The organism is Streptomyces olivaceus, assembly GCF_000721235.1.
GTDB lineage: Bacteria > Actinomycetota > Actinomycetes > Streptomycetales > Streptomycetaceae > Streptomyces > Streptomyces olivaceus.
Genome location: NZ_JOFH01000028.1, coordinates 1 through 57671 on the forward strand (window position 1 = coordinate 1; position 57671 = coordinate 57671).

Consider the following 57671-nt stretch of genomic DNA (forward strand, 5'->3'; position numbering starts at 1 on the left):
GGGCGGGGTGGGGGGTTGGGGTCGCCCCTGCGGGCCGGCGCTGGGTTCGCGCCCGGCGTGGGTGCCGGGTGCCCTGCGGGCCGGCGCTGCGTCCGTGCCCGGCGTGGGTGCCGGGTGCCCTGCGGGCCGGCTCTGCGTCCGTGCCCGGCGTGGGTGCCGGGCGGGGGTGGGTGCGCGGCCCGGCGCCGGCGGGGTGCCGCCGCGCCCACCCGTGCCGCCCCAGCGGCACGACTGCCCGCAGCGGCGCGGCACGCACTGCCCCCAGCGGCGGAGGGTGTGGGGCGGGTCAGGTGCGGATGAGGGTCAGGGCCTCGTCGCGGATCTTGGTCATCGTGGCCTCGTCGCGGGCCTCCGCGTTCAGGCGGAGGAGGGGCTCGGTGTTGGACGGGCGGACGTTGAACCACCAGTCGGCCGTCGTGACGGTGAGGCCGTCCAGCTCGTCCAGGGTGACGTCGTCGCGGCCCTCGTACGCGGCCCGGATCGCGGCGAGACGGCCCTGCTGGTCCGCGACGGTGGAGTTGATCTCCCCGGAGCCGGCGTAACGGTCGTACGCGGCGACCAGGTCGGACAGCGGGCGCTGCTGGCCGCCGAGGGCGGCGAGGACGTGGAGGGCGGCCAGCATGCCGGTGTCGGCGTTCCAGAAGTCGCGGAAGTAGTAGTGCGCGGAGTGCTCGCCGCCGAAGATGGCGCCGGTCCTGGCCATCTCGGCCTTGATGAAGGAGTGCCCCACGCGCGTGCGTGCCGGTGTGCCGCCGTTCTCCCGCACGACCTCCGGGACGGACCAGGAGGTGATCAGGTTGTGGATGACCGTGCCCGTGCCGCCGTTGCGGGCCAGCTCGCGGGCGGCCACCAGGGCGGTGACCGCGGACGGGGAGACCGGGTCGCCGTTCTGGTCGACGACGAAGCAGCGGTCGGCGTCGCCGTCGAAGGCGAGGCCGAGGTCGGCGCCCTCCGCGCGGACGCGCTTCTGGAGGTCGACCAGGTTGGCCGGGTCGAGCGGGTTGGCCTCGTGGTTGGGGAAGGTGCCGTCCAGTTCGAAGTACATCGGCACGAGGTCGAGGGGCAGGCCGGCGAAGACCGGGGGAACCGTGTGGCCGCCCATGCCGTTGCCCGCGTCGACGACGACCTTGAGGGGGCGGACGCCGGTGAGGTCGACGAGGGAGCGCAGGTGCGCCGCGTAGTCGGCGAGGACGTCGCGCCGGGTGACCGTGCCGGGGCGGGAGACGGGCTCCGGGGCGCCGGAGCCGCTCCAGCGCTCCACCGTGGCGCGGATCTCGGCGAGGCCCGTGTCCTGGCCGACCGGGGCGGCGCCCGCGCGGCACAGCTTGATGCCGTTGTAGCGCGCGGGGTTGTGCGACGCGGTGAACATGGCGCCCGGCAGGTCCAGCGCGCCGGAGGCGTAGTACAGCTGGTCGGTGGAGCACAGGCCGATCTCGGTCACGTCCGCGCCGCGGGCCGCCGCGCCGCGCGCGAAGGCACCGGACAGGCCCGGGGACGAGGGCCGCATGTCGTGGCCGACCACGATGGCGCCCGCGCCGGTCAGTTCGACGAAGGCCGCGCCGAACAGCTCGGCCAGCGACTCGTCCCACTGGTCCGGGACGACACCGCGCACGTCGTACGCCTTCACGATCTGCGACAGATCAGCAGCCACGGCCAACCTTCCTGAAAGTCCTGTCGGAGCCCACAAACTACCCCTTAGGGACCGACGGGCCGCCCGGGCGGTTCCCCCGGGTCAGGGCAGCATCCAGCCCAGGACGACCGTGGACTGCCCGACCACGATCAGGCACATGACCAGCAGCAGGCCGAGGCTCCAGGGCAGCACCTTGCGCAGCAGGTCTCCCTCGCGGCCCGCGAGCCCGACGGCGGCGCAGGCGATGGTGAGGTTCTGCGGGGAGATCATCTTGCCGAGGACGCCGCCGGAGCTGTTGGCGGCGGCCAGCAGTTCCGGCGAGAGACCGGACTCCCGCGCGGCGGTCACCTGGAGGGCGCCGAAGAGGGCGTTGGCGGAGGTGTCGGAGCCGGAGACGGCGACGCCGAACCAGCCGAGCACCGGGGAGAGGAAGGCGAGCCCGGCGCCCGCGGCCGCGACGAAGTGGCCGATGGTGGCGGCCTGCCCGGAGAGGTTCATGACGTAGGCGAGGGCGAGGACCGAGGTGACGGTGAGGATCGCGAACCGCAGCTCGTGCACGGTCGCGAGCCACTCCTTGACCGCCGCGCGGGCGTGCACACCGAGAACGGCGGCCGTGGCGAGTCCGGCGAACAGCACGAGCGTGCCGCCGGTGGAGACGATCGGCCAGGAGAAGACGTTGCCGCCGACCGGGGTGCCCTCGGGGTCGACCACGTCCAGGAACGGCCAGTCGTAGGACTGCGTGGTCTTCGCCAGCCAGTCCTTGACCGCCGGGATCTGCGCCACCGAGAACACGGCGACGATCAGCGCGTACGGCGCGTACGCCCGCACGACCTCCCGCGCGGAGTCCTCCTCGTCCAGTTCCTCGCTGCGCACGCCGGTCAGGACGGACGCCCGTACGGGCTCGGCGGCGGGCCGCCGCGAGTGCGGTACGGCGACCAGGGCGCCGGCGCCGATCAGCGCGGCGGCGATGTCGGCGAGCTGGGCGGAGACGTAGTTGGAGGCGACGAACTGGGCGACGGCGAAGGCGACTCCGCAGGAGAGTGCCGGGATCCAGGTCTCGCGCAGTCCGCGCCGGCCGTCCACCAGGGCGACGAGGAGCAGCGGGACGACGAGGGCCAGCAGGGGCGTCTGGCGGCCCACCACGGAGGCGACGTCGTCCAGGGGCAGCCCGGTGACCTGGGCCAGTGTCACCACGGGCGTGCCCATGGCGCCGAAGGCGACCGGCGCGGTGTTGGCGACCAGCGAGACGACGGCGGCGCGTACGGGGTCGAAGCCGAGGGCGACGAGCATGACCGAGCAGATCGCGACGGGCGCTCCGAAACCGGCGAGCGCCTCCAGCAGGGCGCCGAAGCAGAAGGCGACGACCAGGGCCTGGATGCGGGGGTCGTCGGAGAGCCGGCCGAAGGAGCGGCGCAGGATGTCGAAGTGCCGGGTGCGGACGGTCATCCGGTAGACCCAGAGCGCGTTCACGACGATCCACAGGATGGGGAAGAGACCGAAAACGGCTCCCTGGACGGCGCTGGACGCCGTCTGGTCGAGGGGCATTCCGTAGGCGAGCCAGGCGACGAGCACGGCCGCCAGGAGGCCGATGAGGCCTGCGAGGTGAGCCTTCATGCGGACGCCGCCCAGCAGGACGAGGACGAGCACCAGTGGCAGGGCCGCCACCAGGGCGGACAGGCCGAGCGAACCGGCGACGGGTTCCAGTTCCTGCACGTACACGGGCGCCTCCCCGGATTCCGCCATGCGAAAGCGATTTCTCGCAGCTTCCGGAATGGTCGTGTCCGCGACAACGCGACGTCAATGGGTCTGCAGCAACGGATGTGACCCGGGAGAGGATGTGCGACGGATGTGAGCGAGCGGGGTGCGGGTTCAGTTGTCCGGGGAGCGCAGTACCCGCAGATGGCCGCGGCGCGCGACCTCCATCGGATCGGCCGTCCGGCCGCCGCCCGCCTCGGCCGTCCGCTCCTGGGGCCGGGCCGCCTCGCGGACCGCGTTGGCCAGCGCCTCCAGGTCGTCACCGCTGGGGCGGGCCGGGGCCGACCCGTCGAGCAGGCGGACGACCTCCCAGCCGCGCGGGGCGGTGAGGCGCTCGGAGTGCTCGGCGCACAGGTCGTAGCAGTGGGGTTCGGCGTAGGTGGCGAGCGGGCCGAGGACCGCGGTCGAGTCGGCATAGACGTACGTCAGCGTCGCGACGGCGGGACGGCCGCAGGCGGTGCGCGAACAGCGACGTACAGGGCTCACGATGTTGGACGGTACCGCACTCTTGAGCGGGCCGCGACGACCCTCCACCACGTCACACCACCGTGTCGTGGCGTGAAACGACCCCCGCGACCCGCCTCGCACCCTCCGTTGACCTGTGTGGACGCGGTTTTCCGAACGGTCGGACCCCCGCGGAAGCGGTCAGGACCCGATACAAACAGCGACATATGCCGCGAGTTTCACGGTCACGGAGAGATACGGAATTGAGCCCAACCTTGGCTGGAATGGTCATCCGCCGACAAGCCGCGTCCGGGGGCCGCGACACCGTCCGGCATGCGCGTGCGGTCGGGCGCGCGACCCCGGCGGGGACTACCCTTCAGCGGTGATGGACAACCCCGTGACGCCCCGTGATGCCGGCCGCCCAGGGCCCCGCCGTCGTGATCGCCACGGTCGGGGCATGCGCGGTCCGGTGGCTCCCCCGCAGGTGCCGCTCGCCGCGAGCCGCGGCGAGGTGTTCGCGGACCTGGTGCAGGACTCCGTGGAGCGCCTGGAGCGGCGGTGGCCCCAGCTCGCCGACATCGATTTCCTCGTCCTCGACGTGCCCCGGCTGGAGGGGCCCGGGGAGCCGTGGGCCGACGAGTCCATCCCGCTCGGCGGCACGGTCCCCTCGCGCGACGGGCAGCGGGGGCGGGTCGTCGTGTACCGGCGGCCGGTCGAGATCCGGACCAAGGGACGCGACGAGCGGGCGGCACTCGTGCACGAGGTCGTCGTGGAGCAGGTCGCGGAGCTGCTGGGGCTGACACCGGAGACGGTGGATCCCCGGTACGGGGAAGAGTGAGCGGGGCCGAGGAGGACGGAGCGGAGGCGCGAGCGCCAAGGGCGTGGTCCTCCGGCTTTTTCCCGTGCGGCCCTTCCCGCGCCACGGGGCACGTGGCCCTTCCCGCGCGGGCCTTCCCGCGCCACGGAACACGTGGCCCTTCCCATACCCCGTGACACGGGGCCCGTGCGCCCCTTCGCGCGCGGCCCTTCCCGTGTCACGGGGCGTGGGCACAGCGTCTTGATCGTCATATGAGCGGCACCTAGGCTCTCGTGCCCATGGGGACGGGGATGGGGGAGCAGGACCGCGGACGGCGGGCATGGCGCGGCGGGCCGGTCGGGCGCCGCGCGGCCGCGGGTCTGCTGGCCGTGGCGGGGCTGGCCGTACTGGGCACGGTGTTCGTCGTACTGCCGGGACTGGTGGTCGACCACGATCTCGCCGGGGCGGGCGTCGCCGCGCAGGATCGGCTGAAGGCGGTGAACGATGTCCGCACGACGCTTCTGCAGTTGCTCGGCGGCCTGGTCGTGCTGTTCGGCGCGTACGCCACCTGGCGCCAACTGCGAGTGAGTCAGGACGGGTTGCGCGCCACCCAGGAGGGGTACGTCACCGACCGGTTCAGCCGGGCCGTCGACCAGCTCGGCAGCGACAAGCTGGATGTGCGCATCGGCGGGTTGCACGCGCTGTGGCGGATCGCGGAGCAGTCCGCCCGCGACCGGGAGGCCGTCATCTCCATCCAGGCCGCGTATCTGCGTACACACCTGCCCTGGCCACCCGCCGGGCGGGAGGCACCGGCGGCGGACGTGCCCATCAACGACATCGCGCCCCTGGAGACCCGCGCCGCCGACGCCCAGGTGGCGCTGACCGCGCTCGGCGTGCTGTGCCGGCACCGGGAGCAGTCATGGGTCAATCTCGGCATCACCGACCTGCGCCGCGCCGACTGCGACGGACTGTGGTTCCCCGAGGTCAACTTCGACCACGCCTGCATGGAGGCGGCCGGCCTGTACCGCGCCAATCTGACCCAGACGTCCCTGGTCTCGGTCAACCTGCGGCACGCCGACCTCGCGACCGCGGTCCTGCGCCGGGCCCGCTGCGTCCTGGCCGACCTGCGGGCCGCGAAGCTGGTCGAGACCGACCTGCGGGACGCCGACTTCACCGAGACCGACCTGCGCGAGGCGAACCTGCGCAAGGCCGCCGCCCACGGCGCGGTCTTCCACCGCGCCGACCTCCGCATGGCCGACCTGCGCGGCACCGATCTGAGTACCGCCGACCTTGCCGAAGCACGCCTGGACGGCGCCCTGGCCAGCGAGCGCACCCGCTGGCCCGCCGGCTTCGACCACACGGCCGCCGGGGTCGTCGACGCCGACGACCCCGGGCCCGAGCCCTCGCCCCTGCTCCAGCCGCCCGGGATGACGTTGCAGGCGCCGCCGCTGCGGTCCACTCCCTGACCGGGACGCGCCGGTCGGGTCCGCGGCGTCCGCGGTCCGCCCGGTCGGCGCAGCCCGCCCCTATCGCTGGAGCACCGACAGGTCCTCGTCCGCCCGCGGCACCGAGACCGTCCCGCGGTCGTCGGGGAGGGTCTGGACGGTGAAGGACGCCACGTCCTCGTCGGACCCGGTCAGGGTGCGGGAGGCGTGGACCGGGCCGCCCGAGACGGTCTCGACCGTCAGGGCGTAGGTCCCCTTGAGGCCCGCGGGGACCGGCGCGTCGACGTCCTGCGTCGTGCCCCCCTTGACCGTGTACGTCTTGGTCGCCGTCGTACCGCCCTCGGTGCCCGCCGACGCCGTGACCTTGACCTTCGCGTCCTTGCCCGGCGCGACCAGGGACAGGGTCGTGCGCTTGGCGCGGTTGTCGGCGGCCGTCGCACGCGCACCCACCGGATCGGAGGCCGGGACGAACGCCGACTCCTGCTCGCCGCCCTTGCCCCGCACGACCCGGACCGCCGCCACGACCGGCACCGACTGGCCCGTCGGCGTCAGCACCAGCGAACCCGCTTCCCCGCGCGTGACCTCGCCGAGGTCGACGCCGGTGGTCATGCCGGCCTTGACGTGCACCGTCTCGTGCCCCGCGGGCGTGATCGGGCCGGACGGCGAGGCGAGCCGCACCTTCAGGTCGGCGTCGGTGCCCCCGGGGGTGAAGAGCACCAGGCGCACGGCGGTGGCGTCCTTCGGGATGCCCGGCAGGACCAGTTCGCCCGCCGGGTCCGCGGCTGCGGTCAGCCAGTCGCCGCCGGTCTTGTCGTCCAGGGCCTGCACCGCGGCCCCGACCCGGCCGCTGCGCACGCCGACGTGCACGGTCAGGTCGGTCTCCTCCACGTCGCTGAGCGTGGAGAGCAGCAGGGCCTCACTGGCGTGCGGCGGCACCGTCACGCCCTCCCCCACCGTGGACTTGAGTGCTCCGTCCTTGCCGTACAGCTCGATGTCGACGACGGCCGCCGAGTCGTCCGGGTTGGTCAGGTGGACGTAGTCGGTGCGTCCGCTCGACGTGCTGGCGCCCGGGAACCAGAACTCCGTGTCCGGGGCGGCGCAGTTGACGCCCTGGAGTCCGCGGCCCGTGCCGGCGGCGACCTCCGTGGACTGCTGGACCGTCCAGCCGGGAGCGTGGCTCCCCTCCGCGGTGCCGATCAGCGCGGGCGCCTCGGAGCCGGAGGTCTTTCCGGCGACCGGCTCACCGGGCTTCTCGGGCTCGAGAACCGGCTTCTCCTTCTCGTCGCCCTTGTCGTCCTTGTCGTCCTTGTCGTCCTTGCCTTCGGACTTTCCGCCGTCCCCTCCGTCTCCGCCGTCCTCGGCGGCCCCGCCCGGCTCCGCCGTCGTGAGCCCGGCGCTGCCCTTCTCCTCGGCGCCCTCGGTGACGGGTGTGAAGGACGTGTACGCGGTCTCGGCGAGGTCGGAGGTGCTGGGCGCCGGGCAGAGCAGGCTGGTCCGCTCCACGGGCAGCCGGGCGGCCGGCGTGGCGGTCGCGGCGCCGGAGGTGTCCGGGGCGGACACCATGGCGAAGCCGGTGACGGCGGCGAGCGCGGTCGCGCAGGCGATCAGGGACAGGGTCGTGCGCTTCACTGCTGGCTCCCGTCGGGACGCTCACTGCCCGTGCCGTGGGGGTGCTGGGGCTGGGAGGGGTCGTACGCCGTGTCGTATCCGGCCTGGCCGTACGCCTGGTCGTAGGCGGGGTCGTACCCGCCCTCCTGGGCCTGCGCCTGGTCCTGGTACGCGTACGGGTCGTACTGGCCCGTCTGGTACTGGGTGTCCTGGCCGCCCTGGTAGGCGCCCTGCTGGTAGGGGTCGGACTGGTAGCCCTGCTGCCCGTACGCGGCGGGGTCGTACTGCTGCTGGGCGCCCTGGTACTGCTCGGCGCCGTACGTCCCGTAGGAGCCGTACTCGGCGCCCGCGTACTCCGCCTGGTCCCAGGTGCCGTACGCCGGCTGCTGCGGCACTGGCGCGGGTGGCTCCGCGGGCTGTCCGGGCGCTTCCGGAGCGGCCGGGTCGCCGTCCGCCGCGTCGAAGCCGCCGGGCGTCTCCGGTGCCCCGGGCGTGTCGGGCAGGTCGAACTCGGGTCCGGGGCCGGCCGCGGCGTCGGCCGACGCGGCCTCCGCCTCGGCCTGGGCGCGCAGCCGCCGCGCGCGGCGTCCGTCGCCCTCCAGGTCCTCTGCGGAGACCACTGGCTCGTCGGGCAGGTCGTCGTCGACGTCGCGGCGACGGCCGGGCAGTGCGAGGACGACCAGAACGACGGCGAGGAGGCCCTGGGCCCACAGCCAGGCGGTGTGCGTGAAGGGGTCGTCATAGGTGACGTCGAGCCTGCCGCCGGAGGCGGGCAGTTCGAAGCCCTGGGCCCAGCCGTCGACGGTGGTGCGGGTGAGCGGCTTGCCGTCCAGGGTGGCCGTCCAGCCCTCGGCGGCGGTGTCGGCCAGCCGCAGGACGCGGCCGTCGGCGCCCGCCTTGATGTCGGTGTGGATCTCCACCGGGCCGGCCGCCACGGGCTCCGGCTCACCGGCGGACGCCGCACCGGACTCCTCGCCGGAGCCCCCGCCCGACACGATGGTCGCGCGGGCGACCTCCTGGTCGACCCGCCAGAGTCCGCTGCCGTCCTGCTGGCTGAGGCGGCTCAGGCCGGGTGTGGCGTCCAGGACGCGGGTGACGTCGCGGGGCGCGCCCTTGTGCACGAGCACGTAGCGCACGGCGTAGCCGCCGAGCTGGTCGGCCTGGTCGGCGCCGGAGCCGGCCACGAGGTTCGCGACGGTCTTGTCGAGCGCCTCGTTGCCGCCGCCGTCGGCCAGTTCGCCGTCGCCGAGGCGGGCACCGGAGCCGCGGACCAGCATGTAGCTCACGTGGGCGGCCGAGTCGCTGTCGAGGACGAGGGTGCGGGCCTGGTCGCGCGTACGGCTCTCCTCAGCGACGAACGCCGGCACCTGGACGGGGTCGCGGCGCTCCACGGGGCCGTCGGCGCCCCCGATCACCCAGCCGGCAGCGGCGATCAGCGGGCCGACCGCCGAGGCGAGGGCGATGAGGGCGGCGACGGGCTGACGCCAGCCGAAGCTCTGCTCGGCCACACGGGAGCGGGCCCCGTCGGCGCCCAGCGTCGCGGCGGCCAGCAGGGCGATGCCGTAGACGAGGGTGGCGGGGCCGGCCCAGGCGGAGCGGTTGGAGAGGACCGAGAGGACCAGGCCGACCAGGGCGACCGCCCAGGCAGTCCGGACGGCCGGCTGCCGCTCGGAGCGCAGCAGGGCGGCCAGCGCGGCCAGCACGATGCCGATGAGCACCAGTCCGCCGACCGTGCCGGGACCGCCGGGGCTGATGCCGAGCAGGTCGAGGGCGGAGGCCGCCGAGGCGCCGTAGTCGAGGCCGGCCTCGTCGAAGAAGCCGAACGGCAGCAGCGACAGCGACCAGGGGGCGAGCAGCAGCAGCGGGGTGCCCAACTGGGCGAGGAAGCGCAGCCCGTAGGCCGTGATCTCGCCACGGCGCAGGGCCAGCACCCCGATGCCGAGGATCAGCGCGGCCGGCCAGACGACGGGTGTGAAGGCGGTGGTGACCGTCAGCAGCAGCGCGTACGCCCAGGTGGCGCGCCAGCTGCCGCGGGCGCCGGACGTACTGGTGAGGCCCGCCGCCGCGACGCCCGCGCGCGCGATGAGCGGCAGCAGTACGGCGAGGACGGCGGTGCCGATGCGGCCGCCGGCGAGTGCCCCGGTGGCGGCGGGCAGGAAGGCGTAGGCCACGGCCGCCCAGGCGCGCAGCAGCCGGGAGGTGACGAGCGGGCGGGACGCGAAGTACGCCGTGACGCCGGCGAGCGGCACCGAGCAGACCAGCAGCAGGGTGACGGCGAGTCCGGTCGAGCCGAGCAGGACGGAGGCCAGTGCGGCGACGATCGCGAGGTAGGGCGGCGCGGAGGCGGTGCCGCCGGTGCCGACGCCGTGCCAGGTGTCCGCATACCGCGACCACAGCTCGCCGGCGCCGCCCGGGGCGGGCAGCAGCGCGCCGCCCGCCAGTGCGCCGCCGCCGAGGAGCGCGCGGCAGGCGGCCAGGGAGACCAGCAGGAGCACCACGAAGAGCAGCGGGCCGGGCTTGCGGGCGATGCGCTTGAGCCGGGCGAACTGCTCGATCTCCAGGAAGTCGGCGTCGTCGCCGCCGGGCCCGGACTCGATGCCGCCGCCGTGCCGTCCGGCGCCCGCGGCGGCCTCGGCGTCCGAACCGCCGAAGAGATCGCCCGCGACCTGCTCGACGGTGGCGCGGACGGTCGCACCCGGAGGCGGGAACAGGGGGCGCAGTTCGTCCTTCTCCACCTGCGGCCGGCCGCGTTCGCGCCGTCCGGCGAGGACGCGTTCGGGGCGCAGCAGCACGCTCAGCAGGCCCCTTATCTCGTCGAGCGCCTGGCCCGGGACCTTGCCGACGAGGTAGGCGAGGGTCCGCAGGAGGGTGCCGAGGACGACGCGCAGCAGCACCCAGGGCAGGGCGGCCGTACGGACGTTGACGAGGAGGGTGTGGACGGCGCCGGCCTTGTCCACCTTGTGCGGGGACGCGGTGGTGCGGCCCGCGCAGTCGACGGCGCGGCGCTCGCGGGAGGAGGCCTCGGCGTGGCGGACGACCGCCTCCGGGGCGACGAGGACGCGGAGTCCGGCGGCGTGGGCGCGCCAGCACAGGTCGACGTCGTCGCGCATCAGGGGCAGCCGGCGGTCGAACCCGCCGAGCCGCTCGAAGACATCACGCCGGATCAGCATGCCCGCGGTGGACACCGACAGGACGGACCGGACGTGGTCGTGCTGGCCCTGGTCCTGCTCGCGGCGGTCCAGACCGGTCCAGCGGCGGCCGGAGTTGGCGATGGAGACGCCGACCTCCAGCAGCTGCCTGCGGTCGTACCAGCCGCGGAGTTTGGGACCGACGACGGCGACGTCGTCGCGGCCGAGTTCGTACTCGGTGTCCACGACGCGCAGCAGCTGGGCCAGGGCCTCGGGCTCGGGGGCGCAGTCGTCGTGCAGCAGCCACAGCCACTGGACCGGCTCTCCGTGGGGAAGCTCCGGCAGGTCGTAGGCGTCGTCGCGCCAGGTGCGGGTGGCGGGGTCCCAGCCGCTGGGCCGCCTCAGGTACGGCAGCTCCTCGGGGGTGAGGAGGGGGGCACTGCGGGCGGCCTCCTCGACGGCCTGGCCGAAGCCGGTGCGCCGGGCGAGGTGGAGTACGTGGTCGTGGCCCAGGGCGTCGCCGACCAGGCGGGCGGAGTCGTCGGCGCTGCCGGTGTCGGCGGCCACGGCGTACTGGACGGGGCGCTCCTGGCCGAGCAGCCCGGTGAGCGCGTCGGGCAGCCAGCGGGCGCCGTCGTGGGCGACGAGGACCGCGGTCACGACGTGACGCGGGAACTCAGGTGTGGCAGCCAGGTCTTGCTGGGCTGCCGTGTGACTCTGCACGGACATCGAGGTACGGGCCCCGGTTCGGTGGACTGCGGTGGACACCCGTGCCTGTTGGGGAGGGCGGGTGTCTCGGACGAGCGCCCACACTATCGGCTGGGCAGCAAGGCGGCCCGCCGCCTGTGGACAACCCACCGGCGACGGGCCGTTACCGCTGCTCGGGCCGTTTCCGACGCTGCGTCAGTCCGTGACGGCTCCGGCGCACCGGACCGCGCGGCCGGCCCCGGTGCGTCAGACCGCGGCCTTCTTCAGTCGGCGGCGTTCCCGTTCGGACAGGCCGCCCCAGATACCGAAGCGCTCGTCGTTGGCGAGGGCGTACTCGAGGCATTCGGAGCGGACCTCGCAGGCGAGGCAGACCTTTTTGGCCTCGCGGGTGGAGCCGCCCTTCTCGGGGAAGAAGGACTCGGGGTCGGTCTGGGCGCACAGTGCGCGCTCCTGCCAGCCGAGCTCCTCGTCCGCGTCGTCGACCAGCAGTTGCTGCACCAGCTCGGTCATGTGCGCCCCTCGTCTGTCTTTCGCGTCCCCGTGATCCAGCCGTTATCGATTCCGGCTGAACGACACGAGTGAAATTACAAGTGTGCTGCTCCGGGCGAGTCAAGCCGGGATCTGCTATTGGGCCCCTTATTCACTCTGCAGAACCAAGGGAATGCGGAAAGTGTTCAAATCGCCATAAACCTTGACATCCTCGCGCGGCCCGCCGGCACACCCCGCCCGAGCGGCACCCGCACAAGGGAAGACGCCCGGGCGTTCGATCCCGTTCCGATACACACGCCGAAGCGAACCTGATCACATTCGGATCACGGGATCGCAACGGGGGTTGTGCGCCCGGCTTGTGCGCCATGTGTCCCGGAAGTCGTTTGAGCAAACCTTTCGTCTATGAGATGAACCGGATGAGGTGAAACATGTCCCACATAACGGGCACCGAGTTGACAGTGCAGGTGTGAACCGCTGTCCTTGTGGGCATGCTCGCGAACTTGGCGCTCGCCTCGACCCGCACCTCCGGGTCCCACGGTGCTGCCCGCGCTCGCTGTAGCTGTTGCCGCTGTTCCAGCTGTTGAGCCAACCGCGCTCCGGCTGTTCCGAGTCCCCCGCGACCCGGCTCCCGAGTCCATCCGACTCGACTTCCGCGTTCCCGCCCCACCAGGGCGTTCCGGTCATCCGTTCCGCTCCACGCACTCTTCCGCCGAGGAACCACCGCACCCATGAACAGCGACAGCGACCTCCAGATCGCCGGCGACATCCTCGAAGTACCCCACCTGCTGCAGGCTCCGCGCGAGCACCCGGCCACCGTCGCCGAGTTCGCGGGCCTGGCCCGCTCCGTCGCCGCCGACCGGGCCGAGTGGGAGCACCTCGTCCGCTACGACGCGACGGCACGCTGGTACCACCGGCTGCGCACCGGCCCCGGCTACGAGGTCTGGCTGCTGTCCTGGGTCCCGGGCCAGGGCAGCGGACGCCACGACCACGGACCCTCCTCCGGGGTGTGGACGGTCCTCGACGGCACCCTCACCGAGCGCACGGCACGCGGCACGCGCGCGCTGCGCGCCGGTACGCAGCGCGTGTTCGCACCGGGATACGTGCACGAGGTGGTCAACGACGCGCTGGAGCCCGCGGTCAGCCTGCACGTCTACTACCCGGGGCTGACCGAGATGCCCATGTACTCCCCGCAGTGCTCGGCCGCCGCGGTCCTGGGCGCCGACGCGGACGCCGGCGCCGCACCGGCACGGTGACGACTGGCTGACGCGCTGTCGTACCCGCCTGCAAGACTGGGGCCATGCGCATTGTGGTTCTGGCAGGCGGCATCGGCGGTGCCCGGTTCCTGCGCGGTCTGAAACAGGCCGCGCCGGACGCGGACATCACGGTCATCGGCAACACCGGGGACGACATCCACCTCTTCGGGCTGAAGGTCTGCCCGGACCTCGACACGGTGATGTACACGCTCGGCGGCGGCATCAACGAGGAGCAGGGCTGGGGACGGTCCGACGAGACCTTCCACCTCAAGGAGGAGCTCGCGGCGTACGGCGTCGGACCCGAGTGGTTCGGCCTCGGCGACCGCGACTTCGCCACACACATCGTGCGGACCCAGATGATCACTGCGGGCTTTCCGCTCAGCGCGGTGACCGAGGCGCTGTGCGACCGCTGGAAGCCCGGCGTGCGGCTCCTCCCGATGACCGACGACCGCGTGGAGACCCACGTCGCGGTCGAGCTGGACGGGGAGCGCAAGGCGGTCCACTTCCAGGAGTACTGGGTGCGGCTGCGCGCCTCCGTGCCCGCCGAGGCGGTCGTGCCGGTCGGGGCCGAGCAGTCCAAGCCGGCGCCGGGTGTCCTGGAGGCCATCGCCGAGGCGGACGTCATCCTCTTCCCGCCCTCCAACCCGGTCGTCTCCGTCGGCACGATCCTCGCCGTGCCCGGCATCCGGGAGGCGATCGCCGACGCCGGGGTGCCGGTGGTGGGCCTCTCCCCCATCGTCGGCGACGCACCCGTGCGCGGGATGGCCGACAAGGTACTGGCCGCGGTCGGCGTGGAGTCCACGGCCGCCGCGGTCGCCGAGCACTACGGTTCGGGGCTGCTCGACGGCTGGCTGGTCGACACAGTCGACGCGGACGCCGTCACGCGCGTGAAGGCGGCCGGCATCCTCTGCCGCGCCGTACCGCTGATGATGACCGGCCCCGACGCGACGGCGCAGATGGCCCGGGAGGCGCTGACGCTGGCGGAGGAGGCGCGGGAGGCATGAGCGACGAGACGTCCGACGACGCTCCCGGCCGCCGGGAGGGGTTCGAGGTCTGGGCCCTGCCCGGCCTGCCCGAGGTGCGGCCCGGCGACGACCTGGCCAAGCTGATCGCGGCGGCCGGGCCCGCACTGGCCGACGGGGACGTGCTCCTCGTCACCTCCAAGATCGTCTCCAAGGCCGAGGGCCGGGTGGTCCGGGCCGACGACCGGGAGGCCGCGATCGACGCGGAGACCGTCCGCGTGGTGGCCCGGCGCGGCCCGCTGCGCATCGTCGAGAACCGCCAGGGCCTGGTCATGGCGGCGGCCGGCGTCGACGCCTCCAACACCCCGGCCGGGACCGTGCTGCTGCTCCCCGAGGACCCGGACGCCTCCGCGCGGGGCATCCGCGACGGGCTGCGCGACGCGCTGGGCGTGAACGTCGGCGTGGTCGTCACCGACACCTTCGGCCGGCCCTGGCGGGCGGGACTCACCGACGTGGCGATCGGCGCGGCGGGCGTCCGCGTCCTCGACGACCTGCGCGGCGGCACGGACGCGCACGGCAATCCGCTGAGCGCCACCGTCGTAGCCACCGCCGACGAACTGGCCGCGGCGGGTGACCTGGTCAAGGGCAAGGCGACGGGACTGCCCGTCGCCGTCGTGCGCGGACTGCCGCAGGTGGTCGCCGAGGACGGCGGCGAGGGCGCGCGGGCCCTGGTGCGCGACGCGCGCGGCGACATGTTCCGGCTGGGCACTTCCGAGGCGGTACGCCAGGCGGTCACCCAACGGCGTACGGTACGGGCCTTCACGGACGAGCCGGTCGACCCCGGCGCCGTGCGCCGGGCGGTGGCCGCGGCCGTGACCGCGCCGGCGCCGCACCACACCACGCCGTGGCGGTTCGTGCTCCTGGAGTCGGCAGAATCCCGCACCCGGCTCCTCGACGCGATGCGGGACGCCTGGATCGCGGACCTGCGGCGGGACGGCAAGAGCGAGGAGTCCGTCGCCAAGCGCGTCCGGCGCGGCGACGTCCTGCGCGACGCGCCGTACCTCGTCGTCCCCTGCCTGGTCATGGACGGCTCGCACACCTACGGGGACGCGCGGCGGGACGGGGCGGAGCGGGAGATGTTCGTGGTCGCGGCCGGCGCGGGCGTGCAGAACCTGCTCGTCGCGCTCGCCGGGGAGCGGCTGGGGTCCGCGTGGGTGTCCTCGACGATGTTCTGCCGGGACGTCGTTCGGGAGACGCTGGGACTGCCGGACGGCTGGGACCCGATGGGGGCGGTGGCGGTCGGGCACCCGGCCGAGGAGCCGAGGGCGCGGCCGGAGCGGGACGCGGGCGCGTTCATCGAGGTGCGGTGAGGGTTCTACTCTCGTAGGGGTTGTCTCCTTTCTTCTTCCCGACCTCCCGACCTCCCGACCTCCCGACCTCCTGGCCTCCCGACCTCCCGACCTCCTCCTTTCGGCTCTCGGCTCTCCGCTCTCGCTTCGCTCAAGGACCTCACTCGTGGCAGGACGTTTCGCTCCCCGGCCCCAGCGGGCCGTCGTGCGCGACGGGATGCCGCGGCAGGGCACAGCGCCGGGCCGGGTACGGGTGTGGGTGCCGGACGGGCCGTTGGACCTGGGGCTCGTGCTCGGTCCGCTGCGGCGCGGGCCCGGCGATCCGACGTTCCGGACCATGCCGGACGGCTCGGTGTGGCGGGCCAGCCGGACGCCCGCCGGGCCGGGCACCCTCCGCGTCACCGCACGCGGCGAGGAGGTCCGGGGTGAGGCCTGGGGGCCGGGGGCCCAGTGGCTGCTGGAGCAGTTGCCCCGGATGCTGGGCTCCGACGACGACCCGGCCGCGTTCGTGCCGCGGCACCGGCTGCTGGCGCTGACGCGGCACCGGCGGCCGGGACTGCGGCTGACGCGGACCGGGCTGGTGCTCGAGTCGCTGATCCCCTCGATCCTGGAGCAGAAGGTCACCACGCTGGAGGCGTACCAGGCGTGGCGGTTGCTCGTACGGAGGTTCGGGGAGCCGGCTCCGGGGCCCGTGCCCGGGCGGATGTGTGTGATGCCGGCGGCGCGGACGTGGGCGCTGATCCCGTCCTGGGAGTGGCATCTGGCCGGGGTGGACGACAAACGGGCGTCGACGGTCCTGCGGGCCGTGCGGGTCGCCGCGCGGCTGGAGGAGGCGGCGGGGATGGAACCGGTGGCCGCGCAGGAGCGGCTGGAGGTCGTGCCGGGGGTGGGGCCGTGGACGTCCGCGGAGACCGTGCAGCGCAGTCACGGGGCGCCGGACGCGGTCACGGTGGGCGATCTGCATCTGCCGGGGATCGTGGGGTTCGCGCTGGGCGGGGACCGGCATGCCGATGACGCCGAGATGCTGCGGTTGCTCGAGCCGTATGCCGGGCAGCGGCACCGGGCGGCTCGGCTGGTGCTGTTGAGTGGGCGGGTGCCGGGGAGGCGGGCGCCGCGGATGGCTCCGCGGGGGATTGAGCGGTTGTAGGTGTGCCGGGGCTTCTTGGCCGGGGGCGCGGGGTGCCCGCGGGCGGCGCAGGGTGCGGGTACGGATTGGGGCGCCCGGTGTGGGTGCTGGGCGGGGGTGGGGTGCGTGGCCCGGCGTTGCGGGGTGCCACTGCGCCCACCCGTGCCGCCCCAGCGGCACGACTGCCCGCAGCGGGGGCGGCAGCGGGGGCAGGGGCGGCTGCCCGCAGCGGCAGCGGCAGCAGCGGGGGCGGGGGCGGCTGCCCGCAGCGGCAGCGGCTGGCCGCAAGTCGGGTGGGGGCGTGGGGTGGTTATGTGTCTGAGGAGAAGCGGAGGGCGGCCGGGGGGATGTGGGCGTCGCACCAGATGCGCGCGCCCGAGCGGAGCTCGTTGTCGGCGCCGATGGTCGCGCCGTCGCCGATGACCGTGTCGGTGAGGACCGTGCGGGTGCCCACGCGGGCGCGGGTGCCGATGAGGGAGTCGGTGATGACGGCGCCCGGCTCGATGACGGCGCCCGGCAGGATCGTGCTGCCGAAGACGCGCGCCCCCTCCGCCACGAAGGCGCCCTCGCCGACCACCGTGCCGCCGGCCAGTTTTGCGTCGGGGGCAACCTGGGCCGTGGGCAGGACCAGGCGGTCGCCGCAGCGGCCCGGCAGGGCCGGGGACGGAGCGCGGCCCAGCACCAGGTCGGCCGAGCCGCGTACGAAGGCGGCCGGAGTGCCGAGGTCCAGCCAGTAGGTGGAGTCGACCATGCCCTGCAGGTGGGCTCCGGCTGCGAGGAGGTCCGGGAAGGTCTCGCGCTCGACCGAGACGGGGCGACCCGCGGGGATGGTGTCGATGACCGAACGGCGGAAGACGTACGCCCCCGCGTTGATCTGGTCGGTGACGATCTCCTCGGGAGTCTGGGGCTTCTCCAGGAAGGCGAGCACCCTGCCCGTCTCGTCGGTGGGGACCAGGCCGTACGCCCTGGGGTCGGTGACCTTGGTGAGGTGCAGGGAGACGTCCGCGCCCGTCGTCTCGTGGGTGCGGACCAGCGCCCCGATGTCCAGGCCGGTCAGGATGTCGCCGTTGAAGATCAGGACCGGGTCGTCGGGGCCCGAGTGCAGCCGGGACGCCACGTTGCGGATCGCGCCGCCCGTGCCGAGCGGCTCCTCCTCCGTGACGTACTCCAGGTGCAGCCCGAGGGCCGCGCCGTCGCCGAAGTACGGTTCGAAGACCTCGGCCAGGTAGCTCGTCGCGAGCACGATGTGCTCGACGCCCGCCGCCTTCGCGCGGGCCAGCTGGTGCGTGAGGAACGGCACCCCGGCCGCCCGGACCATGGGCTTGGGCGTGTGCACCGTGAGCGGTCGCAGCCGCGTGCCCTTGCCGCCGACCAGGAGGATCGCTTCTGTCACCGTCGTCTCTGCTTCCTGCCGGGACCGGCCGAACTGTGTTTCGGCCGGCCAGTGTATGCAGACCGTTCCTTGGCGACCTCGATCGGCCGTGCGGTGTCCCGCCCTCAGCGGCCCTGGTACCGCGCCGCCGTCGAGCGGCTCGTGCCGAGCTTGCCGTAGAGCTTCTTGCCGGGGCAGTTCGTCGCGAAGCCGTCGCGGTGACCGGAGATGACGTTCAGTCGTACGTTCTTGCCTTTTCGGTAGAGATTGCCACCCCCGGACTTGAGGTATGTCTTGCCGCGCGGATTCATCCCGTAGAGCCCTAGCTTCCACGCGGTGAGCCGGGCGATCGCCTTCAGGGCCGCCGCCGACGGCTCGCCGTCGCTGTACGTGCCGAGCACGGCGATGCCCATGCTGTTGGAGTTGAACCCCAGGGTGTGGGCGCCCAGTACCGGCTTGGACACTCCCCCGGCCCGGCCCTCGTAGATCTGCCCGCACTTGTCGACGAGGAAGTTGTAGCCGAGGTCCCGCCAGCCCGTGCTCCTGACGTGGTAGCGGTAGATACTGCGGATGACCGACGGCGCCTGCGAGCAGTGGTAGTTGTTGCCGGTGGCCGAGTGGTGCACGAAGGCCGCCTTGACCTTCTTCGTGTACACGAACCCCTTCTCGCGCAGTTTCTCGTCGGCGCCCCAGCCTCGGCGTGTGGTGATCTCCGGTCGGGCGCCGACGTACGGGCTCGCCCGGTGCCCCGCGGTGAGTCCGGCCACGGTCGCGGACCGGCTCAGGGCCGGGATCTCGGTCGCGCCGAGGGGGGCCGGGCCCGCGTTGGCGCGGGAGGCGGCGGTCGCTTCGGCCGCCCGGGTGGTGGCCGGGGCGGTGGCGCGCGTGTCCTCGGCCCGTCGCGGGGCGACGGGAACGGGGGTGACGTCCTTGCCGGGGTCGACGAGTTCGAGGCGCAGGCCGGTGGGGAGAGGAGAGGCGGCGGTCCGGGAGGTCCCGGGCGCGCTCTCCGCCCGCACGCGGACCTCCACGCCGTCCGACCCGCCCACCCACAGCGGGGCGGTGGCGCCGCGGACCCGGCCGGAGGCGCCCTCGGCGGTGCCGGGGTCGGCCGCGTGGTCGGCGTTGTGGGTCTCCAACTGCTGCCAGCCGGACCAGGTGCCGGTGGCGGTCGCGCGGGTACGGACCTCGACGCGGCCGTGGAGTTCGGTGCCGGGGTCGTCCCAGACGACGCCGACCAGCGAGAACTCCCGTACGTCCCGGCGGCGCAGGCCCTGGGCCGCGGTGCCGGGCGCACGGTCGGCGGTGAGCGGGGCGAGGGCCAGCGAGCGGGTGCTGCCGGGGACGCCGGTAGCGGGCTGTGCCGTGGGTGTGGTGGGTGCCGTGGCGACGGTCGTGGGCGGAGGCGGGGCCGGGGGCGCGGAGGTGGCCTCCGCCGCGGGCGGGGCGAGCGGGACGGCGAGGGCCGTCGCACACGAGACACCGATCGAGGAAGCAAGGAATCCACGCATGCCCCAGATCCTGAACATATTCAGACAGATATGTCTATTTGGGAACTGACGGTGCGTAGGTTGTTCCCGTCCGGCGCGGTGGTGGTGCGGTGCTCCGTACGCTCGGTGCGCGCGGTGGGCGCCGCGTACGCTTGCCCGGGTGAACGCGACCAACCGCACCCCTGCCGACCTGCTGAGTTCCGCGCTCGCCGCGGACTCGGAACGCCCTCTGGTGACCTTCTACGACGACGCCACCGGCGAACGCGTCGAACTCTCCGTGGCCACCTTCGCCAATTGGGTGGCCAAGACGGCCAACCTGCTCCAGGACGAACTGTCCGTCGAACCCGGCGACCGGGTCGCGCTGCTGCTGCCCGCGCACTGGCAGACGGCGGTGTGGCTGCTGGCGTGCGCCTCGGTGGGAGTCGTCGCCGACGTGGCGGGGGATCCGGCGGCGGCGGACGTCGTCGTGAGCGGGCCCGAGCCGGAGTCGCTGGAGGCGGCGCGGGCGTGCTCGGGCGAGCGGATCGCGCTGGCGCTGCGGCCGCTCGGGGGGCGGTTCGCGCCGCACGCACCGGAGGGCTTCACCGATTACGCGGTGGAGGTACCGGGGCAGGCGGACCGCTTCGTGCCGTACGCGCCGGTCGACCCGGAGGAGCCGGCGCTGATCGTGGCGGGGCGGGAGTTCAGTGGCGCGGAGGTCGTGGAGCGGGCCCGGGCGGAGGCGTCGGGGCTCGGGCTCACGGGGCCGGGGGCGCGGATCCTGTCGGGGTTGCCGTACGACACGTGGGAGGGGCTGAGCGCGGGGTTGTACGGGCCGCTCGCGAGCGGGGGGTCGGTGGTGCTGTGCCGGCATCTGGAGCGGGCGGGGGCGGAGGCGGTGGACCGGCGGATCGAGGCGGAGCGGGTTTCTGTCGTGGCGCGGTAGAGGTGGGCCCGCGTCTCGTCACGCGCCGGCGCGGAAGTGGGTCTGCGTCACACGGCGCCCGGTGCGGGCGGGGGCCGGGGGTGGGTCGCGCCGCCCGGCGCTTGCGGGGTGCCGCCGCGCCCACCCGTGCCGCCCCGGCGGCACGACTGCCCGCAGCGGCGGCGGGGGCGGCTGACGGAGGCGGGGGCGGCGCGGCACGCACTGCCCGCAGCGGCGGCGGCCCGGCGCTGCCGTGCGCAGTGGGGGTCCGTGACCCGTTCGGCGTAGCTCCGTGCTGGCTCTCGCGCGGGGTCGGGGCATGGTCGTACCAGCGCTCGGGCGTGGGACGGAGTCGGATGTGGGGCAGGACGCGGGCAAGGGTGGCCGGGGGGTGCTGGGGCCCGGGGCGGGCGCGTCCGCGAGCGGGGGCGGGTTGCGGCGCCGGCGTCGCAGGCGGCGGCTGGTGGCCGCGGGGATCGGCGTCGTCGTACTGGCCGGAGGTGCCGTGTGCGCCGGCTGGGCGGTGTACACGAAGCTGAGCGGCAACATCACGGCGGACGAGGCGGCGGCGGCCGAGCTGGCCCGGTACGAGAAGGAGCGGCCCACACCCCTGGTCCGCGGCGCGCAGAACATCCTGCTGATCGGTTCGGACTCGCGCTCCGGCGCCGGCAACGGGCGCTACGGGCGGGACTCGGGGACCGAGCGGTCGGACACCACGATCCTGCTGCACCTGGCCGCGGACCGCGACAGCGCCACCGCCGTCTCCCTCCCCCGCGACCTCATGGTGGACGTCCCCGGCTGCCACCGCCCGGACGGGTCACTCGCCGGGCCGACCTTCACACAGTTCAACTCTGCCTTCTCCGTGGGCGGTTCGGCATGCTCCATTCGTACGGTGGAGAAGCTGACCGGCATCCGGATCGACCACCACGTGGTCGTCGACTTCCAGGGTTTCAAGGAGATGGTCGACGCGCTCGACGGTGTCGAAGTGTGCCTGCGCAAGCCGGTCGACGACAAGGACGCCGACCTGAGACTGCCCGCGGGCCGGGTGACCCTCGACGGCGAGCAGGCCCTCGGCTACGTCCGGGCCCGCAAGTCGCTCGGGGACGGCAGTGACACCGACCGGATGGACCGGCAGCAGCGCTTTCTGGGAGCGCTCGTGAGCAAGGCGCAGAGCAATGGCGTACTGCTGAATCCGGTGAAGCTGTACCCCGTTCTGGACGCGGCCACGTCGTCACTCACGACGGACCCGAATCTGGCGAATCTGCGCGGTTTGTACGACCTCGTACGCGGCCTGCGCGACATTCCCACCGAACGCGTGCAATTCCTGACCGTCCCCCGGGAGTCGTTCACGGGAGATCCCAATCGCGATCAACTCGTGCAGCCCGACGCCGAGAATCTCTTCACTCGCCTGCGGACCGACGAACCCGTGACGATCGCGGCACCCTCGCGCAACTCGGGCGCCGATTCCGGCAATTCCGGTAGGCAGGGCGACCCCGGCGGGGCCGAATCCCCGGCACCGACCTTCAGCGGGAACACCGCCGACGAGGACGTCTGCGAGTAAAACGCATTCCAAGAGGGAGCAACACGCGGGCAAGACCGGCGCGTACGCGCGGACAATTGTCCGAGGAATGCGCCGTATTGCCCAGTTGTAAGGTTCGTGGAATGCGTCACTGCCGTCGACCCGTACCGAACCGGGCGGTTAGTGTGAGCGATCCGGCGTGTCCGGCCGCGGAGTTGTACTTCGGGGCCGCGCACCGAAAGAGCCAGACCGGGCGCCTGGAGGGGAGGGCGCCGCGTGGCCCCGACGGAGGATTCGGACAACCGTGGACGCGCAGAGCCGTGGGCGGGCGGAGGACATCGACCCCGCAGACCAGTGGGTACTCAATCCGGACACCGGCGATTACGAACTGCGACTGTCTCCTTCCCCACCGCAGTCACCGGTCCCGCGCCCCCGCCGGGCCACCCCCGCCGAGGCACCGGCGCCCGAACGCGACGGTCGTGAACACCGCGAGGACCGTGAGGATCGCCAAGTTCCCGCGTCCCGCAGGCGCCGCGCGGCACCCGAGGAGGAGCCCCCGGGACGACGCGGCCGCCGCAGGCCGGCGAAGAAGAAGTCGAGGGGCAAGCGGATCCTGCTGTGGACCGGCGGCACGACGGCCTTCGTCGTCCTCGCCGCGGGGACCGCCGGGTACCTCTACCTCCAGCATCTCAACGGCAACATCCAGTCCGTGTCCGACGACGGCGCCGGCACCGGCGGCTTCTCGAAGGACAAGGCGATCAACATCCTGCTGATCGGCACCGACAAGCGCACCGGCGACGGCAACGAGGGCTACGGCGACAACGGCAGCGCCGGCCACGCCGACACGAACATCCTGCTGCACGTGTCCAAGGACCGCTCGAACGCGACCGCCCTCAGCATTCCCCGCGACCTGATCGTCGACGTGCCCGACTGCCCGACCACGCAGGAGGACGGGTCGACGAAGGTGATCCCCGGCGAGTCCGAGGTCCGCTTCAACACCAGCCTCGGCCAGAACGAACGTACGCCCAGCTGCACCATGCGCACCGTCACCGAGTTGACGGGCGTCACGCCGGACAACTTCATGGTGGCCGACTTCAACGCGGTCAAGACGCTGACCTCGGCGGTCGGCGGGGTGGAGGTGTGCCTGGCGAAGGACATCGACGACCCCGACTCGCATCTGAACCTGCCGGCGGGCAAGCACACCATCGAGGGCGAGGAGGCCCTGGCCTTCGTCCGCACCCGGCACTCCGTGGGCTTCGGCGGCGACCTGAGCCGGATCGAGATACAGCAGCAGTTCCTCAGCGCGCTGATGCGCAAGCTGAAGTCCAACGACACGCTCACCAGCCCGTCGAAGATGGTGAAGCTGGCCGAGGCGGGCACCGAGGCGCTGACCGTCGACTCCAAGCTGGACAGCATCACCAAGCTGAAGGACCTGGGTCTGGAGCTGGGCAAGCTCAACATCAAGAACCTGACCTTCGCCACGGTGCCGGTGGTGGACAACCCGGCCGAGAAGGTCGCGGCGACGGTCGTGCTGAAGGAGGGCCCCGCCCAGCAGGTCTTCGACATGATCAAGAACGACGTCTCCTTCACCGAAGTCAAGGAGAAGGAGAAGGAGGAGCAGAAGAAGGAGGACGCGGCCGACGCCGCCCGGCTCAAGGGCGAGAAGTCCGAGCCCGGCGAGGTCCGGGTCCGCGTCATGAACGGCGGCGCCTCGGACGGCAGTGCGGGGCGGGAGCTGACCTACCTCCAGAACGAGGCGGGCGTCACGAAGTCCGAGAACGCGGGCAACGCCCCCGAGGACCTCGACAAGACCACCCTGGAGTACGCCCCCGACCAGGCCGACCAGGCCCGCGCCCTCGCCGAGATCCTCGGCCTGTCCGGCGCCGCCCTGAAGCCCGGCGAGAGCGTCACCAACTCCCAGGGCCTGCCCACCATGACCCTCACCCTCGGCAAGGACTTCAAGGGCGCCGGCGTCAAGCTCGACGCCGCCTCCGGGAAGGCGCCCGAGGACGTGCAGAAGTCCACGGCGGACAAGGTCGAGTGCGCGAAGTGACCTGAGGGGCCCCACGCGCGTCTGACAGTACGACAGTCCGTCGGTGCGACGGTCCGCCAACGAACAACCCGACCACGGCCGATACGCCGACGGACGACCCGACCACGGCCGATACGCCGACGGACGACCCGACCACGGGCGATTCGCCGACGGACGACCCGTCCGCGGGCACTCCGTCGGCGAACAATCCGTCGGCGTCGCCGTACAGCCAACGTGGGGCTCCGTACGTCCAACTGTGCGACCAGGTCGCGCGCAGGGGCACGTCCGCGGGTCCGAAGCGGGAGAAGGACATGACGCAGGGCAGTGTGCACGAGGAGGGAACGCGACCGCAGTCCGTCCGGCACGACCACGGCCGGAACACCGGCGGCGGCCGGGACGAGGGCGGCGGGGGCACGGCGGGGCGGCAGGAGCCGCCGGGCGGGGACGGCAGACGGCCCGCTCGGGGCGGGCGCCGACACCGGGCGCTGCGCTGGTCGGCGACGACGCTGGCGGTCCTGATACTCGGCACGGCCGGCGCCGGTTACCTCTACTACGAGCACCTCAACGGCAACATCGAGAAGGGCGAGCGCAGCAGCGGCGACTCCAAGGCGCACCGGACCGAGCCGAACGCGGCCGGTCAGACGCCCCTCAACATCCTGCTGATCGGCTCGGACAGCCGCGCCTCCGACGCCAACGTGGCGCTGGGCGGCGGCCGGGACCACCGTGACAGTCCACCGCTGGGCGACGTGCAGATGCTGATCCACCTCGCCGCGGACCGCAAGAGCGCCTCGGTGGTGAGCATCCCCCGGGACACCCGGGTGGACATCCCGGCGTGCAAGGACCGCGGCACCGGGGAGGCGTTCCCGGCGACCAACGCCATCATCAACGAGTCGCTCGCCCGCGGCGGCGCCGGCTGCACCCTGGCCACCTGGGAGAACCTCACCGGCCTCTACGTCGACCACTGGATGACCATCGACTTCGCGGGCGTGGTCTCGATGGCGGACGCCGTCGGCGGGGTCGAGGTCTGCGTGAACCAGAACGTGTGGGACCGCCCGCTGCCCGGCGTGCCCGGCGGCTCCGGCCTGAAGCTGACGGCCGGCTCGCACAAGGTGCAGGGCGAGGAGGCGCTCCAGTGGCTGCGTACACGGCACGCGTGGGGCAGCGACCCGCTGCGGGCCAGGGCCCAGCACATGTACATGAACTCGATGATCCGCACGCTGAAGCAGCAGAACGTCTTCACCGACACCGGCCGGCTCATGGGCCTGGCCGAGGCCGCGACGAACTCCCTGAAGGTCTCCGAGGAGATCGGCACCGTCAAGAAGCTGTACGACCTGGGCATGCAGCTCAAGACGGTGCCCACCGACCGCATCACCATGACGACACTCCCCACCGTCCCGGACGACCAGGACGCGAACCATCTGCTGCCGGCCGCCGACGCCGACACGATGTGGGCGATGCTCCGCGACGACGTGTCCTTCGACGGCAAGGGCGGCGCGAGCGGCAGGGACGGCGAGGACGGCGAAAACGGCAAGGACGGCAAGGGGACCGGAGGCCGGGGGGAGGGTTCCGGCGGGGACGGGGCGGCCGGGGAGGACGCCGGGGACCGGCCCTCCGACGAGCCGGCCGCCGACGCCGAGATGGACGTGCTCGTCCAGAACGGCACCCGCTCCGCGACCCTCGGCCCGGTCACGGGCCGCGCCGGCGCGGTCGCCGGGACGCTGGTGGAGAAGGGCTTCACCAGGGCGACGACCGACGCCTCGGCCGCGCGCTCCGAGGAGAGGACCACGGTCCGCTACCCGGGCGACGAGCTGGCGGGAGACGCGCGGCGCGTGGCCGAGGCGCTGGGAATTCCGGCGAGTTCGGTGCGCGAGTCCACCGACGTGTCCGGGATCACCCTCGTCGTGGGAGCGGACTGGCGCTCGGGCACGTCCTACCCGAAACAGAAGACACCCGAGGCCGGAGACCTGCCGGACGACAGCGACGCCCTCAACGGCTCGGAAACCGACAAGTGCATGGAGGTCTACCAGCCCTACCGATGGTAGGAGTTCACGAATATAGGAGAGATTGCCCTGATGTAGGGGTGTCGAATGTGACACCAGAGTCGTTCGACGCCGAACCGGGCGGATAGTGTGAGCGCTCCAGTGCCCCGGCCGCGAGCTCAGCCCTGGCGTCGTGCACTTGTTGACCCTTTATCGTGCGCCTTCCATCGGAGGTGCCGCGTGGCCCCCGACGGAGGATTGGGAGACCGTGGACGCGCAAGGACGTGGGCGGGCAGACGACGTGGATCCCGCAGACCAATGGGTGCTCAATCCGCACACTGGTGAATACGAACTGCGACTGCCCTCTTCCGCTCCGCAGTCGCCCGCGCCCCAGCCGCCCGTGCCGGGCCCCCGCAGAGGTGCTCCGCGCTCGCCCGGGGCCCCGGGCGACGGCGACCGCCGCGACACCGCGGGCACCGCCCGTCGTCGTACGGCCGCACCGGGACGCGAGGTTCCGCCGCAGCGGCGGCGCCGGACGCCCGAGGAGCCGGTGCCCGGGCGGCGCGGACGCCGCCCGGAGAAGAAGAGGTCGAAGGGCAAGAAGGTGCTGCTGTGGACCGGCGGCACCATGGCCTTCGTCGTCCTCGCCGCTGGCGCCGGCGGCTACCTCTACCTCAAGCACCTCGAGGGCAACGTCGCGACGACGGACGTCGGCACCGCCGGAAGCAGCAGCTTCAAGAAGGACGAGGCCTTCAACATCCTCATCATCGGTACGGACAAGCGCACCGGTGAGGGCAACGAGGGCTACGGCGACAAGGGCAGCGCCGGGCACGCGGACACGAACATCCTGCTGCACGTGTCCAAGGACCGGTCCAACGCGACCGCCCTCAGCATCCCCCGCGACATGATCGTCGACATCCCCGACTGCGAGACCACGCAGGACGACGGGTCGACGAAGATCATCCCCGGCTCTTCCGGCGTCCGCTTCAACCAGAGCCTCGGCGACCTCGGCCGGGACGCGGGCTGCGCGATGCGCACGGTGGCGGAGACGACCGGCGTCAAGCCCGACCACTTCATGATGGCCGACTTCAACGCGGTCAAGACGCTGACCACCGCGGTCGGCGGTGTGGACGTCTGCGTGGAGAACGCCGTGGACGACCCGAAGTCCCACCTCAAGCTTCCCGCGGGCGAGTCCACGGTGAAGGGCGAGCAGGCCCTCGCCTTCGTCCGCACCCGGCACGCCTTCGGCAACGAGGGCGACCTGGACCGCATCAAGGTGCAGCAGCAGTTCCTGGGCTCGCTCATGCGCAAGATGTCCTCCGGCGACACCCTCACCAGCCCCACCAAGCTGGTGAAGCTGGCCGAGGCGGCGACCAACGCCCTCACCGTGGACAAGGCCATCGGCAGCGTGGGCACCCTCAAGGACGTCGCCCTGGAGCTGAAGAAGGTGCCGCCGAAGAACATCACGTTCACCACGGTGCCGGTGCTGGACAACCCCGCCGAGAAGGTCAAGGCGACGGTGGTCCCCAACGAGGCCAAGGCACCGCAGGTCTTCGACATGATCAAGAACGACATCTCCTTCACCGAGGTCGAGCAGAAGGAGAAGAAGGAGAAGGCAGCCGTCGCCGCCCGGCTCAAGGGCGAGAAGTCCGACCCCGGCGAGGTCCGGGTCCGCGTCATGAACGGCGGCGCCCCCGCCGGCAGTGCCCAGCAGGAGCTGGCCTACCTCCAGACGGACGCCGGCGTCACGAAGTCCGAGAACGCGGGCAACGCCCCCGAAGAGGCCGACAAGACGACCCTGGAGTACGACTCCGACCAGGCCGACCAGGCCCGCGCCCTCGCCGAGATCCTCGGCCTGTCCGGCGCCGCCATGAATCCGGGCGAGAGCGTCACCAACTCGCAGGGCCTGCCCACCATGACCTTGACCCTCGGCAAGGACTTCAAGGGCGCCGGCGTCAAGATCGGCTCCTCCTCCGTCAAGAAGCCGGACCTGGACACCGAGTCCACGGCCGACCAGAAGCAGTGCGCCAGTTGACCTGAAGGGCTCGTCGCGCGTCTCACAGGGCGGCGACGGGCCCGTGCGGTGGCGCGGGGGTGGGGAGAGGGACGCGGACATGACGCGAGGCAGTGTGCAGGGGGAGGACACGCGGGAGGGCGGATCGAACGCCCCGGAGCGTGCGGAGGCCGTACGGAAGGACGACGACAACGCTGTCGACGGCACCGAGGACAGCGAGAGCGCAGGCGAGGAGCCCGGCGGGGAAACCGGCCGCGAGGCCGGTGGGGAGACGGAGGGGGCAGACGCCGACGAACCCGGTAGGGAAACGGAGGGGACAGTTGGCGACGAACCGGGTGGGGAGACCGGTGGACAAGCAGCCGACAAACCCGGCGGGAAACCCGGCGACGCCCCCCGCGAGAAGGCGCCCCGTGCCGAGGACGCCGGAGAGGCCCTCACCGAGACCCCCGGCCGCCGCCCGCGCGGAGCCCGCCGCGTCCTGCGCCTGACCGCGGTGGGCCTTGCCCTGCTGCTGGCCTGCCTGGCTGGCGCCGGATACCTCTACTACGAGCACCTCAACGGCAACATCCAGCGGGACGCCCTGAACCTGGGCGACAGCAAGGTCGCCGCGCCGACCCCGAACGCGGCCGGGCAGACCCCGCTGAACATCCTCGTCATCGGCTCGGACGCCCGGGACAGCGAGGAGAACCAGCAACTGGGCGGCGCCCGCGAGACGTTCGGCTCCACGCCGCTGGCGGACGTGCAGATGCTGGTGCACCTGTCCGCGGACCGCAGCAACATGTCGGTGGTCAGCATGCCGCGCGACACCCTGGTCGAGATACCCAAGTGCACCGACCCGGACGACGGCGAGGTCTACCCGGCGAGCGACGGCCGGGTGATGACCAACCAGAGCCTCGGACACGGCGGCCCCGGCTGCACGGTGGCCACCTGGCAGGAGCTGACCGGCATCCACATCGACCATTTCGTGATGGTCGACTTCGCGGGCGTGGTGTCGATGGCGGACGCCGTCGGCGGCGTCCCGGTCTGCGTGGACGCCAACATCCACTCCCGCGACGGCCAGGGGCACGGCTCCGGCCTGAAACTGGCGGAGGGGACGCACCCGGTCAAGGGCGAGCAGGCCCTGCAGTGGCTGCGCACCCGCTACGGCTTCGAGGACGGCAGCGACCTGGCGCGGGCCAAGGCCCAGCACATGTACCTGAACTCGATGGTCCGGATGCTGCGCGAGAACGCCACCCTCGGCAACCCGAACAAGCTGCGCAGGCTCGCCGAGGAAGCCACCGCGGCGCTCACCGTCGACCCGGGCCTGGACACCGTCAAGAAGCTGTACGACCTCAGCGACGAGCTGCGCCGGGTGAAGCCCGAGCGCATCACCATGACCACGATGCCCAACCGGTACGTCGGCGCCCGCGTCGAGCCGACCGAGGACGCCGAGCAGCTCTTCCGGCTGGTCCGCGAGGACATCGCGCTGGACGGCAAGGACGCGAAGAAGGAGCCCGACCCCGAGCCGACGGCCCCGGCCGACCCGGCGGACCCCGACGACGAGCTGGCCGTCCAGGTCCGCAACGGCACCCGCACCGACGAGCTGGGCGCGGCGCCCGGGCGGGCGAACACCGTCGCCGGGCTCCTGGTGGACCAGGGGTTCGCCAAGGCCGTCGCCGACTCCTCGGTGCTGCCGAGCGAGGACCGCACCGTCGTCCGCTACCCGAGCACCGACCTGGAGGGCGACGCACGGCGCGTGGCCGAGGTCCTGGGCATCCCGGCCGGCTCGGTGCTGCGGTCGACGGAGGTCTCCGGCGTCACTCTCGTCGTGGGCGCCGACTGGCGCGAGGGTACGGCGTACAAGGCGCCCGAGGCCGACGACAGCACCCCGGAGTCGGCCGAGGCCCTCAACGGGGCGGACGACGACGCCTGCATGCACGTGGACCCGTCGTTCACCTGGTCCTGAGAACCGCAGACCCTGAGAGCCGCAGACCCCGAGAGCCCGCAGACCCCGTGCGCGGTCCGGGGCGCGCGGGTGCCGCTCCTCGTCGAGGACGGGGCATGATGACGGAAACGGCGGGCAGTCGCACGCCGGACTGGGCGTTCACCGGTGCTCGCGTTACCGCGAACGGGGGACACGGTTGCGTGCCGCGGGGGTCGCAGCCCCGGGCAGCAGATCCTATGGGCCTACGGTGCTCACGGATCCCACATCCGGCCCACGGAACCCACGTCCGGCCCCACCGGCTCGCACCCGGGGCCCGTCCTCGCGGAGGTGTCACCTTGCCCACGCCGCCCCGCTCCCCCCGGGTCCCGGCCTCGTCCCCCCACGGCGGCCCGCCGCGCGGACGCGGCGGCGCCCGGCCGTCCGGGCGGACTCCGAGGCCCCCCGTACGGCGGAAGAAGCCGCGCTGGGCCGTGCGGGCGGTGACCGCGCTGTCGGTGGTGGTGCTGGCCTCCGCCGGGATCGGGCACGCGGTGCTCTCGGGTCTGGACTCGGACATCTCGCGGGTCGACGCCTTCAAGGACATGAAGAACCGGCCCCGGGCGGGCGACGGCATGAACGTCCTGATGGTCGGCACCGACGGCCGGGACAGCATCAGCGAGGAGCAGCGGCGCAAGTACAAGCTGGGCGGCGCCCCCTGCCACTGCACCGACACCATCATGATCGTGCACATCTCGGAGGACCGGGAGCGCGCCAGCGTGGTCAGCCTGCCGCGCGACTCGTACGCCGAGACGCCCGGCCACACCGACCGCACCACCGGGGAGCAGCACAAGGGCCATCCGATCAAGCTGAACGCCGCCTACGCGGAGGGCGGCCCGCAGCTGACCGTCCGCACCGTCGAGAACATGACCCGCGTGAAGATCGACCACTACCTGGAGGTCGACTTCACCAGCTTCATGAAGACCGTGGACGTCCTCGGCGGGGTGCAGATCTGCACCGTCGAGCCGCTCAAGGACAGTTACACCGGGCTCGACCTGGCGGCCGGCACCCACACCCTGCAGGGCGGGCAGGCGCTGCAGTACGTGCGGTCCCGCCACCTCGACGGCGCCTCGGACCTGAGCCGGATGAAGCGCCAGCAGCGTTTCCTGGCCGCCCTGATCGACCGGGCGACCTCGTCGGGGATCCTGCTGAACCCGCTGAAGTTCCGGGACGTCACCCGGGCCGTGCTGGGCTCGGTCCGCGCCGACCAGGGGTTCGGGACCGACGAGCTGCTGACGCTGGGGCGGGCGATGCGGGACTTCTCGCCGTCGTCCTCGGAGTTCACCACCGTGCCGATCGGGCAGATGGGCTACGCCGTGAAGGGCGTCGGCTCGACCCTGAAGTGGGACCCGGCGAAGTCGGAACGGATCTTCGACGCCCTGCGCCAGGACGAGCCGCTGGCCGCGCCGAAGCCGGAGCAGAAGGGCCCGGGTCCGGTGCGGGTCCCGGTGGACCCGAAGCAGATCCGGGTCCAGGTGGAGAACGGCACCCGCACCGCCGGGCTCGGCAAGAAGGTGGACGACGCGCTGGCCGCCACCGGGTTCGGCACGACGAAGGCGCCGCAGAACGCCGCCGACCGGTCCGTCGAGCGGACCGTCGTCGCCTACGACCCCCGCTGGGACCGGTCGGCGAAGTCGCTGGCCGCCGCCCTGCCCGGCAGCGAGCTGAAGCCGGTCGAGGGGCAGGGGGCGACCCTGAAGGTGATCGCGGGCGCCGACTACGAGAAGGTCGCGAAGGTGACGCCGGCGGACCCGCCGCAGGAGTCGGGCGCCGTGGTGCGCGGCGACGAGGTGACCTGCGGCGGGCAGTGAGGGCGCGCCGGGCTCCGGTCAGTTGCCGGAGACGGTGACCTTCTCGTCGTTCTTCAGCTCTTCGACGAGCTTCTTGACCTTGGCGTCGTCCCACCTGAGGTTGCCGCCGACGCTGCCCGAGATCGGCATGTTCATCGAGGTGCCCTCGCCGCCGCTGACGCTCTTCATCGCCCAGAACATGCTCGCCAGGTCGAACAGGCCCATGTCCTTGTCGACGATGAGGGAGTCGAGGCCCGCGCCCATGGTCGGGTACAGCTTGAACGGGTTGAGGACCGTCGAGGGGGTGGCCACCTGGCTCGCCAGCGCCGACAGGAACTTCTGCTGGTTCTTGGTGCGGTCCAGGTCGGAGCCGGCCAGCGCGTACCGGGTGCGGACGAAGGCGAGGGCCTCCTCGCCGTTCAGGGTCTGCTCGCCCTTCTTGAGGTCGGCGCCGGACTTCTTGTCCTTGATGTCCTGCGGGATGTCGATGTCGACGCCGCCGACCGCGTCCACGATGTTCGCGAAGCCGGCGAAGCCGATCTCCACGTAGTGGTCCAGGCGCAGCCCGGTGTTGTGCTCGATGGTGCGCACCAGCAGCTCGGGGCCGTCCTCGGCGTACGCGGCGTTCAGCTTGGTGCGGCGGCCCGTGCCCGGGTACTCCTTGCCGGACTCGGAGCCGACGAAGCTCGGGATCTCCACGTCCGAGTCGCGGGGCAGGGAGATCAGCGTCGATCCGTTGTCCCCGGTGTGCAGGATCATCATGGAGTCGGTGCGCTTGCCCTCGGCGTCACCGGTGTGCAGGTCCTTCTTCTGGTCGTCGGTCATGCCCTCGCGGCTGTCGGAACCGACGATCAGGTAGTTCGTGCCCTCGCCCGCTCCGGGCCGCTCGATGACCTTGGACAGGTCGACCTCGCGGTTGAGCTTGGAGTCGGCCCAGAAGTAGGTGCCCACCGTCGTGACGACCAGCACGGTCACCACGGTGATCGCGGTCCACTTGATCCGCCGGCGCCAGTTCGGCGCGGGCCGCCCGGGGTCGTAGCCGCCGGGGCCCTGCCCGGGTCCGCGGCCGCCGGGGCTGCCGTAGACCTGGCCGGTGTTGTAGTCGCCGTCGTACCCGTCGCCGTGCCCCTGGCCGTCGGTGTACGACGGCTGCTGCGGGACCCCGGCGCCGTACGGCGGGGCCGGCTGGCCCGGGCCGGGAGGCGGTGCGCCGCGGCGGACCTGCCGCATCACACGCGCGCTCTCGGGCCGTGCGCTCGCGCTGCCGCGCCCGTACGCGTTGCCGCGGCTGTCACCGGACCATCCCTCGGGCCAATCATTCATGCGGACCAGTGTGCAGGGCCGCAGGGTGCGCGTTACAAGGGTCGTCGGAAAATCAGGGCCTGCCTGTTGCGAAGCCGACACAAAATCACGCCCGTGTACCCCCGGCATAAGGTGGAGGCCATGACAGACCAGGCAGAACAGGCCTCGGCCGCGCCGTCGGCGGCTCCGGAGATCCCGGGCAAGCCGACCTCGGCGTCCCGCACCACCCTCAGCCACATCATGACCCACAGCGACACCAACCTTCTGGGCACCGTCCACGGCGGCGTGATCATGAAGCTGGTCGACGACGCGGCGGGCGCCGTGGCCGGACGGCACTCCGGCGGGCCCGCCGTCACCGCGTCCATGGACGAGATGGCGTTCCTCGAACCGGTCCGGGTCGGCGACCTGGTCCATGTGAAGGCCCAGGTCAACTGGACCGGCCGGACCTCGATGGAGGTGGGCGTGCGGGTCATGGCCGAGCGCTGGAACGAGTCGGCCCCGGCCACCCAGGTCGGCTCGGCCTACCTGGTCTTCGCCGCCGTCGACGCGGACGGGCGGCCCCGCTCGGTCCCGCCGGTCCTCCCGGAGACCGAGAAGGACAGGCGCCGCTACCAGGAGGCGCAGATCCGCCGCACCCACCGCCTGGCCCGCCGCCGCGCGATCATGGAGCTGCGCGAGCGGCGGGTGGCGGAGGGCTACGCGGACTGACCCGCGGCCGGCGGCCGGCGACCGGCGACCGGCGACCGGCGACCGGCGACCGATCAGAGCATCAGCAGCAGTCGCGTGTTCGGTACGAGCTTGCGGTTCACGCTGGTGCTCTGCACGAAGATCGTGAACTCGTCGTTGTGGTCGGGCTTGATGCGGACCTCCACGTCCGGCAGGCCGAGCAGGGCCCGCGCCTCCGGTCCCGTGTAGATCCGGTCCGTCTTCTTCTCCAGCACCGATATCTGCTTCTTCGGCTGGACCTTCTCCGACTTGCTCAGCTGGTAGTACGCGCCGCCCGTGCGGTAGGTGTGGCCGGACTCGACGACCCAGTCCCGGATCGCCGCGTCCCGGGTCACCGGGACCAGCTGGTACTTCGTGGAGTCCACCGGCTTGAGTCCGGCGGCCTTGATGGTGTCCTTGTTGACCGCGTCCGCGCCCGTGGAGAACACCGCCCGCGAGCCCCGGATGCCCTTCGAGCGGCCGATCATGAACTTCTCTGTGGCCTCCTGGATGACCTGCCCGGCCTCCTGCAGCCCCTGGGTGCTCGTGGCGTCCCAGATGGCGACGTTGTCCTTGGGAAAGCCGTACTGCATGGCCTCGCGCTTGCCCATCTGGTCCGGCACCAGGACGGCCAGCGTCCAGTTGTCCTCCTGGGTCTCGATCATCGAGGCCACCGCGTCGACCAGCGCGCGCGGGTCCCGGGCGGGGGCGTCGGTACAGCGGTGGCTCGCGTTCTCCTGGCCGTCGGTGAGGACGAAGGTCAGGAAGCTGTGGTCGCCGTACAGCTGGGCCGTCTGCGCCAGCTCCCGCTGCGACTTGAGAGTGGCCGCCAGCAGCGCCGTCATGCCGCCGACGCGGTACATCTGCTTCAGGGACGGCATCCGCAGCACGTCCTTGTCGTAGATCACGCACTCCACCTGGTCGGCGAAGACGTACACCGTGACGCGGGTCTCCTGGTCCAGCTCCTGCGACCGGCGGGCCAGGTAGGCGATCTGCTCGTCGGCGACCTCGACCACCTTGCCGCTCAGGCGGGACATGGACGAGCTGGCGTCCAGCACGAGCGCGACGTGGTTGATGTAGTTCTGGCTTCCGGACATGGCGGCTCCCCCTCTGTTCGGACTCTCTCCGAGCGATGGACCTACCGTCTCACCCACCACTGACAATCGGCCGGACAGCGCGAGGGGCGCCCCGCGGTGCGGGCGCCCCTCGCGCTGTCCGGCCAGTCGCCCGCCCGTTACGGCAGGTTGCGGGCCATCACGATCCGCTGGACCTGGTTGGTGCCCTCGTAGATCTGCGTGATCTTGGCGTCGCGCATCATGCGCTCGACCGGGTAGTCGCGGGTGTAGCCGTAACCGCCGAGGAGCTGGACGGCGTCGGTGGTGACCTCCATCGCGACGTCGGAGGCGAAGCACTTGGCGGCGGCGCCCTGGAAGGTCAGGTCGCTGTCACCCCGCTGGGACTTGGCCGCCGCGGCGTACGTCAGCTGGCGGGCGGCCTCGATCTTCATCGCCATGTCGGCCAGCATGAACTGGATGCCCTGGAAGTCGGCGATCGGCTTGCCGAACTGCTTGCGCTCCTTGACGTAGCCCTTGGCGTAGTCCAGCGCGCCCTGGGCGATGCCGAGGGCCTGGGCGGCGATGGTGATGCGGGTGTGGTCCAGCGTCTTCATCGCGGTGGCGAAGCCGGTGCCCTCCTCGCCGATCATGCGGTCGGCGGGGATGCGGACGTTGTCGAGGTAGACCTCGCGGGTCGGGGACCCCTTGATGCCGAGCTTCTTCTCCGGGGCCCCGAAGGAGACGCCCGCGTCGGACTTCTCCACCACGAAGGCGGAGATGCCCTTGGAGCGCTTGCTCGGGTCGGTCACGGCCATCACCGTGTAGTACTCGCTGACGCCCGCGTTGGTGATCCAGCGCTTGACGCCGTTGAGCACCCAGAAGTCGCCGTCGCGCACGGCCTTGGTCTTCATGCCGGCCGCGTCGGAGCCGGCGTCGGGCTCGGAGAGGCAGTACGAGAACATGCCGTCGCCCTTGGCGAGCGGGGCCATGTACTTCTTCTTCAGCTCCTCGGAGCCGGAGAGGATCACCGGGAGCGAGCCGAGCTTGTTCACCGCCGGGATGAGGGAGGAGGAGGCGCAGACGCGGGCCACCTCCTCGATCACGATCACGGTGGCGAGCGCGTCGGCGCCCCCGCCGCCGTACTCCTCGGGTACGTGCACCGCGTGCAGGTCGTTCGCGGTCAGGGCGTCGAGGGCCTCCTGCGGGAAGCGGGCCTCCTCGTCCACCGCCGCGGCGTACGGCGCGATCTTCGCCTCGGCCAGCGAGCGGACGGCGTCCCGGAGCATGCCGTGCTCCTCGGACGGGCGGTACAGGTCGAAGTCAGCCGATCCGGCCAAGGTCTCTCACGCTCCCAAACGCTGCGATGCTGAGCACGCTAACTACCGTTAAGTAACCCAAATTTTAGAGCCCCGTACACGTCCGTGGATAGGTGAGGTTGGCGACAACCGACCGGACGGGTCCGGCCGCCCCCCGGATATGCTCGGGCGCGCACGCCCCCGTACACCTCTGGAGCATCCATGGCCCTGAAGATCACCGTGATCGGTACCGGCTATCTCGGCGCGACCCACGCGGCGGCCATGGCCGAGCTCGGCTTCGAGGTGCTGGGGCTCGACGTGGTGCCCGAGAAGATCGAGATGCTCAAGCGGGGCGAGGTCCCGCTGTACGAGCCGGGCCTGGAAGAGCTGCTGGCCAGGCACGTCGACGGGATCGGCGGCTCCAGCGGGCGGCTGCGCTTCACCACCGACTTCGCCGAGGCCGCGGCCTTCGGCGACGTGCACTTCCTGTGCGTGAACACGCCGCAGAAGCACGGCGAGTACGCCTGCGACATGTCGTACGTCGACTCCGCGCTGGCCTCGCTGGCTCCGCACCTGACCGGCCCCGCGCTCGTCGTCGGCAAGTCGACCGTGCCCGTGGGCTCCGCCGACCGGCTGGCCGCCTACCTCGCCGAGCACGCGCCGGCCGGGGACGGCGCCGAGCTGGCCTGGAACCCGGAGTTCCTGCGCGAGGGGTTCGCCGTCGAGGACACGCTGCACCCCGACCGGCTCGTGGCCGGCGTGCGCAGCGAGCGGGCGGAGAAGCTGCTGCGCGAGGTGTACGCGAAGCCGATCGCGGAAGGCACGCCGTTCGTCGTGACGGACTTCCCGACGGCCGAGTTGGTGAAGACCGCGGCGAACTCCTTCCTCGCCACCAAGATCTCGTTCATCAACGCGATGGCGGAGGTGTGCGAGGCCGCGGGCGGCGACGTGGCCAAGCTGGCGGAGGCGATCGGGTACGACGACCGGATCGGCCGGAAGTTCCTGCGGGCCGGGATCGGCTTCGGCGGCGGCTGCCTGCCGAAGGACATCCGCGCCTTCATGGCCCGCGCCGGCGAGCTGGGCGCCGACCAGGCGCTGACCTTCCTGCGCGAGATCGACTCGATCAACATGCGCCAGCGCGGCCAGATGGTGGAGCTGACCCGGCAGGCGCTGGGCGGCGGCCCCTTCCTCGGCAAGCGGGTCGCGGTGCTCGGCGCCACCTTCAAGCCCGACTCGGACGACGTCCGCGACTCCCCCGCGCTGAACGTCGCCGGTCAGGTCCATCTCCAGGGCGCCCAGGTGACGGTGTACGACCCCAAGGGCATGGAGAACGCCCGGCGGCTCTTCCCGACACTCGGCTACGCCGGCTCCGCGCTGGAGGCGGTGCGGGGCGCCGACGTCGTCCTGCACCTCACGGAGTGGCGGGAGTTCCGCGAGCTGGACCCGGAGGCGCTGGGCGAGGCCGCCGCGGCCCGGGTGATCCTGGACGGGCGCAACGCGCTGGACCCGGTGGCATGGCGGAAGGCCGGCTGGACGTACCGGGCGATGGGCCGTCCCACGGCCTGAGCGCCCTCAGGACGGCACCGGCCCCGCCGGGGCTCAGTCGGCCGTACCGACGCCGTCCGCGCTCCGCGCCACGGGGCACCGCCGCGACCGGCGAACCCGCCCGCGCGCATCGCCGGAGCACCTCGCCGTCCCACCGCGCGGTGCGGCGGACGGCCGGATCGGGCACAGCTGACCGCGGGGCCGTCCGTACTCAGCCGTCCAGGTCGGTGATGGTCGCCGTGGACGGCTCGCGGCGGGCCTGCGCCGCCCGGGCGGTGAAGGACGCCGCGCGGAGGACACGCTGGAAGTTGCCCCAGGTCAGCAGGGCCACATCCGCCTCGTCCCAGCCGCGGCGGAGCAGCTCGGCGACGAGCCGGGGGTAGCAGGAGGGGTCGCCCAGCTCCAGCGGGTGGGCGGTACCGGTGTCGTAGGTGCCGGACAGGCCGACGCCGTGCGGGCCGGCCACCGTGCGGACGTGGTCGAGGTGGTCGGCGACGTCCCGGACGGTCGGGCCGGTCTGCTCGGCGGTCAGCGGCACCATGCACAGGCCCCCGGCCGCGCCCAGCTCCGCGAGCAGGCCGTCGGGGAGGTTGGCGGGGTGCGGGCGCAGGGCGCGGGCGGCGGAGCGGGTGCACAGCGCGGGCGCCTTGGACACCGCGAAGGTGCGGCGGACGGTCTCGGCGGAGGCGCCGGAGAGGTCGGCGACGACCCCGAGCCGGTTCATCTCGCGGACCACCTCCTCGCCGAACCGGGTCAGCCCCGCCTCGCCCGCCCAGGTCACCCCGGACAGGGTCAGCACGCGCAGGCCGAGGGCGTGCAGCGAACGCAGGATGCCGAGGCGGTCGCCGAGCGCGGCGGCGCCCGCCGGGCCGGGCAGCACGGCGACCCGGCCGCAGTTGCGGGCGTCGATGGCCTGCCCCGCGTCGTACGCCAGGCGCAGCCCCTCCGGGTGCGCGCGCACGACCGTCTTGACCAGGTCCAGCTGTTCCAGCGTGGCACCGACCGCACCGTCCCCGGCACCGGACCCGGGCACGTGCAGCGACCACAGCAGCGCACCGACGCGCCCCTCGCGCAGCCGCGGCACGTCGGTGGCGACGCCGCTCTCGCCCAGCTCCAGGTCGTACCAGGACAGGCTCCTGAGCGCCCGGGGCAGACCGCTGCAGCCGTCGGCGACGGGATGCGCGGCCAGCACGGCCCGCGCCCGGGTCAGCGGCTCGTCGTCCGGGTCGGACACGGGCGCGTAGGGCTCCGGGGCGACGGCCTCCGCGGCGAGCGGCACGGGCAGGTCGTCGAGCCCACCGGCCTCGGTACCGGTGTGCAGGTCGTCCTGGAGGTCTGCCATGACGGGCTCCGTACGGTCGTCGTGAGGTACGGCCACCGTCACACGGAGCGGCGGGAGCTTCCTGGTGGACGGCGCGTTCGGGGGTACGCCCGCCCCGCTCCTCCGGCGGCATCGTCAGCGGCATCTCGGGGCACCTCTGAACGCGGTACGGGAGCGGCACCCGATGTACGGGGGCGGGGCGGCCGGATGCACCGGCTGCCCCGCCCCCGGCGAGAGGACGGCTCAGCCGTCGAGCTCCTCCAACGACGCGTTGGACGGCCCCCGCGTGTCCTGGAGCCCCCGGGCCACGTCCTCGGCGGCGTCCAGGACGCGGACCGCGTTCTTCCAGGTCAGCTTGGCCAGGTCGGCCTGCGACCAACCGCGGTCGAGCAGCTCGGCGATCAGGTTCGGGTAGCCGGAGACGTCGCCGAGGCCGTCCGGGGTGAACGGCGTGCCGTCGTAGTCGCCGCCGATGCCGAGGTGGTCGACGCCCGCGACCTCGCGCATGTGGTCGAGGTGGTCGGCGACCGTGGAGACCGTGGCGACGGGGCGCGGGACGCGCTCCTCGAAGGCCGCGTGGACCTTCATCGCCTCCGGGCTGCTGTCCAGGTGGTGGAAGCCGTGCGCGCGCATGTTGTCGTCGGCCTCGGCCGTCCAGTCCACGGCCGCCTGGAGCACGAACTTCGGCACGAACGTCACCATCGCCATGCCGCCGTTGCCGGGCAGCCGCTCCAGGACGTCGTCCGGGATGTTGCGCGGGTGGTCGCACACCGCGCGGGAGGACGAGTGCGAGAAGATCACCGGCGCGGTGGAGGTGTCCAGCGCGGCCCGCATCGTGGTCGCGGCGACGTGCGAGAGGTCGACCAGCATGCCCTCGCGGTTCATCTCGCGCACGACCGCGCGGCCGAAGGCCGACAGGCCGCCCACGCGGGGCTCGTCGGTCGCGGAGTCCGCCCACGCGTTGTTGTCGTTGTGGGTGAGCGTCATGTAGCGCACGCCGAGCGCGTACAGCGCGCGGAGCGTGGCGAGCGAGTTGTCGATGGAGTGGCCGCCCTCGGCACCCATGAGGGACGCGATACGGCCCTCCGCGCGCGCGGCCTCCATGTCGGCGGCGGTCAGCGCGGCGCGCAGCTCGCCGGGGTGGCGGTCGATCAGCTGCCGTACGCAGTCGATCTGCTCCAGCGTCGCCGTCACCGCGCCCGGCAGGTCGGAGCGGACGTACACCGACCAGTACTGCGCGCCGACGCCGCCGGCCCGCAGCCGGGCCAGGTCGGTGTGCAGGTACGCGGACTGGTCGGTGGCGATGTCCCGCGCGTCGAGGTCGTAGCGGACCTGCTCCCGCAGCGCCCAGGGCAGGTCGTTGTGCCCGTCGACGACGGGGAACTCGCGCAGCAGCTCCCGGGCCTTGTCCAGCGATGTCATCCGCGTCCCTTCCGTCATGCTCCGGTTGGTCACTCTCTGGTCCGCCGCTCCCGAACGCCGGGGCTCCGTCACGTGCCGAATCCGAAGCCGGCCGCGGCGCCCTCGACCTTGTTGCGCAGCCGCTTGCCCTTCTCGGTGGCCTGGTCGTTCAGCTCCTGCTGGAACTCGCGCATCCGCCCCTGCAGCTCCTCGTCGTGGGCGGCGAGGATGCGGGCGGCCAGCAGGCCCGCGTTGCGGGCGCCGCCGACGGAGACGGTCGCGACCGGCACACCGGCCGGCATCTGCACGATGGAGAGCAGGCTGTCCATGCCGTCCAGGTACTTCAGCGGCACCGGCACGCCGATGACAGGCAGCGGGGTGACGGAGGCGAGCATGCCGGGCAGGTGGGCGGCGCCCCCGGCCCCGGCCACGATCGCCTTCAGCCCGCGTCCGGCGGCCTGCTCGCCGTACGCGATCATCTCGCGCGGCATGCGGTGCGCGGAGACGACGTCGACCTCGTAGGGCACCTCGAACTCGTCGAGGGCCTTGGCGGCGGCCTCCATGACGGGCCAGTCGGAGTCCGACCCCATGACGATGCCGACGACTGGGCTCACCGGGCTGGCCTGGCTCATTCGGTGATCGTCCCTCTCAGGTAGCCGGCAGCGTGCCCGGCGCGCTCCAGCACGTCGTCCAGGTCGTCGCCGTAGGTGTTGACGTGGCCGACCTTGCGGCCGGGCTTCACGTCCTTGCCGTACATGTGGATCTTGAGCCGCGGGTCGCGTGCCATGCAGTGCAGATACGCGGAGTACATGTCCGGGAAGTCGCCGCCCAGGACGTTGGCCATGACCGTCCACCGCGCGCGGGGGCGCGGGTCGCCGAGGGGGAGGTCGAGAACCGCGCGGACGTGGTTGGCGAACTGCGAGGTGATCGCGCCGTCCATCGTCCAGTGGCCGGAGTTGTGCGGGCGCATCGCCAGTTCGTTGACGAGGACGCGGCCGTCGCGGGTCTGGAACAGCTCGACGGCGAGGTGGCCGACGACGCCCAGTTCCTTGGCGATGCCGAGCGCCATCTCCTCGGCGTGCAGGGCCAGCTCCTCGTCCAGGCCGGGAGCCGGGGCGATCACCGTGTCGCAGACGCCGTTCACCTGCCGGGACTCGACGACGGGGTAGGCCACCGCCTGGCCGTGCGGGGAACGGACCACGTTGGCGGCCAGCTCGCGGACGAAGTCGACCTTCTCCTCCGCGAGCACGGGCACCCCCGCGCGGAAGAGCTCGGCGGCCTCCTCGACGGAGTCCACGACCCACACGCCCTTGCCGTCGTACCCGCCGCGGACCGTCTTGAGGACGACGGGGAAACCGTCCCCCTCAGTGGCACCCTCCGCCGCGAAGGCGGCCACGTCGGCCGGGTCGCCGACGATCCGGTGCCGCGGGCAGGGCACGCCGATCGCGTCGAGCTTCGCGCGCATCACGCCCTTGTCCTGGGCGTGCACGAGCGCGTCGGGGCCGGGGCGCACGGGGATGCCGTCCGCCTCCAGGGCCTTGAGGTGCTCGGTGGGCACGTGTTCGTGATCGAAGGTGATCACGTCACAGCCGCGCGCGAACTCGCGCAGCGTGTCCAGATCGCGATAGTCGCCGACGACGACTTCGTTCACGACCTGTGCCGCTGAGTCCTGGGGAGTGTCACTGAGGAGCTTGAACCTGATGCCCAACGGGATGCCCGCCTCGTGTGTCATACGAGCGAGCTGGCCACCGCCGACCATGCCGACTACCGGAAACGTCACACCCATAGCGTATCGGCCATCCGGAGCCCACCTGTTTACCGGCCGTTTCCGGCCCCTCTCGCCGTCCGTTGCGGACGCTTCGGGTCCGTCCGCAGGAAGATCGCGCGTCCGGGTGGTTAGCATGAACGGATTGACGCCAACCGACGGACGGGGGCCTGCACGACCATGGAACGTGGTTCCTCGGGTGCTCACACCGCTCCCCCGGCGCCGCCGGAGCCCCGCAGCGCGCTGCGGGAGCGGATCGACCGGCTGGTGCGCGAGGTCGTGAAGTTCGGCGCAGTCGGCGGCGCGGGGGTGCTGGTCAACCTCCTCGTCTTCAACTTCGTGCGGCACACGACCGACCTCCAGGTGGTGCGGGCCAGCATCATCGCGACCGTCGTAGCGATCGTCTTCAACTACTTCGGCTTCCGCTACTTCACCTACCGCGACCGCGACAAGGGCGGCCGCACCCGCGAGATGACGCTGTTCCTGCTGTTCAGCGCGGCCGGCCTGGTGATCGAGAACGGCGTGCTCTACACGGCGACGTACGGGTTCGGCTGGGACAGCCCGCTGCAGAGCAACATCTTCAAGTTCCTCGGCATCGGGATCGGCACGCTGTTCCGGTTCTGGTCGTACCGCAGCTGGGTGTTCCGCGCCCTGCCCGAGCGGACGCCCGCGACGCGCGCGGAGTCCTTCCTGGAGCACGAGCACCCCACGACGGCGCGCCCGGCGGACGGCGCCCCGGCGGTCCGCCGCTGACCTTCTGTTCCGCCACTGACCTTCTGCTCCGCCACTGACCTCCTGGTCCACCGCGGGCCTTCTGGTCCACTGCGGGCCTCTGGTCCAGCGCCGACCCTCTGACGCGGCCGCCTCGGGCCCGGTCAGCGCACCGTCTCCCCGGTGTCGCCGGGGCCCTTCTTGGGCGGCTGCGTACGGGACAGGAACAGGCCGAACACCGGTGGCCGGCCCTGGAGCAGTTCGAGGCGGCCGCCGTCCGCCTCGGCGAGGTCGCGGGCGACGGCGAGTCCGATGCCCGTGGAGTTGCGTCCGCTGATCGTCCGCTCGAAGATCCGCGCCCCCAGGTCACCCGGAACGCCGGGCCCCTCGTCGGTGACCTCGACCACGGCCTGGTTGCCGGTCACCCGGGTCCGCAGGGCCACCGTGCCACCACCGTGCATCAGGGAGTTCTCGATCAGCGCGGCCAGCACCTGCGCCACGGCCCCCGGGGTGCCGACGGCCGTCAGATGGCGCTTGCCCGAGCTGACGATGGCCCGCCCCTCGCTGCGGTAGGCGGGGCGCCACTCGGCGATCTGCTGCTGGATGACGTCGTCCAGCTCGAAGGTGACGGCGGAGCCGCTGCGCGGGTCGCGGGAGTTGGTCAGCAGCCGGTCCACGACGTCCGTCAGCCGTTCCACCTGCGACAGCGCGATCGTCGCCTCCTCCTTCACTGTCTCCGGTTCGTCGGTGAGGGTGATCTCCTCCAGCCGCATCGACAGCGCGGTCAGCGGCGTACGGAGCTGGTGGGAGGCGTCGGCGGCCAGGCGGCGCTCGGCGGTGAGCATCCGGGCGATGCGCTCGGCGGAGGAGTCGAGGACGTCCGCGACCCGGTCCAGCTCCGGGACGCCGTACCGCTTGTGCCGCGGGCGCGGGTCGCCGGAGCCGAGGCGCTCGGCGGTCTCGGCGAGGTCGGTGAGCGGGGAGGCGAGGCGGTTGGCCTGCCGGATCGCCAGCAGCACGGCGGCGATCACCGCGAGCAGCGCCACCAGGCCGATGATCAGCAGGGTCCGGCCGATCTCCCGCGTCACCGAGGAGCTGGGCTCCTCGACCAGGACCGTCTCGCCCTCCTCGCCGGTGGCCGTGCCCCGCAGGACCTCGCCGGACGGCTCGCTGCCGACCTCGATGACCGGCTCACCGGGGATGCGGATCACGGCGTAGCGGGCGTCGCGGATCTGCTCCCGCAGGAACCGGGCGTCGACCGAGCCGGTGCCGATCAGCCGGCTGTCCACGATGCTGGCCAGCCGCACGGCCTCAAGGTCCACGCGTTCCTGGGCGGTGCTGCTGATCGTCCGGGTCTCGACGATCACCAGGGATACGCCGAAGACGGCGATCACGACGAGCACCACGGCGAGCGTGGACTGGATCAGTCGGCGGCGCATGTCCTCATACTCGGGTCACCCGGGCCGCCCCCGGCGGGGCGGCCCGGTTCTTCTCGGAGGCTCAGTTCTTCTCGAAACGGAAACCCACGCCGCGCACGGTGGCGATGTAGCGCGGGTTGGCCGCGTCGTCGCCGAGCTTCTTGCGCAGCCAGGAGATGTGCATGTCGAGCGTCTTGGTCGACGACCACCAGGTGGTGTCCCAGACCTCGCGCATCAGCTGGTCGCGGGTGACCACCCGGCCCGCGTCGCGCACCAGCACCCGCAGCAGGTCGAACTCCTTCGCGGTGAGCTGGAGCTCCTCCTCACCCATCCAGGCCCGGTGCGACTCGACGTCGATGCGCACGCCGTGGGTGGCGGGCGGCTGCGGCGGCTCCACGGCGCCGCGCCGCAGCAGGGCCCGTACACGGGCGAGCAGTTCGGCGAGGCGGAAGGGCTTGGTGACGTAGTCGTCGGCGCCCGCGTCCAGGCCGACCACGGTGTCCACCTCGTCGGCGCGCGCGGTCAGGATCAGGATCGGCACGGCGTGGCCCTCGGACCGCAGCCGGCGGGCGACCTCGAGACCGTCCATGCCCGGCAGGCCCAGGTCCAGCACGACCAGGTCGATGCCGCCCTGCAGTCCCGCGTCGAGTGCGGTGGGGCCGTCCTCACGCACCTCGACCTCGTACCCTTCCCGGCGCAGTGCGCGGGCCAGCGGCTCCGAGATGGACGCGTCGTCCTCGGCGAGCAGTACACGGGTCATGAGCTGATGGTAGACCGCTCCGCCAAGCGCCAGGGGCGTGATCGCCTTCCGGCCCTCTTACCTTCGGACAAGCCGGGCACCCGCCGCGTGACCAGGCCCGTCACCCCCGTACCGGAACCTGCACCTGTGGGATGCCATCCTGAGGGAAACCTTCGAAAGGCCGTTCAGGGTTCCACTATTACCTGTGATGTGTGCCTCAAGTCCTTCCATACCGGTCGGTGTCCTGCCGTATGGTGAATCAGCGCCTGTAGCACCCAGAGGACCTTTGGCGACAGTACGACGCTGAAGGTCCCTTTTGTGTGCGGGCCGGCCCCCACGGCCGGCCTTGAAAGGAATGACCTGTGGCCGGGCCTCGACGCGTGCGCTGACGCGCGCGAAGGCGTGGATCCCGGTGGCCGCCGCCCACCGCTTCGCAATCCGGAGCGGACTCCCCCAGGCGTGGGACGGGCGGGTGAGGCCGCCGGTGCCGGCCGCCCCCCACCGGGCGCGCATCGCCTCATGAGCGCGTCCCGACCAGCAAGGATCGACCATGGCGTCCAGCCTGACGAAGGACTCGGTCTCACCGGGCACCCCCGGCTCCGAGAAGACCTTCTTCGGCCACCCCCGCGGACTGGCCACACTCTTCATGACCGAGATGTGGGAGAGGTTCTCCTACTACGGCATGAGGGCCCTGCTCCCGCTGTACCTCGTCGCCCCGGGCGGCCTCGGCCTCAGCGCCGGCACCGCGACCGCGATCTACTCGGTGTACCTCTCGCTGGTGTACCTGCTCACGATGCCGGGCGGCTGGTTCGGCGACCGCGTCTGGGGCCCCCGCAAGACCGTCGCCGTGGCCGGCGGCGTGATCATGCTGGGCCACCTGACGCTGGCGCTCCCGTACGCCGGCACGTTCTACGCGGGCCTCGGCCTGGTCGCCATCGGCTCCGGCCTGCTGAAGGCCAACATCTCCACGATGGTCGGCCAGCTCTACGACGGACCCGACGACCCGCGCCGCGACGGCGGATTCACCGTCTTCTACATGGGCATCAACCTCGGTGCCTTCTTCGCGCCGCTGACCATCGGCACCATCGGTGAGAGCGTCAACTGGCACCTGGGCTTCGCGCTCGCCGCACTCGGCATGGGCCTGGGCGTCGTCCAGTTCCTGCTCGGCAGCCGCCACCTGGCCCCGCACTCCAGCACGGTCCCCAAGCCGCTGTCGGCCGAGGAGAAGACGTCGACGCTGCGCAAGGCCGCGTTCTGGGCCGCGCTCGCGGTCGTCTTCTACGCGATCGTCGGCTTCTCCGGCCACTACACCCTGAACTGGATCCTGGTCCCGCTGACCCTGCTCGGCGTGATCATCCCGGTGCTGGTGCTGACCAGCATCAAGCGCGACAAGTCCCTGGACCGCGCGGAGCAGTCCAAGATGTCGGCGTACATCTGGTTCTTCGTCGCCGCGGCCGTGTTCTGGATGATCTACGACCAGGGCGGCTCGACGCTGTCCCTCTTCGCCGACTCCTCGGCCGAGAACAGCGTCTTCGGCTGGGGCTTCCCGGTCTCCTGGTACCAGTCGGTCAACCCGGTCCTCATCATGGCGCTGGCCCCGGTCTTCGCCACGCTGTGGCTGGCGCTCGCCCGCCGCGGCAAGGAGCCCAGCACGATCGTCAAGTTCTCCTTCGGCCTGGTCCTGGTCGGGGCGTCCTTCTTCCTCTTCCTGGCCCCGCTGGGCATCGCGGAGGGCGGCCACAAGGCGGCGGCCCTGTGGCTGGTGGCGATCTACTTCGTCCAGACCTGCGGTGAGCTGCTGCTCTCCCCGGTCGGCCTGTCCGTGACGACGAAGATGGCGCCGGTGAAGTACGCCTCCCAGATGATGGGCGTCTGGTTCCTGGCGGTCACCGCGGGCGACGCCACGACCGGCCTGCTCTCCCTCGCCGGGGTCGACCTGAACAAGACGGGCATCGTCGCCGCGGAGGCGACCCTGGCCGTGGTCGCGGGCCTCGCGATCTGGATGTACCGCAGGCGCGTCAAGGAACTCATGGGCGACGTGCGCTGAGCCCCGTCCTTCCCGGCACCCGCTGTTGCGCGAGGGGCCGCTCCATCCGGTGGATGGAGCGGCCCCTCGGGCGTGGGAAACGTGGCTACGCCGGGGCGCCCAGCTCCGCCCACACGCGCTTGCCCGCGACCCCCGGCGTCCGGACGACGCCCCAGTCGAGGCACAGCCGCTGCACGATGAACATCCCGTGGCCGCCCGGGCGCCCGGCACGGTGCGGCGTGCGCGGCGACGGCTGGCCCGTGCCCCGGTCGGAGACCTCCAGCCGGATCACCTTCTTCTCGCAGGTGATCCACAGCTCGTCCGGCCCCTCGGCGTGCAGGCAGGCGTTGGTGACCAGTTCGGACACCACGAGCAGTACGTCCTCGGCGGCCGCCCGCTGGTCCGCGGTCGCGGAGGGCAGCCAGCCCCACGCGTACAGCGCCTCGCGGGTGAAGTCACGGGCGAGCGGCACCACCCCGCTCGCGTCCTCGAAGCTCAGCCGGCGGACCTGCCGCCCGCCGCCCTTTGCGGCACTTCCGGGCGCGGGTGAGGGAGCCACTGCGGACCCGTCCAGCACGGCGGCCTGACCGGCGCCCTGCACGGCGGACACGCCCCGCTCGGGCTCCCCGGGCCCGGGCAGGCCGGACATGGCCTCGGGCACCCCGGAAGCGCCGCTGGGCTCCGGACCGCGGTCGCCCGGCGAGTAGGGCCGGGTGGTGCTCATCAGCGCTTCACCTCACCGATTCACCAGTTCACGTTTCAAAGTCGTACAAGCACAGTCGTACACAGCTGTCTCAGGGACTCTCCTGCCCGACCGGGCCGCACGAACACCCCTGTATTCGGCACGAATATTCCGCACGGAGGCCGGGCCGGGGCGAGAACGCCCCATCCGGCAGGTACACGGAACCCTCCGACGGCCGGACAAGGACCGGCTCAGTCGGACTCGTCGGCCAGGGCGGCCTCGAGCGTGTCGTGCAGGGTGAAGACCGCTTCGGCCCCCGTGATCTCGAACACGCGGGCCACCACCGGCCGCATGGCCACGAGATGCACACCGCCCCCCGCGGCCTCCGCCTTCAGCCGCGCGCCCAGCAGGACATTGAGTCCCGTGGAGTCACAGAACTCCAGGCGCGAGCAGTCGACGACGAGCCGGTTGAATCCCTTGGTGAGGCACTCCTCCAGCGGCTCGCGCAACAGATCGGCGGTGTGGTGATCCAACTCACCCGCCGGGGTCACGACGGCGCTGGGGCCCTCTTCCCGTACCTCGACCAGAAGCCGGCCCGACTGGGCACTGCCGACCGTCCCGCGGTCCATGCCGTTTCTCTCTCCCGGGGTCGTACTGCTGCGGACGCACTCGAACACTACGCCTTCCCACCGCACTCCGACACCCGAACAACCGCACACAAACGGACATACCCGCACATAACACACTTGCGGTCAGCTCGGTCGACCCGGTATCGCTAGTAGGACACGTAAACCGACACGGCCGGCTTTGGAGGCGCCGCACACCGCAGTGCACGAATTTGGCTTCGGCAGCCGTATGCCGAGAACGATGGAGGACATCATGTCACCCCGGCTCGACGGATCGCGTACCCACGAAGCGACGTCGACACTCCCTCCGGAACATCTGGATCCCATCGAGCAGCACGACGCGGTCGACGCGGTCGTCGATCACGACGGCGTACTCGCCGGGCTTCCGGACATCCCCGCGTACGACGAGGTCGCTCCGGCGGACGCCCGGGTCCTGTCCAAGACCCTCTTCGAGCGGCTGGAATCGCTGCTGGAAGGCACCCACGAGTACGCGTACGTACGCAACACGCTCGTCGAGCTGAACCTCGCCCTGGTCAAGTTCGCCGCCTCCCGCTTCCGCTCGCGCAGCGAGCCGATGGAGGACATCATCCAGGTCGGCACCATCGGCCTGATCAAGGCGATCGACCGCTTCGAGCTGTCGCGGGGTGTGGAGTTCCCCACGTTCGCGATGCCCACCATCATCGGCGAGATCAAGCGCTTCTTCCGCGACACCTCGTGGTCCGTGCGCGTACCCCGCCGCCTGCAGGAGCTGCGGCTCGACCTGGCCAAGGCCGGCGACGAGCTGGCCCAGCGCCTGGACCGCGCGCCCACGGTGAGCGAGCTGGCCGAGCACCTGAGCCTGTCGCGGGAAGAGGTCGTGGAGGGCATGGCGGCCTCCAACGCCTACACCGCCTCCTCGCTGGACGCCCAGCCGGAGGAGGACGACGCGGAGGGCGCGCTCGCCGACCGCATCGGCTACGAGGACCACGGGCTGGAGGGCATCGAGTACGTCGAGTCCCTGAAGCCGCTGATCGCCGAGCTTCCCGCCCGGGACCGCAAGATCCTCTCCCTCCGCTTCGTCGCGGGCATGACCCAGTCGGAGATCGGCGAGGAGCTGGGCATCTCCCAGATGCACGTCTCGCGCCTGCTGTCGCGCACACTCGTACGGCTGCGCAAGGGGCTCACGGTCGAGGAGTGATCCTCACCGGGTGACGCTTGCCCTCAAGGGGGCGGTCCGAGGTCGGACCGCCCCCTTCGGGCTGTCCGGACGGTGTACGGGATGGGGCCGGCGGCCGGCGGGGCCCGCCCCGCCCGGTCCGCGCGCCCGTCAGTGCACGCGGACGCCCCGCCGCCACACCCCCGCGACCAGCGGTACGCCCGGCCGGTAGGCGAGGTGGACGTGGCTCGGGGCGTCGAGGAGGGTCAGGTCGGCGTACGCGCCCGGGGTGAGGCGGCCGACGTCGTCGCGGCGCAGGGCGGCGGCGCCGCCGGCCGTGGCCGACCAGACCGCCTCGTCCGGTGTCATCCCCATGTCGCGCACCGCGAGCGCGATGCAGAACGGCACGGAGGACGTGAAGGACGAGCCGGGGTTGCAGTCGGTGGAAAGGGCGACCGTGGCCCCGGCGTCGAGCAGGCGCCGGGCGTCCGGCCACGGGGCGCGGGTGGAGAACTCCGCGCCGGGCAGCAGCGTCGCGACCGTCCGGCTGTTCGCGAGGGCGTCCACGTCGGCGTCGGTGAGGTGCGTGCAGTGGTCGGCGCTGGCCGCGTCGAGTTCCACGGCGAGCCGGACGCCGGGGCCTTGGGAGAGCTGGTTGGCGTGGATGCGGGGGTGCAGGCCCTTGGCCTTCCCGGCGGTGAGGATCGCGCGGGCCTGGTCGCCGTCGAAGGCGCCCTGCTCGCAGAAGACGTCGATCCAGCGGGCGTGCGGGGCGCAGGCGTCGAGCATCTCGCCGGTGACCAGTCCGACGTAGGCGGCGGGGTCGTCGGCGAGTTCGGGGGCGACGATGTGGGCGCCGAGGAAGGTGACCTCGTCGGTGTGGCGGGCGGCGACGCGCAGGGCGCGGGACTCGTCGGCGGTGGTCAGGCCGTAGCCGGACTTGGTCTCGAACGTCGTCGTGCCCTGGCGCAGGGCCTCCGCGAGGTAGCGGACGAGGCCGGCCTCCAGCTCCGCGTCGCTCGCGGCCCGGGTCGCGGCGACGGTGGTGCGGATGCCGCCGGCGCTGTAGGGGCGGCCGGACATGCGGGCGTTGAACTCCTCGGTGCGGTCGCCGCCGAAGAGGAGGTGGGAGTGGGAGTCGACGAAGCCGGGGAGGACCGCCCGGCCGCCGGCGTCGACCCGATTGTCAGTGGCGGGTGCTTTGCTTGATTCACCGGTCCACACGATGCGGTCGCCTTCGACGGCGACGGCCGCGTCCCGGACCAGACCGAGCGGGGAGTGGTCGCCGAGGGAGGGGTCGTTGGTGACGAGTGCGGCGATGTTCGTGATGACGGTGCTGCTGCTCATGGGGTCCCTGGTGTCCTCGTCGGGGCTGGAGCGGGGGCTGGAGCCGAAGCGGGCGCGGAGTCGGGTGCGGGGGCGGGTGGTCAGGCGCGCAGGGCTTCCACGGCCCGCGCGAGCGCCTGCGGCACCTCGGGGACGAGGGCGTGCGCCCCGTCGCGTACGACGTGCCGCCCGCCCACGACCGTGTGCCGCACATCCGCTGCCGTCGCGGCGAATACGGCCGTCTCGGCGCCGAGTCTGGGCAGCGGCCCCGCTGTTCTGACCGAGTCCAGGGCGATCGTCGCGAGGTCGGCGCGGGCCCCGGCCTCGATGCGGCCGGCGTCGTCCCAGCCGAGGGCGGCGTGGCCGTCGGCGGTGGCGGCGCGCAGCAGGGCGGCGGCGGTCCAGTGGCCCCGGGTGCGGGTGCGCAGGCGCTCGTTCAGCTCCATCGCCCGCGCTTCCTCCAGCAGGTCGACGACGGCGTGGCTGTCGGAGCCGAGGGAGAGCGTCGAACCCGCTCGCTGCAGCGCGGCCGCCGGGCCGATGCCGTCGGCGAGGTCCCGTTCCGTGGTGGGGCACATGCAGGTGCCGGTGCGGCTGCGGCCGAGCAGGGCGATGTCCTCGTCCGTGAGATGGGTGCTGTGGACGGCGGTGGTGCGGTCGCCCAGGACGCCTTGGTCGGCGAGGAGTTGGGTGGGAGTGCGTCCGTGGGCCTGTCGGCAGGCGTCGTTCTCGGCGGTCTGCTCGGACAGGTGCACATGCAGCGGGGCCCGCCGCTCCCCGGCCCAGCGCGCCACGGTCGCCAACTGCTCGGCGGGCACGGCCCGTACCGAGTGGACCGCGGCCCCGATCCGTGCGTGATCCCGATCCTTGAGAACTGAACAGCGTTGCGCCCAGGCCTCCGCCGTGCCGTCGGAGAAGCGGAGCTGGTGGGTGTTCGGGGGCTCGCCGAAGCCGGAGGAGAGATAGCAGGTGTCGAGGAGGGTGATGCGGATGCCGGCTTCGGCGGCGGCCTCGATCAGGGCCTCGCCCATCGCGTTGGGGTCGGCGTAGGAGGTGCCGCCGGGCGCGTGGTGGACGTAGTGGAACTCGCCGACGGCGGTGATGCCGGCCAGTGCCATCTCGGCGTACACCGCGCGGGCGAGGGCGTGGTAGGTGTCGGGGGTCAGCCGGTCGGCGACGGAGTACATGACCTCGCGCCAGGTCCAGAACGTGCCGGCGCCGACCTGGACGGTGCCGCGCAGGGCGCGGTGGAAGGCGTGCGAGTGGGCGTTCGCCAGTCCCGGCAGGGTCAGTCCGCGCAGGACCTCGGCGCCGGGCGGCGGGGCGGTGACGCCCCGGTGGACGGCGGTGATGCGGCCGTCCCGCCCCGCTGCGTCGCCGCTGACGGACACCGTGACGGCGACGCCCGGCTCGACGTGGGTGCCGAGCCACGCGTGCTCCAGCCAGTACGTCCGTTCCGTGCCTGCCGGCGTCCGTACCGGCGTGCCTGCCGGCGTGCGTGTCGGCGCGTCTGCCGGTGTCCGTGTCGGCTCGGTGGGGGTCACGTGCGGGCCAGCCCTTCCAGTACGTCGGCCAGTGCGTGCACCCCGGCCGCGCAGTCGTCCTCGGCGGCGTGCTCGGCCGGGGAGTGCGAGACGCCGGTGGGGTTGCGCACGAACAGCATGGCGGTCGGGACGCGTCCGGAGAGGATTCCGGCGTCGTGTCCGGCGCCGGTGCCGAGGACGGGCACGCGCAGGTCCGCCTCCTTGCCGAGGATGCGGGCGAGTTCGTCGCGCAGGGCGTGGTCGAAGTCGACGACGGGGGTGAAGGACTCGCACTCGACGCCGAGGTCGACGCCGTGCGCGGCGGCGTACTCGCGGGCGGCCTTCTCCACACCGGCTACCACGGCGTCCAGGCCCTCCTGGTCGGCGGCGCGGGAGTCGAGCCAGCCGCGCACCAGGGAGGGCACGGCGTTGACGCCGTTGGGCTCGACGGCGACCTTGCCGAAGGTGGCGACGGCACCGGCGAGTTCGGCCTCGCGGCGCGCGGCGAGGACGGCCTCGGCGTACGGCAGCATCGGGTCGTGCCGGTCGGTGAGCCGGGTGGTGCCGGCGTGGTTGGCCTCGCCGCGGAAGTCGAACCGCCAGCGTCCGTGCGGCCAGATGGCGGAGGCGATGCCGATGCGGTCGCCGGACAGGTCGAGGGCGCGGCCCTGCTCGACGTGGAGTTCGACGAAGGCGCCGATGCGGGCGAGCCGCTCGGGGTCGGGGCCGAGGGTGTCCGGATCGTGTCCGGCGGCCTCCATCGCCTGCGGGAGGGTGATGCCGTCGGCGTCGGTGAGGCGGTGGGCCTGCCCGGCGGTGAGCGCGCCGGAGGTGAGCCGGGAGCCCACGCAGGCGAGGCCGAAGCGGGCGCCCTCCTCGTCGCCGAAGTTGACGATGCCCAGCGGCCTGGTGAACCGCGTCCCCCTCCCGCGCAGTTCGTCCAGCGCGGCGAAGGCGGAGACCACGCCGAGGGGACCGTCGAAGGCGCCGCCGTCGGGCACGGAGTCGAGGTGGGAGCCGGTGACGACGGCGTTCCCGGCAGCCGGGTCGCCGAGCCAGGCCCACTGGTTGCCGTTGCGGTCGGTCTCGTACGCCAGCCCGCGTGCCTGGGCCTGTTCCCGGAACCAGGTCCGGCAGTCGGTGTCGGCGCCGGTCCAGGCGTAGCGGCGGTAGCCGCCGGAGGCGGAGCTGCGGCCCACCGGCAGCAGCTCCGCCCACATGCTGTGGAAGCTCACGCGACGTCACCCTCGCGCCCGGCGTCGTCCTCGCGCGGCCCGTCATCGCCCTCGCGCGGCCCGTCGCCCTCGCGCATCGGCACCCGCACGCCCCGCTCCCCGGCCACCGACTCGGCGATGTCGTACCCGGCGTCGACGTGCCGGATGACGCCCATGCCGGGGTCGTTGGTGAGGACCCGGCGGATCTTCTCCCCGGCGAGCGCGGTGCCGTCGGCGACGGTGACCTGCCCGGCGTGCAGGGAGCGGCCCATGCCGACGCCGCCGCCGTGGTGGAGGGAGACCCAGGAGGCGCCGGAGGCCACGTTGACCATGGCGTTGAGCAGCGGCCAGTCGGCGATGGCGTCGGAGCCGTCGAGCATGGCCTCGGTCTCGCGGTACGGGGAGGCGACGGAGCCGCAGTCGAGGTGGTCGCGGCCGATGACGACCGGTGCGGCCAGCTCGCCGCTCGCGACCATGTCGTTGAACCGCTCACCGGCCTTGTCGCGCTCGCCGTAGCCGAGCCAGCAGATGCGGGCGGGCAGGCCCTGGAAGCGGACCCGCTCCCCCGCCAGCTTGATCCAGCGGGCCAGGGAGTCGTTCTCGGGGAAGAGGTCCAGGATCGCCCGGTCGGTCTTCGCGATGTCGGCCGGGTCGCCGGACAGGGCGGCCCAGCGGAAGGGGCCCTTGCCCTCGCAGAAGAGCGGGCGGATGTACGCCGGGACGAAGCCCGGGAAGGCGAACGCCCGGTCGTAGCCGGCGAGCCGGGCCTCGCCGCGGATGGAGTTGCCGTAGTCGAAGACCTCGGCACCGGCGTCCTGGAAGCCGACCATGGCCTCCACATGGCGGGCCATGGACTCGCGGGCGCGGGTGGTGAAGCCGGCCGGGTCCTTGGCGGCGGCGTCGGCCATGTCCTCGAAGGCGATGCCGGTGGGCAGGTAGGCCAGCGGGTCGTGGGCCGAGGTCTGGTCGGTGACGATGTCGATCGGGGCGCCCGCGGCGAGCAGCTGCGGGACCAGTTCGGCGGCGTTGCCGAGGACTCCGACGGAGAGCGGCTCGCGCCGGTCCCGGGCCTCGGTGGCGAGCCGGAGGGCGTGGTCGAGGGAGTCGGCCCGCACGTCGAGGTAGCGGTGCTCGATGCGGCGGTCGATGGCGCGCGGGTCGCAGTCGACGCAGATCACGACGCCGTCGTTCATCGTCACGGCCAGCGGCTGGGCGCCGCCCATGCCGCCGAGCCCTGCGGTCAGCGTGATCGTCCCGGCGAGGGTGCCGCCGAACCGCTTCGCGGCGACGGCCGCGAAGGTCTCGTAGGTGCCCTGGAGGATGCCCTGGGTGCCGATGTAGATCCAGGAGCCGGCCGTCATCTGCCCGTACATGGTCAGGCCGAGGGCCTCCAGGCGGCGGAACTCCTCCCAGTTCGCCCAGTCGCCGACCAGGTTGGAGTTGGCGATGAGCACGCGCGGGGCCCACTCGTGGGTCTGCATGACGCCGACCGGGCGGCCGGACTGGACGAGCATCGTCTCGTCCTGCTTGAGGGTCCTCAGCGTCCGGACCATCGCGTCGAAGGAGCGCCAGTCGCGGGCCGCCTTGCCCGTGCCGCCGTAGACGACGAGCTTGTCGGGGTGCTCGGCGACCTCGGGGTCGAGGTTGTTCTGCAGCATCCGCAGGGCGGCCTCCTGCTGCCAGCCCGGGGCACTCAGCCCGGTACCGCGTGGCGCTCGGACAGGTCGGGGTCCGGGGACGGACATGTCGGCCTCCTGGTGGCTTGCTCCCGGCGGACTGTTGCTACGGATATTCATATCGTCGTTGCGTGAATAGAAGTAGTCAATACGCGTTCGTGTCCCGTCCCGGGCGCGTGCGAGTGTGGATGTGGACGCGTGTGAGCAGGCAGCGACGGTATGGAGGCCCGCGTGAGCGACGGCAGGGACATCAGCGGCGAGTTCGACGGCTCCGACGCGGGGCGGGCGGTGCGCCGGGACGGGGCCGTGCGGGCGGCCGTGGAGCAGGGGCTGCTCGGCCCCGGCACCCCGATCGTCGGCCTGCTGGACGTCGCGGGGATACGGGAGTCGGCGGCGGCGCTGCGCGCGGCGTTCGACGCCGTGACGGCACCCGGCACGCCCGTGCTGCACGCCTTCGCGGTGAAGGCGACGCCGCTGGTCCCGGTGGTGCGGCTGCTGCACGAGGAGGGCATCGGCGCGGAGGTCGCGAGCCCGGGAGAGCTGGCGCTGGCCCGCGCGGCCGGGGTGCCGGCGGAGCGGACGGTCCTCGACTCGCCCGCCAAGACGCCGGACGAGCTGCGGGAGGCGCTGGCGCTGGGCATCGCCGTCAACGCGGACAATCCGCAGGAGCTGGAGCGCCTCGACGCCCTGATGGCCGAGGGGACGAGCGCCTCTCCGGTCGGTATCCGGGTCAACCCGCAGGTCGGCGGCGGTTCCATCGAGGCGCTGTCGACGGCGACGGCGACCTCGAAGTTCGGGGTGGCGCTGCGGGACGAGGGGGCGCGCGAGTGGGTGGTGCGGGCGTACCTGGACCGGCCGTGGCTGACCCGGCTGCACGCGCACACCGGCTCCCAGGGCATTCCGCCGGCTCTGATGACCGAGGGCGTGCGGGAGACGTACGCGCTGGCCGAGGAGATCAACGAGCGTGCCGGGCGGCGGCAGGTCGACACCCTCGACATCGGCGGCGGCCTGCCGGTGAACTTCGCCTCGGACGAGACGACACCGACGTACGCCGAGTACGCGCGCGTGCTGCGCGAGGCGGTGCCGGGGCTGTTCGACGGGCGGTACGGGCTGGTCACCGAGTTCGGGCGGTCACTGCTCGCCAAGCACGGCACGATCGTGGCACGGGTGGAGTACGCCAAGAGCGCCGGGGGCCGGCCGATCGCGGTGACGCACGCGGGCGTGCAGGTGGCGACGCGGACGGTGTACGCGCCGGGGTCGTGGCCGCTGCGGGTCGCCGCGTACGACGGCAAGGGACAGCCGAAGGAAGGCCCGGACGTCGTGCAGGACGTCGCGGGTCCGGCCTGCTTCGCGGGCGACCTGCTGGCCGTGGGGCGGGCGCTGCCGCTCCTGGAGCAGGGGGACTACGCGGCGGTGCTGGACACGGGGGCGTACTACTTCGCCCACCACTACGCGTACAACTCGCTGGCACGGCCCGCGGTCCACGGCTTCACCGTGGACGGAACCGGAACCGGAACCGGAACCGGAACAGGGACAGGGACCGAAGCCGAAGCCGGAGCCGGAGCCGGAGCCGGGGCCGCGGGTGTCGCCTTCGCCACCGTGCGGACGGCGCAGACGGTCGCGGAGATCGTGGCCGAGGCGGGAGGGGAGCACGCCGACGCGCTGACCGGGGAGCTGCGCCCCCGGCGGGCAGGCGCCGTGTAGGCCGCGCACGCGGCGGGCCCGGTCGCACCGGCGCGGCCGGGCCGGCACGATGCCTGCGCGGCGGGGCCGTACGGCGTACCGGCGCCGCGCCGCCTGTGCAGCGTGGGCGCGCGGCGCTCCGGTCAGACCAGTGCCGCGGTCTTCCGCCGGGCCCCGCCCGGGGCGGCGTCGCCCGCCGCGATGCCGGTGCTGCGGTAGCCCTTGACCGCCTTGCCCGCCGGGCGGCCGGTGTTCGCGGCCAGCCAGTCCACGCGGACCCACAGCAGTGCCTGCCCGGACTCCTCGCGGCGGCCGAGCCAGGCGGACTTGAGCCACAGTCCGGCGCCGCAGCCGGCCAGCAGCAGTCCGCCCGCGGCGGGCACCGCGAAGGCGCTGCCCAGGGCGGCGAGGAAGGCGAGGAGCAGCCACCAGCGGTGTCCCCGGCGCCAGTTGCGTACGGTGACGGCGCGGTCCTGGAGGACGTCGTGCTTGCCGGCGCGGGCGGCCGAGCCGGCCAGGGCGGTGTAGCGGCGCCGGCGCGCGTACGCCACGACGCCCGTGGCGACGACGAAGAGCGCGGCCCCGGCCAGTACGCCGATCCGGCGTCCCGTGAGTCCCGGCACCAGCACGCCGATGCCCGCCGCGAAAACGCCCAGCCACCACATCGGCGCCGCCCCCGCCCGTACGACGACGGCGACCCGAGCCAGTCCCACCTGTCCTCCGCGCGCCACGTCCTGCCTCCGTTCCGCTGGTGCCCGCCGGCGCCGGTC

At 72.6% G+C, this 57671-nt stretch carries 43 protein-coding genes; 19 read left to right on the forward strand and 24 right to left on the reverse strand.

All coding sequences use genetic code 11. The features are described from left to right. Positions 1-286: 286 nt before the first annotated feature. From IG94_RS0128140 to IG94_RS0128150, 3 genes are all read right to left on the reverse strand, one after another. The gene (locus IG94_RS0128140) at positions 287-1651 is read right to left on the reverse strand and encodes a phosphomannomutase/phosphoglucomutase (RefSeq protein WP_031043179.1); all 1365 of its coding nucleotides are present in this window, start codon (positions 1649-1651) and stop codon (positions 287-289) included. 81 nt (positions 1652-1732) lie between these two features. After that, complete coding sequence (locus IG94_RS0128145) at positions 1733-3349, reverse strand: L-lactate permease (protein WP_031043182.1); 1617 nt, start codon at positions 3347-3349, stop codon at positions 1733-1735. Positions 3350-3499: 150 nt separating this feature from the next. Beyond that, a complete protein-coding gene (locus IG94_RS0128150) occupies positions 3500-3919 on the reverse strand; it encodes a DUF3499 domain-containing protein (protein WP_031043183.1) in 420 nt (139 codons plus the stop codon). 295 nt (positions 3920-4214) lie between these two features. Between IG94_RS0128150 and IG94_RS0128155 the strand changes: the two genes are divergently transcribed. Both IG94_RS0128155 and IG94_RS0128160 read left to right on the forward strand, forming a co-directional pair. Further along, on the forward strand, positions 4215-4667 hold the full coding sequence (locus tag IG94_RS0128155; protein WP_078536082.1) for a metallopeptidase family protein: 453 nt from the start codon (positions 4215-4217) through the stop codon (positions 4665-4667). A gap of 269 nt (positions 4668-4936) precedes the next feature. Beyond that, positions 4937-6091 (forward strand): pentapeptide repeat-containing protein, encoded by a 1155-nt coding sequence (locus tag IG94_RS0128160; RefSeq protein ID WP_078892460.1) that lies wholly within the window; start codon positions 4937-4939, stop codon positions 6089-6091. A gap of 60 nt (positions 6092-6151) precedes the next feature. Here the strand turns inward: IG94_RS0128160 and IG94_RS0128165 are convergent, their stop codons facing one another. From IG94_RS0128165 to IG94_RS0128175, 3 genes are all read right to left on the reverse strand, one after another. After that, entirely contained in the window at positions 6152-7699 is a 1548-nt protein-coding gene (locus IG94_RS0128165) for a DUF5719 family protein (RefSeq protein WP_031043192.1), read from the reverse strand. Further along, positions 7696-11535 (reverse strand): glycosyltransferase family 2 protein, encoded by a 3840-nt coding sequence (locus IG94_RS0128170; RefSeq protein ID WP_078892461.1) that lies wholly within the window; start codon positions 11533-11535, stop codon positions 7696-7698. Before IG94_RS0128170 ends, IG94_RS0128165 begins: the two co-directional genes overlap by 4 nt. Before the next feature lie 225 nt (positions 11536-11760). Continuing rightward, a complete protein-coding gene (locus tag IG94_RS0128175; protein ID WP_003975777.1) occupies positions 11761-12024 on the reverse strand; it encodes a WhiB family transcriptional regulator in 264 nt (87 codons plus the stop codon). Positions 12025-12731: 707 nt separating this feature from the next. Between IG94_RS0128175 and IG94_RS0128185 the strand changes: the two genes are divergently transcribed. The 4 genes from IG94_RS0128185 to IG94_RS0128200 all read left to right on the forward strand — a co-directional run bounded on the left by IG94_RS0128185 (position 12732) and on the right by IG94_RS0128200 (position 16714). Next, entirely contained in the window at positions 12732-13256 is a 525-nt protein-coding gene (locus IG94_RS0128185; protein WP_031043199.1) for a cysteine dioxygenase, read from the forward strand. Between the two features lie 44 nt (positions 13257-13300). Further along, positions 13301-14260: a 2-phospho-L-lactate transferase gene (gene cofD, locus IG94_RS0128190; RefSeq protein WP_031043202.1), complete on the forward strand. Its 960-nt coding sequence runs from the start codon at positions 13301-13303 to the stop codon at positions 14258-14260. Further along, positions 14257-15588, forward strand: coding sequence for a coenzyme F420-0:L-glutamate ligase (locus IG94_RS0128195; RefSeq protein ID WP_031043205.1), 1332 nt, complete (start codon positions 14257-14259; stop codon positions 15586-15588). Before cofD ends, IG94_RS0128195 begins: the two co-directional genes overlap by 4 nt. A 145-nt stretch (positions 15589-15733) precedes the next feature. Continuing rightward, a complete protein-coding gene (locus IG94_RS0128200; protein WP_031043216.1) occupies positions 15734-16714 on the forward strand; it encodes a DNA-3-methyladenine glycosylase family protein in 981 nt (326 codons plus the stop codon). 289 nt (positions 16715-17003) lie between these two features. Here the strand turns inward: IG94_RS0128200 and manB are convergent, their stop codons facing one another. Further along, complete coding sequence (gene manB / locus IG94_RS0128205) at positions 17004-18086, reverse strand: mannose-1-phosphate guanylyltransferase (RefSeq protein WP_031043219.1); 1083 nt, start codon at positions 18084-18086, stop codon at positions 17004-17006. A gap of 104 nt (positions 18087-18190) precedes the next feature. Further along, entirely contained in the window at positions 18191-19576 is a 1386-nt protein-coding gene (locus IG94_RS0128210; protein WP_031043221.1) for a peptidoglycan recognition protein family protein, read from the reverse strand. Between the two features lie 139 nt (positions 19577-19715). Between IG94_RS0128210 and IG94_RS0128215 the strand changes: the two genes are divergently transcribed. The 7 genes from IG94_RS0128215 to IG94_RS0128245 all read left to right on the forward strand — a co-directional run bounded on the left by IG94_RS0128215 (position 19716) and on the right by IG94_RS0128245 (position 31774). Then, positions 19716-20480 (forward strand): TIGR03089 family protein, encoded by a 765-nt coding sequence (locus IG94_RS0128215; protein WP_031043224.1) that lies wholly within the window; start codon positions 19716-19718, stop codon positions 20478-20480. Positions 20481-20817: 337 nt separating this feature from the next. After that, the gene (locus IG94_RS0128220) at positions 20818-22020 is read left to right on the forward strand and encodes an LCP family protein (protein ID WP_031043226.1); all 1203 of its coding nucleotides are present in this window, start codon (positions 20818-20820) and stop codon (positions 22018-22020) included. Between the two features lie 262 nt (positions 22021-22282). Continuing rightward, entirely contained in the window at positions 22283-24031 is a 1749-nt protein-coding gene (locus tag IG94_RS0128225) for an LCP family protein (protein ID WP_031043227.1), read from the forward strand. 290 nt (positions 24032-24321) lie between these two features. Next, the gene (locus tag IG94_RS0128230) at positions 24322-26052 is read left to right on the forward strand and encodes an LCP family protein (protein ID WP_031043229.1); all 1731 of its coding nucleotides are present in this window, start codon (positions 24322-24324) and stop codon (positions 26050-26052) included. A gap of 205 nt (positions 26053-26257) precedes the next feature. Beyond that, positions 26258-28024, forward strand: a complete 1767-nt coding sequence (locus tag IG94_RS0128235) for an LCP family protein (RefSeq protein ID WP_031043231.1) — start codon at positions 26258-26260, stop codon at positions 28022-28024. A gap of 79 nt (positions 28025-28103) precedes the next feature. Next, a complete protein-coding gene (locus tag IG94_RS0128240) occupies positions 28104-29948 on the forward strand; it encodes an LCP family glycopolymer transferase (RefSeq protein ID WP_031043234.1) in 1845 nt (614 codons plus the stop codon). Positions 29949-30262: 314 nt separating this feature from the next. After that, complete coding sequence (locus IG94_RS0128245; protein ID WP_443732366.1) at positions 30263-31774, forward strand: LCP family protein; 1512 nt, start codon at positions 30263-30265, stop codon at positions 31772-31774. Between the two features lie 18 nt (positions 31775-31792). Here the strand turns inward: IG94_RS0128245 and IG94_RS0128250 are convergent, their stop codons facing one another. Further along, complete coding sequence (locus IG94_RS0128250) at positions 31793-33076, reverse strand: LCP family protein (RefSeq protein ID WP_194277391.1); 1284 nt, start codon at positions 33074-33076, stop codon at positions 31793-31795. A gap of 120 nt (positions 33077-33196) precedes the next feature. On the opposite strand from IG94_RS0128250, the gene IG94_RS0128255 reads away from it, so the two are divergent. Further along, positions 33197-33763, forward strand: a complete 567-nt coding sequence (locus IG94_RS0128255) for an acyl-CoA thioesterase (RefSeq protein WP_031043243.1) — start codon at positions 33197-33199, stop codon at positions 33761-33763. A 53-nt stretch (positions 33764-33816) separates the two neighbouring features. Here the strand turns inward: IG94_RS0128255 and IG94_RS0128260 are convergent, their stop codons facing one another. Beyond that, positions 33817-34857, reverse strand: coding sequence for a vWA domain-containing protein (locus IG94_RS0128260; RefSeq protein WP_031043248.1), 1041 nt, complete (start codon positions 34855-34857; stop codon positions 33817-33819). A gap of 137 nt (positions 34858-34994) precedes the next feature. Further along, positions 34995-36152 (reverse strand): acyl-CoA dehydrogenase, encoded by a 1158-nt coding sequence (locus IG94_RS0128265; RefSeq protein WP_031043251.1) that lies wholly within the window; start codon positions 36150-36152, stop codon positions 34995-34997. A gap of 180 nt (positions 36153-36332) precedes the next feature. Here IG94_RS0128265 and IG94_RS0128270 point away from each other — a divergent pair, with 180 nt between their 5' ends. Then, a complete protein-coding gene (locus tag IG94_RS0128270) occupies positions 36333-37676 on the forward strand; it encodes a UDP-glucose dehydrogenase family protein (RefSeq protein ID WP_031043255.1) in 1344 nt (447 codons plus the stop codon). A gap of 190 nt (positions 37677-37866) precedes the next feature. Here IG94_RS0128270 and IG94_RS0128275 read toward each other — a convergent pair whose 3' ends face one another. The 4 genes from IG94_RS0128275 to IG94_RS0128290 form a co-directional block, all read right to left on the reverse strand. Then, complete coding sequence (locus IG94_RS0128275) at positions 37867-38997, reverse strand: dipeptidase (RefSeq protein WP_031043258.1); 1131 nt, start codon at positions 38995-38997, stop codon at positions 37867-37869. A gap of 222 nt (positions 38998-39219) precedes the next feature. Further along, positions 39220-40398, reverse strand: a complete 1179-nt coding sequence (locus IG94_RS0128280; RefSeq protein ID WP_031043261.1) for a dipeptidase — start codon at positions 40396-40398, stop codon at positions 39220-39222. Between the two features lie 68 nt (positions 40399-40466). Then, positions 40467-41009 carry a 5-(carboxyamino)imidazole ribonucleotide mutase gene (gene purE, locus IG94_RS0128285; protein ID WP_031043265.1) on the reverse strand — a complete coding sequence of 181 codons (543 nt, stop codon included), beginning with the start codon at positions 41007-41009 and terminating at the stop codon, positions 40467-40469. Beyond that, on the reverse strand, positions 41006-42157 hold the full coding sequence (locus IG94_RS0128290; RefSeq protein ID WP_211269697.1) for a 5-(carboxyamino)imidazole ribonucleotide synthase: 1152 nt from the start codon (positions 42155-42157) through the stop codon (positions 41006-41008). Before IG94_RS0128290 ends, purE begins: the two co-directional genes overlap by 4 nt. Positions 42158-42322: 165 nt before the next feature. On the opposite strand from IG94_RS0128290, the gene IG94_RS0128295 reads away from it, so the two are divergent. Next, positions 42323-42895, forward strand: coding sequence for a GtrA family protein (locus IG94_RS0128295; RefSeq protein WP_031043273.1), 573 nt, complete (start codon positions 42323-42325; stop codon positions 42893-42895). Between the two features lie 122 nt (positions 42896-43017). Here the strand turns inward: IG94_RS0128295 and draK are convergent, their stop codons facing one another. Both draK and IG94_RS0128305 read right to left on the reverse strand, forming a co-directional pair. Continuing rightward, the gene (gene draK / locus IG94_RS0128300; RefSeq protein ID WP_031043276.1) at positions 43018-44292 is read right to left on the reverse strand and encodes a two-component system sensor histidine kinase DraK; all 1275 of its coding nucleotides are present in this window, start codon (positions 44290-44292) and stop codon (positions 43018-43020) included. 61 nt (positions 44293-44353) lie between these two features. Then, positions 44354-45031 (reverse strand): response regulator transcription factor, encoded by a 678-nt coding sequence (locus IG94_RS0128305; RefSeq protein WP_030191398.1) that lies wholly within the window; start codon positions 45029-45031, stop codon positions 44354-44356. A 529-nt stretch (positions 45032-45560) separates the two neighbouring features. On the opposite strand from IG94_RS0128305, the gene IG94_RS0128310 reads away from it, so the two are divergent. After that, positions 45561-47057, forward strand: coding sequence for an MFS transporter (locus tag IG94_RS0128310; RefSeq protein WP_031043279.1), 1497 nt, complete (start codon positions 45561-45563; stop codon positions 47055-47057). Positions 47058-47142: 85 nt separating this feature from the next. On the opposite strand, the gene IG94_RS0128315 is transcribed toward IG94_RS0128310, so the two are convergent. Both IG94_RS0128315 and IG94_RS0128320 read right to left on the reverse strand, forming a co-directional pair. Beyond that, positions 47143-47760: an ATP-binding protein gene (locus tag IG94_RS0128315; RefSeq protein WP_031043281.1), complete on the reverse strand. Its 618-nt coding sequence runs from the start codon at positions 47758-47760 to the stop codon at positions 47143-47145. 209 nt (positions 47761-47969) lie between these two features. Further along, entirely contained in the window at positions 47970-48347 is a 378-nt protein-coding gene (locus IG94_RS0128320) for an STAS domain-containing protein (RefSeq protein ID WP_031043284.1), read from the reverse strand. Positions 48348-48585: 238 nt separating this feature from the next. On the opposite strand from IG94_RS0128320, the gene IG94_RS0128325 reads away from it, so the two are divergent. Continuing rightward, positions 48586-49521, forward strand: coding sequence for an RNA polymerase sigma factor SigF (locus IG94_RS0128325; RefSeq protein WP_031043286.1), 936 nt, complete (start codon positions 48586-48588; stop codon positions 49519-49521). Between the two features lie 129 nt (positions 49522-49650). Here IG94_RS0128325 and hutI read toward each other — a convergent pair whose 3' ends face one another. The 4 genes from hutI to hutU all read right to left on the reverse strand — a co-directional run bounded on the left by hutI (position 49651) and on the right by hutU (position 55287). After that, positions 49651-50826: an imidazolonepropionase gene (hutI, locus tag IG94_RS0128330; RefSeq protein ID WP_031043288.1), complete on the reverse strand. Its 1176-nt coding sequence runs from the start codon at positions 50824-50826 to the stop codon at positions 49651-49653. Positions 50827-50906: 80 nt separating this feature from the next. Continuing rightward, a complete protein-coding gene (locus IG94_RS0128335; RefSeq protein ID WP_281945700.1) occupies positions 50907-52349 on the reverse strand; it encodes a formimidoylglutamate deiminase in 1443 nt (480 codons plus the stop codon). Next, complete coding sequence (locus IG94_RS0128340) at positions 52346-53563, reverse strand: allantoate amidohydrolase (protein WP_031043295.1); 1218 nt, start codon at positions 53561-53563, stop codon at positions 52346-52348. Before IG94_RS0128340 ends, IG94_RS0128335 begins: the two co-directional genes overlap by 4 nt. Next, complete coding sequence (hutU, locus tag IG94_RS0128345) at positions 53560-55287, reverse strand: urocanate hydratase (protein WP_031043299.1); 1728 nt, start codon at positions 55285-55287, stop codon at positions 53560-53562. The genes IG94_RS0128340 and hutU overlap by 4 nt, the downstream gene beginning before the upstream one ends. Before the next feature lie 150 nt (positions 55288-55437). Between hutU and IG94_RS0128350 the strand changes: the two genes are divergently transcribed. Continuing rightward, a complete protein-coding gene (locus IG94_RS0128350; protein WP_052410902.1) occupies positions 55438-56922 on the forward strand; it encodes a type III PLP-dependent enzyme domain-containing protein in 1485 nt (494 codons plus the stop codon). Between the two features lie 122 nt (positions 56923-57044). On the opposite strand, the gene IG94_RS0128355 is transcribed toward IG94_RS0128350, so the two are convergent. Next, on the reverse strand, positions 57045-57632 hold the full coding sequence (locus IG94_RS0128355) for a hypothetical protein (RefSeq protein ID WP_031043304.1): 588 nt from the start codon (positions 57630-57632) through the stop codon (positions 57045-57047). Between the last annotated feature and the right edge of the window lie 39 nt (positions 57633-57671).

What these genes read in the sequence shown, in the direction of transcription:
- IG94_RS0128280 (WP_031043261.1), bottom strand. Translation starts at nt 40,398, where the DNA reads ATGACATCGCTGGACAAGGCCCGGGAGCTGCTGCGCGAGTTCCCCGTC.
- IG94_RS0128240 (WP_031043234.1), top strand. Translation starts at nt 28,104, where the DNA reads ATGACGCGAGGCAGTGTGCAGGGGGAGGACACGCGGGAGGGCGGATCG.
- IG94_RS0128185 (WP_031043199.1), top strand. Translation starts at nt 12,732, where the DNA reads ATGAACAGCGACAGCGACCTCCAGATCGCCGGCGACATCCTCGAAGTA.
- hutU (WP_031043299.1), bottom strand. Translation starts at nt 55,287, where the DNA reads ATGTCCGTCCCCGGACCCCGACCTGTCCGAGCGCCACGCGGTACCGGG.
- IG94_RS0128350 (WP_052410902.1), top strand. Translation starts at nt 55,438, where the DNA reads ATGGAGGCCCGCGTGAGCGACGGCAGGGACATCAGCGGCGAGTTCGAC.
- IG94_RS0128310 (WP_031043279.1), top strand. Translation starts at nt 45,561, where the DNA reads ATGGCGTCCAGCCTGACGAAGGACTCGGTCTCACCGGGCACCCCCGGC.
- IG94_RS0128250 (WP_194277391.1), bottom strand. Translation starts at nt 33,076, where the DNA reads ATGAATGATTGGCCCGAGGGATGGTCCGGTGACAGCCGCGGCAACGCG.
- IG94_RS0128320 (WP_031043284.1), bottom strand. Translation starts at nt 48,347, where the DNA reads ATGGACCGCGGGACGGTCGGCAGTGCCCAGTCGGGCCGGCTTCTGGTC.
- IG94_RS0128270 (WP_031043255.1), top strand. Translation starts at nt 36,333, where the DNA reads ATGGCCCTGAAGATCACCGTGATCGGTACCGGCTATCTCGGCGCGACC.
- IG94_RS0128275 (WP_031043258.1), bottom strand. Translation starts at nt 38,997, where the DNA reads ATGGCAGACCTCCAGGACGACCTGCACACCGGTACCGAGGCCGGTGGG.
- IG94_RS0128325 (WP_031043286.1), top strand. Translation starts at nt 48,586, where the DNA reads ATGGAGGACATCATGTCACCCCGGCTCGACGGATCGCGTACCCACGAA.
- IG94_RS0128170 (WP_078892461.1), bottom strand. Translation starts at nt 11,535, where the DNA reads ATGTCCGTGCAGAGTCACACGGCAGCCCAGCAAGACCTGGCTGCCACA.
- IG94_RS0128305 (WP_030191398.1), bottom strand. Translation starts at nt 45,031, where the DNA reads ATGACCCGTGTACTGCTCGCCGAGGACGACGCGTCCATCTCGGAGCCG.
- IG94_RS0128295 (WP_031043273.1), top strand. Translation starts at nt 42,323, where the DNA reads ATGGAACGTGGTTCCTCGGGTGCTCACACCGCTCCCCCGGCGCCGCCG.
- purE (WP_031043265.1), bottom strand. Translation starts at nt 41,009, where the DNA reads ATGAGCCAGGCCAGCCCGGTGAGCCCAGTCGTCGGCATCGTCATGGGG.
- draK (WP_031043276.1), bottom strand. Translation starts at nt 44,292, where the DNA reads ATGCGCCGCCGACTGATCCAGTCCACGCTCGCCGTGGTGCTCGTCGTG.
- IG94_RS0128230 (WP_031043229.1), top strand. Translation starts at nt 24,322, where the DNA reads ATGACGCAGGGCAGTGTGCACGAGGAGGGAACGCGACCGCAGTCCGTC.
- IG94_RS0128260 (WP_031043248.1), bottom strand. Translation starts at nt 34,857, where the DNA reads ATGTCCGGAAGCCAGAACTACATCAACCACGTCGCGCTCGTGCTGGAC.
- cofD (WP_031043202.1), top strand. Translation starts at nt 13,301, where the DNA reads ATGCGCATTGTGGTTCTGGCAGGCGGCATCGGCGGTGCCCGGTTCCTG.
- IG94_RS0128210 (WP_031043221.1), bottom strand. Translation starts at nt 19,576, where the DNA reads ATGCGTGGATTCCTTGCTTCCTCGATCGGTGTCTCGTGTGCGACGGCC.
- IG94_RS0128160 (WP_078892460.1), top strand. Translation starts at nt 4,937, where the DNA reads ATGGGGGAGCAGGACCGCGGACGGCGGGCATGGCGCGGCGGGCCGGTC.
- IG94_RS0128315 (WP_031043281.1), bottom strand. Translation starts at nt 47,760, where the DNA reads ATGAGCACCACCCGGCCCTACTCGCCGGGCGACCGCGGTCCGGAGCCC.
- IG94_RS0128175 (WP_003975777.1), bottom strand. Translation starts at nt 12,024, where the DNA reads ATGACCGAGCTGGTGCAGCAACTGCTGGTCGACGACGCGGACGAGGAG.
- IG94_RS0128195 (WP_031043205.1), top strand. Translation starts at nt 14,257, where the DNA reads ATGAGCGACGAGACGTCCGACGACGCTCCCGGCCGCCGGGAGGGGTTC.
- hutI (WP_031043288.1), bottom strand. Translation starts at nt 50,826, where the DNA reads ATGAGCAGCAGCACCGTCATCACGAACATCGCCGCACTCGTCACCAAC.
- IG94_RS0128155 (WP_078536082.1), top strand. Translation starts at nt 4,215, where the DNA reads ATGGACAACCCCGTGACGCCCCGTGATGCCGGCCGCCCAGGGCCCCGC.
- IG94_RS0128255 (WP_031043243.1), top strand. Translation starts at nt 33,197, where the DNA reads ATGACAGACCAGGCAGAACAGGCCTCGGCCGCGCCGTCGGCGGCTCCG.